Raw genomic sequence first — 55,898 nt, forward strand, 5'->3', positions numbered from 1 at the left:
GTTTCCAGGCCAACCTGCCGATCTAGATATCTGCCGGCACCCTCGCCTTCTCCCGCGCCTCTTCCCGACTGACCAGGCCCGCGCCCACCAACGCCTTCAAACTCATATCCAGGGTCTTCATCCCCAACGCCCCACCGGTCTGAATTGCCGAAACCATCTGCGCCACCTTGTCCTCACGGATCAAGTTACGAATCGCCGGCGTACCCAGCATGATTTCATGGGCGGCCACACGCCCACCGCCCACCTTCTTCACCAACACCTGGGACACTACCGCCTGCAACGACTCCGACAGCATTGAGCGGACCATGGCCTTTTCCCCGGCCGGGAAGACGTCCACCAGCCGGTCTATCGTCTTTGCCGCCGACGAGGTGTGCAGAGTGCCGAACACCAGGTGCCCGGTCTCTGCCGCCGTCAGCGCAAGGCGGATGGTTTCCAGATCGCGCAATTCACCCACCAAGATCACATCCGGGTCTTCTCGCAGGGCTGAACGCAGGGCCACCGAGAAACTGTGGGTGTCACGATGCACCTGGCGCTGGTTGACCAGCGCCAGTTTCGGCCTGTGGATAAACTCGATGGGGTCTTCCAGCGTGAGGATATGCTGGCGTCGATGCCGGTTGAGGTCGTCGATCATCGCCGCCAGGGTCGTGGACTTGCCCGAGCCGGTGGGCCCGGTCACGAGCACCAGGCCGCGAGGAAGGCGGGCGATACGCTGGAACACCTCGCCCAATCCCAGCGCCTCCAGGCTCTGGACCTCAGTCGCAATAGCCCGGAACACTGCACCCACGCCGCGATCCTGGCGGAACACGTTCGCCCGGAACCGGGCGACGCCTGGCAATTCGAAGGCAAAATCCGTTTCAAGAGATGTTTCGAAATCCTTTTGTTGATGTTTATTCAGCAACGGGCTCAATAAGTCGACCACTTGGGTAGCGTTCAGCGCTGGCCCATCCAGCGGCCAAACCTCGCCATCAATGCGCAGCATCGGTGCCAGGCCAGCTGACAGATGCAGGTCTGAGGCGCCTCGGCTTACGCTGGCCGTCAGCAATTGCGTGATATCCATAGGGCTTTCCATTTCCAGTAGAATGCCGCGGACTCCATATCCACGGGCGCATCTTGAATGTCGACGATAGCAGACAACATCGGCCTGGTTAGCCAGCGCATCCGCGCCGCAGCCGACGCCGTGCAACGTGACGCAAGCAGCATCCACCTGCTGGCCGTGAGCAAGACCAAACCCGCGCAGGCAGTGCGCGAAGCCTATGCCGCCGGGCTGCGCGACTTTGGCGAAAACTACCTGCAGGAAGCCCTGGGCAAACAGGCGGATTTAACCGACCTGCCCTTGAGTTGGCACTTCATCGGCCCCATTCAATCGAACAAGACTCGCGCTATCGCCGAGCACTTCGCTTGGGTGCATTCCGTGGACCGCCTGAAAATCGCACAACGCCTGTCCGAACAACGCCCGGCCGACCTGCCGCCGCTCAATATCTGCATTCAGGTCAATGTCAGTGGCGAAGCCAGCAAGTCCGGCTGCACACCCGCCGACCTGCCGGCCCTGGCCACGGCGATCAGCGCCCTGCCGCGCTTGAAGCTGCGGGGCTTGATGGCGATTCCCGAGCCGACTGAAGATCGGGCAGAGCAGGATGCGGCGTTTGCCACGGTGCGCGACCTGCAAGCCAGCTTGAACCTGGCGCTGGACACACTTTCCATGGGCATGAGCCACGACCTGGAGTCGGCCATTGCCCAAGGCGCCACCTGGGTGCGGATCGGTACCGCGCTGTTTGGCGCCCGCGACTACGGCCAGCCGTGAAATGGCTGACATCCCTCGAAAATAAGGACCTGTCATGAGCAACACGCGTATTGCCTTTATCGGCGCCGGTAACATGGCGGCCAGCCTGATCGGTGGCCTGCGGGCCAAGGGCCTGGACGCCGAGCAGATCCGCGCCAGCGACCCGGGCGCCGAGACCCGCGAGCGCGTCAGCGCCGAACACGGCATCCAGACCTTCGCCGATAATGCCGAGGCCATCCACGGCGTCGATGTGATCGTGCTGGCGGTCAAGCCCCAGGCCATGAAGGCTGTGTGCGAGAGCCTGCGCCCGAGCCTGCAACCTCACCAACTGGTGGTGTCGATTGCCGCTGGCATCACCTGCGCCAGCATGACCAACTGGCTCGGCGCCCAGCCCATCGTGCGCTGCATGCCCAACACCCCGGCGCTGCTGCGCCAGGGCGTCAGCGGTTTGTATGCCACCGGCGAAGTCACCGCGCAGCAACGTGACCAGGCCCAGGAACTGCTGTCTGCGGTGGGCCTCGCCGTGTGGCTGGAGCAGGAACAGCAACTGGATGCGGTTACCGCCGTTTCCGGTAGTGGCCCGGCCTACTTCTTCCTGCTGATCGAGGCCATGACCGCCGCCGGTGTCAAGCTGGGCCTGCCCCACGACGTGGCCGAGCAACTGGCGGAGCAAACCGCCCTGGGCGCCGCGAAAATGGCGGTCGGCAGCGAGGTGGATGCCGCCGAACTGCGCCGTCGCGTCACCTCGCCCGGTGGCACCACACAAGCGGCTATCGAGTCGTTCCAGGCCGGGGGCTTTGAAGCCCTGGTGGAAACAGCACTGGGTGCCGCCGCACATCGTTCAGCCGAGATGGCTGAGCAACTGGGCAAATAGTCGTCCCTTACCAAGGTAATCAAACATGCTCGGAATCAATGACGCTGCCATTTTCATCATCCAGACCCTGGGCAGCTTGTACCTGCTGATCGTGCTGATGCGCTTTATCCTGCAACTGGTGCGTGCAAACTTCTACAACCCGCTGTGCCAGTTCGTGGTGAAGGCCACCCAACCACTGCTCAAGCCGCTGCGCCGAGTGATCCCGAGCCTGTTCGGCCTGGACATGTCGTCGCTGGTGCTGGCGTTGCTGCTGCAAATCCTGCTGTTCGTGGTGATCTTGATGCTCAATGGCTACCAGGCCTTCACCGTCCTGCTGTTGCCATGGGGCCTGATCGGGATTTTCTCGCTGTTCCTGAAGATCATTTTCTGGTCGATGATCATCAGCGTGATCCTCTCCTGGGTCGCACCGGGCAGCCGTAGCCCAGGTGCCGAATTGGTGGCTCAGATCACCGAGCCCGTGCTGGCACCCTTCCGTCGCCTGATTCCGAACCTGGGTGGCCTGGATATCTCGCCGATCTTCGCGTTTATCGTGATTCAGTTGCTGCAAAGCTGGGTGATTCCGCGCCTGGCCTACTTTGCTTACATGCCAAAAGAGTTGTTTGGCCTGATCTGAATGCCGTAGCCCCTATGGGAGCTGGCTTGCCTGCGATAGCATGGCTTGTGCTGATCGTTCCCACGCTCTGCGTGGGAATGCAGCCCGTGACGCTCCGCGTCACCAGGGCAGGACGCAGAGCGTCCCAAGAGGCATTCCCACGCGGAGCGTGGGAACGATCACGCTAACCCCCGACCATTGCTTGCCGCTAGGGTCCCCGCTCTTTAGACTTACGCCTCATTTAAACGAGAGCAGGGTCGATGCCAGCTGCCTTCCCCCCCGATTCTGTTGGACTGGTCGTGCCACAAGTGGCGCATTTCAGCGAACCCCTGGCCCTGGCCTGCGGCCGTTCGTTGCCAGCCTACGACCTGATCTACGAAACCTATGGCCAACTGAACGCCACGGCGAGCAACGCCGTGCTGATCTGCCATGCCTTATCCGGCCATCATCACGCCGCCGGCTTCCATAGCGTTGACGACCGCAAGCCCGGCTGGTGGGACAGTTGCATCGGCCCCGGCAAGCCCATCGACACCAATAAGTTCTTTGTGGTCAGCCTGAACAACCTCGGCGGCTGCAACGGCTCCACCGGCCCCAGCAGCCTCAACCCGGAAACCGGCAAACCGTTCGGCGCCGACTTCCCAGTGCTGACCGTGGAAGACTGGGTGCACAGCCAGGCACGCCTGGCCGACCTGCTGGGCATCAGCCAGTGGGCCGCCGTGATTGGCGGCAGCCTGGGCGGCATGCAGGCCCTGCAATGGACCATCACCTACCCGGACCGCGTGCGTCATTGCCTGGCCATCGCCTCGGCGCCCAAGTTGTCGGCGCAGAACATCGCCTTCAACGAAGTGGCGCGCCAGGCGATCCTCACCGACCCCGAGTTCCACGGCGGTTCGTTCCAGGAAGCGGGCGTGATCCCCAAGCGCGGCTTGATGCTGGCGCGGATGGTCGGCCACATCACCTACCTGTCCGACGATTCCATGGGCGAGAAATTCGGCCGTGGCCTCAAGAGCGAGAAGCTCAACTACGACTTCCACAGCGTCGAGTTCCAGGTGGAAAGCTACCTGCGTTATCAGGGCGAGGAATTCTCGGGGCGCTTTGACGCCAACACCTACCTACTGATGACCAAGGCTCTGGACTACTTCGACCCGGCCGCCAACCACGATGACGACCTGGCAAAAACCTTCGAGCACGCCACGGCCAAGTTCTGCGTGATGTCGTTCACCACCGACTGGCGCTTTTCGCCAGCGCGCTCCCGTGAGCTGGTGGATGCCCTGATGGCCGCCAAGAAAGACGTCTGCTACCTGGAGATCGATGCACCGCAAGGCCACGACGCCTTCCTGATTCCGATCCCACGCTACCTGCAGGCGTTCAGTAACTACATGAACCGTATTTCGCTTGTGAGAACGCCATGAGAGCCGACCTGGAAATCATCCAAGACTGGATCCCCGCCGGCAGCCGCGTGCTCGACCTGGGCTGCGGCGACGGCGAACTGCTGAGCTGGCTGCGCGACCACAAGCAAGTCACCGGCTACGGCCTGGAAAACGACCCGGACAACATCGCCCAGTGCGTGGCCAAGGGCATCAACGTGATCGAGCAGGACCTGGACAAGGGCCTGGGCAACTTTGCCAGCAACAGCTTCGATATCGTGGTGATGACCCAAGCCCTGCAAGCGGTGCACTACCCGGACCGCATCCTCGACGAAATGCTGCGCGTGGGCCGCCAATGCATCATCACCTTTCCCAACTTTGGCCACTGGCGCTGCCGCTGGTACCTGGCCACCAAGGGGCGCATGCCGGTCTCCGACTTCCTGCCGTACACCTGGTACAACACGCCGAACATCCACTTCTGCACCTTCGAAGACTTCGAAGCCCTGTGTGGCGAGCGTGAAGCCAAGGTGATCAACCGCCTTGCCGTCGATCAACAGCACCGCCACGGCTGGGCGAGTAAGCTATGGCCCAACCTGTTGGGCGAAATTGGTATTTACCGGGTCAGCAGCCCTGGCCTGACCGACCACAAAGTTGCCGTCTAATCATCTTCAAGAGGGACGTTCATGAGTCGTTTGGCTATTTTTCTATTGACCGCATGCCTGGGCGCCAGCGCCATGGCCGCCGACGCTATCGACGCTAATCGCAAAAAAGACTTCGGCGATATCACCGTTCATTACAACACCTTCACTTCAAGCTTCCTGCCCGCTGAGACCGCCCAAAAAGTCGGTGTGGTGCGCAGCAAGGAGAAGGGGTTGATCAACGTGACCGTGATCAAGGGCGTAAGCCCGGTGGCCGCGCAAGTCACTGGCACGGTCAAGGATTTGGGCGGCAAGAGCGAGATCCTGACGTTCAAGCAGATCGAAGAGAAAAGCGGCATCAGCTACCTCGCGCCCTACTCGGTGACCCAGCGGGAATACAAGACGTTTACCATCAACGTTGAAACCGGCGGCAAGGCCCACGGTTTCCAATTCAACCAAGAACTGTTCCCGGCCGAATGATGAACCTTACCCAACTCGTACTCGCCAGCCACAACGCCGGCAAACTCAAAGAACTGCAAGCCATGCTCGGTGAGTCTGTGCACCTGCGTTCGATTGGCGAGTTCAGCCAGGTCGAACCGGAAGAGACCGGCCTGTCGTTCGTCGAGAATGCCATCCTCAAGGCCCGCAATGCCGCACGTATCTCTGGCCTGCCAGCCCTGGCGGATGATTCGGGCCTGGCCGTGGACTTCCTCGGCGGCGCCCCTGGTATCTACTCCGCCCGTTACGCCGACGGCAAGGGCGACGCAGCCAACAACGCCAAGCTGCTCGACGCCCTCAAGGACGTGCCGGAGGCCGAGCGTGGTGCGCAGTTCGTCTGCGTGCTGGCCCTGGTGCGGCATGCCGATGACCCGTTGCCGATTCTGTGCGAAGGCCTGTGGCACGGGCGCATCCTGCAAGCCGCCAGCGGTGAGCATGGGTTTGGCTATGACCCGCTGTTCTGGGTGCCGGAGCGCAATGTCTCCAGCGCCGAACTGAGCCCGGCCGACAAGAACCAGATCAGCCACCGCGCCCGCGCCATGGCGTTGCTGCGCCAGCGCCTGGGCTTGAAATGACCCAGAACACCTCTGCGCAGCCGCTGATCCACGGTGGCGCGCAAACACCACGGGCGGCCCAGCCCCATCTGCCGCCCCTGGCGCTGTACATCCATATCCCGTGGTGCGTGCGCAAATGCCCGTATTGCGACTTCAACTCCCACACCGCCAGCAAAGTGCTGCCGGAAGAAGAGTATGTGGACGCCCTGCTGGCGGACCTGGACCAAGACCTGCACGCCGTGTATGGCCGTAAACTGAGTTCGATCTTCTTTGGCGGCGGCACGCCCAGCCTGTTCAGCGCTGCTGCACTGGGCCGCCTGCTCAAGGGCGTTCAAACGCGTATCCCGTTTGCCGACGATATCGAGATCACCCTGGAAGCCAACCCCGGGACGTTCGAACAAGAGAAGTTCGTGGCGTACCGCAAACTGGGGATCAATCGCCTGTCCATCGGCATCCAGAGCTTCCAGCAAGAGAAGCTCGAAGCCCTGGGCCGCATCCACAATGGCGATGAAGCCGTGCGCGCAGCCGGCATGGCGCGCCAGGCCGGGTTCGATAACTTCAACCTGGATTTGATGCACGGCTTGCCCAACCAGTCCCTGGAGGACGCCTTGGGCGACCTGCGCCAGGCCATTGCACTCAAGCCCACGCACCTGTCCTGGTACCAACTGACCCTGGAACCCAACACCGTGTTCTGGAACCAGCCACCCGCGCTGCCGGAAGACGACACGCTGTGGGATATCCAGGAAGCCGGCCAGGCACTGCTCGCCGAACACGGTTACGCACAATATGAAGTCTCGGCCTACGCCCAACCGGGACGGCCGGCGCGGCATAACCTCAATTACTGGAGCTTTGGCGACTTTATCGGCATCGGCGCCGGCGCCCACGGCAAGCTCAGCCACCCGGACGGGCGCATCATCCGCACCTGGAAAACCCGTGCACCAAAGGACTACCTCAACCCGGCCAAAAGCTTCCAGGCCGGCGCGAAAGAACTGACCAACGATGAACTGCCGTTCGAGTTTCTGATGAACGCGCTGCGCCTCACCGAAGGGGTTGATGCCAAGCTCTACGCCGAGCGCACCGGCCTCGATCTGGCGAGCCTCGATGAAGGCCGCCGCGACGCAGAACAAAGTGGATTAATGCAGGTCGAACCGTCACGCCTGGCGGCCACCGACCGCGGGCAACTCTTTCTCAATGACCTGTTGCAGAAGTTTTTGAGCTGATAGCTCTTAAGGAAATCGAATGGATCTGGTACTCGACCTGCTCGCCACCGTATCCCGCTGGAGCCGTAGCAACCTGTCGGAAATCTCGTTGGCCCTTGTGGGCTGTTTGCTGGTGCTGTTCGGCGCCGACATCAAGGGCTGGGTCGAAGCACGCCTGGGCAGCATCGCCGGCGCCTTGCGCGTACCCTTGATGGCCCTGCTGTGCCTGATCGGCAGTGGTGCGGCGTTGATCTACGCTACGCCGTGGATTGTGCGGGGATTGAGCCAGTTCAATAACTACAGCCTGGCGCCGGTGTTGATCGTGGTGCTGGTGTTGATTGGCGTGGTAGCGGACCGCCGCTGATTTCATCCAGATGAAGGCAAGGACATCTCATGAGCAAAAAGCTTCTGGACGACACTAGCAAATTTCTCAGCTATGTACTGCGCCATGAGCCTCAGGCAATTGGCCTTTCATTGGATTCAGAAGGCTGGGCAGGCATTGCAGAGCTGATTGAGGCGGCCAGCCGCGACGGGCGCAGCCTTAGCCGAAAACTGCTGGAGCAGGTGGTGCGCACAAACGAGAAGAAGCGCTTTTCGTTCTCCGAGGACGGTCAACACATCCGCGCCGTGCAGGGTCACTCCAACCAAGGCGTCCAGCTGCAACTCGATGAAAGACAACCACCAGCCGTCCTGTACCACGGCACCGCAACGCGCTTCATCGAGTCAATCAACCAAAAGGGTCTGATTCCCGGGTCACGACATCATGTGCATCTCAGTGAACAGCTTGAGACGGCCAGGGAAGTTGGGCAGCGCTATGGGAAAGTGGTTATTCTGAAGATCAACACTTCGAAGATGCTGGCCCAGGGTTTCAAATTTTATCAGGCGCAGAATGGGGTTTGGCTGACGGAGCAGGTTCCTGCCCAGTTCCTCGAAGCTATTTAGAGGCCTGACTGCCAAATGCTTTTTCGTAATACTCTTTAAGTGTCATCGGGTCTTTGCAACCCAGCGCGAGCGCCTGATCCAGGTAGGTCAAATTCACGCTGTCGGGCTCACCTTTGTCGTTCATACGAGTCGCCGCCAAGATGTAGTAGGCATCCGCCCGGTACTGATCATAGGTCAGCATCCGCGCGCTGGCGCGTGCTTGCATGTTGCCCAAGGTTCTTTCTTCCTTGATCTCAGCTAGCCGATCACCTTCGAAACAAAGCGAACGATTGGTGTACAGCGGATAATAGTCATGGTTGGGATCAACGTTCAGAAGCATCTGCTTGAGCGCTTCCAGGTACTTTACGTGCCCAGGATCAAGCAGATTTAGACGCATGTACGCCATATCACATTGATAGTAATACCCCACGCCGGCGGCTAATAAACCTTGATCCATTGCCTTGTGCATCGGTTCACACACCTGTTTGCGTTCTTCCTTGGACATGCCGAACCGGCTTTGGATATTGGCCAGCATATAGGTCGCAACAACATGCCCGCCCTCCGAGGCCATTTTCAGATCATCTTGGAACGCAGTCATGACACCCTGAACCTCTTTGAGTTCTTCGGGCAACGTGGCTTTATCCAGCTTGCCACTGGTCTCCAGCTTGACGCTCTCATCGAACATCAGCTTGAGTTGCTCCGCCTTCTTCTGAGCACGCTCAAAGTAGTCGTCACTGGAAGTCACTGGCAAAGAGGATGTGCTGGCCGCGAAGGCTGTCGCAGACAACAGACTGAGCAACAGTAGACTGGAAAGGAGGGTTTTCAAGCGCTTGTATTCCTTTACAAGTAAAAAGCGAAGCAGCAGTGGAACGCAGCGATTCCACCGCCGTGATTAGCAACGCGAGTTAAGCCAGCTTCTCGAACTTCAAATCCCACACCCCATGCCCCAACCGCTCGCCACGGCGTTCGAACTTGGTGATCGGCCGCTCGGCCGGGCGTGGCACGCATTTGCCGTCTTCGGCCAGGTTGCGGTAGCCGGGGGCGACGTTCATCACTTCCAGCATGTATTCCGCGTACGGTTCCCAGTCGGTGGCCATGTGCAGGATGCCGCCCACTTTCAGCTTGCTGCGCACCAGTTCCGCGAAGGACGCCTGGACGATGCGGCGCTTGTGGTGACGGGCCTTGTGCCATGGGTCGGGGAAGAACAGCATCAGGCGGTCGAGGCTGTTGTCGGCGATGCAGCGGTTGAGCACTTCAATCGCATCGCAGTCGTAGACCCGCAGGTTTTTCAGGCCTTGGGTCAGCACACCGTTGAGCAGTGCGCCGACGCCTGGGCGGTGCACTTCCACACCGATGAAATCCTGCTCCGGCGCGGCTGCGGCCATTTCCAGCAGGGAATGGCCCATGCCGAAACCGATTTCCAGGGAGCGCGGGGCCGAACGGCCGAACACTTGGTCATAGTCCACCGGCGCATCGGCCAGGGGCAGTACGAACAGCGGTGTGCCCTGTTCCAGGCCCTTTTGCTGGCCTTCGGTCATGCGGCCGGCGCGCATCACAAAACTCTTGATGCGGCGGTGCTTGGACTCGTCGCCCTCTTCCACGGTGTTCGGCGTTTCGTTTGATTCAGTCATCAATAGCTCTTACTTGATCAGACCATCCAGCGGCGAAGAGGCGCTGGCATAGAGTTTTTTCGGCATGCGCCCGGCGAGGTAGGCCAGGCGGCCCGCGACGATGGCGTGGTTCATGGCTTGGGCCATCATGATTGGTTGCTGGGCATGGGCAATGGCCGAGTTCATCAGCACCGCGTCGCAGCCCAGTTCCATGGCGATGGTCGCGTCGGAGGCAGTGCCCACACCCGCATCCACCAATACCGGGATCTTGGCTTCTTCGAGGATGATCTGCAGGTTATACGGATTGCAGATGCCCAGGCCGGAACCGATCAGACCAGCCAGCGGCATCACCGCGATGCAGCCGATTTCTGCCAACTGACGGGCGATGATCGGGTCATCGCTGGTGTAGACCATCACGTCGAAGCCTTCCTTGACCAAGGTCTCGGCGGCCTTGAGGGTTTCGATCACATTGGGGAACAGGGTTTTCTGGTCGGCCAGCACTTCCAGCTTCACCAGGTTGTGGCCGTCGAGCAGCTCACGGGCCAGGCGGCAGGTGCGCACGGCTTCGATGGCGTCGTAGCAGCCAGCAGTGTTTGGCAAAAAGGTGTAGCGCTCCGGCGACAGCACTTCGAGCAAGTTCGGCTCGCCCTCGATCTGGCCGAGGTTGGTGCGGCGTACGGCGAAGGTGACGATCTCGGCACCCGAGGCTTCGATGGCCAGGCGGGTTTCTTCCATGTCGCGGTACTTGCCGGTGCCGACCAGCAGACGGGACTGGTAGGTACGACCGGCCAGGACGAAAGGCTTGTCGCTACGAACGATGCTCATGGGAAATCCTCTGGTTGGATGAGGTTCTGCAGAATGCGTTGCGGCCGTGGCGGGCTAGCCGCCGCCGATGGCGTGGACCACTTCGATCTGGTCACCTTCGGTGAGCACAGTCTCGGCGTGCTGGCTACGCGGGACGATATCCAGGTTGAGCTCCACTGCGACGCGACGCCCGGTCAGGTCCAGACGGGTCAGCAGGGCCGCAACGGTTTCGCCGTCGGGCAGTTCAAAGGGTTCGCCGTTCAACTGAATGCGCATGCCACGGGCCGCCATCGTTTTTAGGGGCCCGCATTCTAGCGCGATTGGAACCTGAAGGTCAGCTCCAAGCGTCAAGCGGTCAAAGCTGCAAACGCCACGCCGCCAGGCCCAGGAAGAACCAGCCAAGCAGGAACGCCAGCCCGCCAAACGGCGTGATGATCCCCAGTTTACTGATGCCGGTCATCGTCAGCACATACAGGCTGCCCGAGAACAGCAGGATACCGACGGTAAACGAAATACCCGCCCAGGTAACCAACCGGCCCGGAATATGCGCCGCCAGCAAGGCCACGCCGAACAGTGCCAGGGCATGCACCAACTGGTAGGTCACGCCGGTATGGAAGATCGCCAGGTAGTCGGCGCTCAGGCGGTTTTTCAGGCCGTGGGCGGCGAAAGCGCCCAGCGCAACGCCGGTAAAGCCGAAAAAGGCAGCCAGCATCAGAAAGCTACGCAGCATGGGGAACTCCAGTCAGACTCATCGGGCAGGGTCTGTATAATGGCCCGCTCAACGGGTTCGGCCAAGCCATCTCTATGCTGCGTGTCCTCTTCAAACGCTTTCTCAACGTCGTGAAATGGTTTGCCATCGGCAGTGTGTTGCTGGTGCTGCTGTTTCGTGTGGTGCCGCCACCGTTCACTGCGCTGATGGTGGAGCGCAAGGTCGAGTCCTGGGTTGACGGTGAGCCTATCGACCTGCAACGCAGCTGGGTGCCGTGGGATGAAATCTCCGACGACCTTAAAGTGGCGGTGATGGCCGGTGAAGACCAGCGCTTCCCGCAACATTGGGGTTTTGATTTCGGCGCGATCCAGGCGGCGATTCTGCACAACGAACGCGGCGGCTCGATTCGCGGTGCCAGCACCTTGAGCCAACAGGTGTCGAAAAACCTGTTCCTGTGGGCCGGGCGCAGCTATTTGCGCAAAGGCCTGGAGGCGTGGTTTACCGGTTTGATCGAAGTGTTATGGCCCAAGCAGCGGATTCTTGAGGTGTACCTCAACAGTGTGGAATGGGATGAAGGTGTGTTTGGCGCAGAAGCGGCGGCGCGGCACCATTTTGGCGTGAGTGCCAAGGGGCTTTCGCGGCAGCAGGCCAGTTACCTGGCGGCGGTGCTGCCCAATCCACGGGTGTGGAGTGCCAGTCATCCGACCGCCTATGTGGCACGGCGAGCGGCGTGGATTCGCCAGCAGATCAGCCAGTTGGGTGGGGAGGGTTACCTGGTGGAGCTGAACAACTCTCGAAAGGCACCCTGGTCCGACTGACACAATACGAGACCTGTGGGAGCTGGCTTGCCTGCGATAGCGGTGGGTCAGTAACCCATGCTTCATCTGACACGGCCTCATCGCAGGCAAGCCAGCTCCCACATTAAACCGAGTTGTACTTGAGACTTTTCGAACACATACAAAAATGCCCCGATCTTTCGACCGGGGCATTTTTTGTTCGCTGGGTTTTAAGCGGCGATCGACAACTTCAGCTTGTTCATCGCGCTTTTCTCAAGCTGACGAATCCGCTCTGCCGACACGTTGTACTTCTGCGCCAGGTCGTGCAGCGTGGCTTTTTCTTCTGCCAGCCAACGCTGGTAGAGGATGTCACGGCTGCGGTCGTCCAGCACTTCCAGCGCTTCGTGCAGGTTGTGGTTGGAGTTGTCGCTCCAGTCGGCGTCTTCCAGTTGACGCGCCGGATCGTACCGGTGGTCTTCCAGATAGTTGGCCGGCGATTGGAAGGCGCTGTCGTCATCCGCTTCGGCGGCTGGGTCGAAGGCCATGTCATGGCCGGTCAGGCGGCTTTCCATCTCGCGCACTTCACGGGGCTCCACACCGAGGCTTTCGGCCACGCGGTGGACTTCTTCGTTGTTCAGCCACGCCAGGCGTTTTTTCTGGCTGCGCAGGTTGAAGAACAGCTTGCGCTGGGCCTTGGTGGTGGCCACTTTCACGATGCGCCAGTTGCGCAGGATGAACTCGTGGATTTCCGCCTTGATCCAGTGCACGGCAAACGACACCAGGCGCACGCCCATTTCAGGGTTGAAACGCTTCACAGCCTTCATCAGGCCTACGTTGCCTTCCTGAATCAGGTCGGCCTGGGCCAGACCGTAGCCGCTATAGCTACGGGCGATATGTACGACAAAACGCAGGTGGGCGAGCACCATCTGCCGAGCCGCCCCCAAATCCTGCTCATAGTAGAGACTCTCGGCCAGTTCACGCTCCTGCTCGGGCGTCAGCAATGGAATGCTGTTGACCGTGTGCACATAGGCTTCCAGGTTCGCACCCGGGACCAAGGCATAAGCAGGTTGCAAAGAAGTGGTCATACGAAAAAACCTCCGACTCACATAACTCGTGCAGTTCAGCACTGCGAAAATTGACCTGGGAACCGTAGGACAAGTTCCCTAAACAGCTGATACGGTCAATACAAACGAAACCACATTAATCTGGCATTAACTACTTCGGCGCCAGCTCACGTAAATGCCGTGCCACCGCAATCCACGCACCGATATACCCCAACAACACCGCGCCAAGCAAGAGACTCAGACCATCGGCTACCGGCACACCGGCCAGAGCGAAATCACTGCCGTAGAGCCCCGCCAGGCCGACCACCGCGTCGTTCAACCAATCCAGGCCAAACGCCAGTACGCCCCAGGACAAGATTCCCGCACCCAGGCCATACAGCGCGCCCATGTACAGGAAAGGCCGACGCACATAGCTGTCTGTGCCGCCCACCAGTTTAATCACTTCTATCTCGGTGCGACGGTTTTCAATATGAAGACGAATGGTATTACCTATCACCAAAAGTAATGCAGACACTAATAACACCGTCAGCCCGAACACAAAGCGGTCGCCCAGCTTGAGGATCGCGGCCAGGCGCTCTACCCAGACTAGATCAAGTTGGGCCTGTTGCACCTTCGGCATCCCTGCGAGTTTTTGTCGCAGGGCTTCCAGCGCCGGCTTGTCGACCTCGTTCGGCGTTACCAGCACCACGCCCGGCAGCGGGTTCTGCGGCAGCTCCTTGAGCGCCTCGCCCAGGCCCGATTGCTGCTGGAACTCTTCAAGGGCCTGGTCGCGGCTGATGTACTCGGCCTCGGCTACCCCCGGGATGTTCTTGATATCGTCACGCAGCGCTTCGCCTTCCTTGCTGCTGGTGTCCAGGTTCAGGTACAGCGAAATCTGCGCCGCCCGCTGCCAGGAACCGCCCAGGCGCTCCACATTATTAAGCAACAGCGACAAGCCCATCGGCAGGCTCAAGGCCACGGCCATGACCAGGCAGGTGAAAAAGCTGCCGATCGGCTGCTTGCCCAGGCGACGCAGGCTGTCCAGCAGGCTGGCGCGGTGGCTTTCGATCCAGGCGTGCACCAGGGTGCCGAAGTCCGGGCCGTCGTCTTCGTCGTGTTTTTTCTTTTTCGGTTGCGGGTCGGCCGGCTTCGGAGCCACCCGTTCGGATACTTTAGGGCTGCGTGTAGCACTCATACGCCAGCCTCCCCGTCGCCGATCAGGCGGCCGCGTTGCAGGGTCAGCATGCGATGGCGCATACGGGCAATCAGGGCCAGGTCGTGGCTGGCGATCAAGACGCTGGTGCCCAGGCGGTTGATGTCTTCGAACACCCCCATGATCTCGGCCGCCAGGCGCGGGTCGAGGTTACCGGTGGGTTCGTCCGCCAGCAGCAAGGCCGGGCGGTGCACGATGGCGCGGGCAATACCGACGCGCTGTTGCTGACCGGTGGACAGATCCCCCGGGTAAAGGTCGGTCTTGTCCGACAACGCCACGCGCTCCAGGGCCGAGTCCACGCGCTTGACGATCTCGGCCTTGGACAACCCGAGGATCTGCAACGGCAGGGCCACATTGTTGAACACCGTACGGTCGAACAGCAACTGGTGGTTCTGGAACACCACGCCGATCTGGCGGCGCAGGAATGGAATTTGCGCATTGCTGATAGTGGCCAGGTCCTGGCCCGCCAGCAGCAACTTGCCGGTCGTCGGGCGTTCCATGGCCAGCAGCAGGCGCAACAGCGTACTTTTGCCCGCGCCCGAATGGCCGGTGACAAACAAGAATTCGCCGCGACGCACTCGAAAGCTCAGCTCATGCAAGCCCACATGCCCGTTGGCATAGCGTTTACCGACCTGTTCGAATCGAATCATGAACGCTCCCGCTCGGCAAACAGTGCCTGTACAAAGGGTTCGGCTTCAAAGGTGCGCAGGTCGTCGATGCCTTCACCGACGCCGATATAGCGAATCGGCAACCCGAACTGTTTGGCCAGGGCGAAAATCACACCGCCCTTGGCCGTGCCGTCGAGCTTAGTCAATGCCAAGCCGGTCAGCTGCACCGTCTGGTTGAATTGCTTGGCCTGGCTGATGGCGTTCTGGCCAGTACCGGCGTCGAGCACCAGCAGGACTTCATGGGGTGCATCGGCGTCGAGCTTGCCGATCACGCGGCGCACTTTCTTCAGTTCTTCCATCAAGTTGTCTTTGGTGTGCAGGCGACCGGCGGTGTCGGCGATCAGCACGTCAATGTTACGGGCCTTGGCGGCCTGCACGGCATCGAAGATCACCGAAGCCGAGTCGGCGCCGGTGTGCTGGGCGATCACCGGGATCTTGTTGCGCTCGCCCCACACCTGCAACTGCTCGACGGCGGCGGCACGGAAGGTGTCACCGGCGGCGAGCATGACTTTCTTGCCTTCACCTTGCAGCTTCTTGGCCAGCTTGCCGATGGTGGTGGTCTTGCCAGCGCCATTAACCCCTACAACGAGGATGACGAACGGCTTTTTCGGCGTGATCACCAGCGGCGCTTCAACCGGTTTGAGCATGGCGGCCAGCTCAGCCTGCAGGGATTTGTACAGCGCATCGGCGTCGGTCAACTGCTTGCGCGCGACCTTCTGCGTCAGGCTCTGGATGATCACGGCGGTGGCTTCGACGCCCACGTCGGCGGTGAGCAGGCGGGTCTCGATGTCTTCGAGCAGCTCGTCATCAATGACTTTCTTGCCCAGGAACAGGCTGGCCATGCCTTCGCCAATACTGGCGCTGGTCTTGCTCAGGCCCTGCTTGAGGCGTGCAAAGAATCCGGTTTTGCTGGTTTCGGTGGTGGCGACGACAGGCTCTGGCTCGATAACGGCAGGTGCAGCGACAACCGGTGCAGGCACTTCAACGACGGGCGGTATTTCAGCCACAGCCTCTACCGGCGCCGGCTCAACCACTGCAGGAATCGGCGGCACGACGTGCTCGGCCTGAACATCCTCAACCAATGCCACGGGTTCTTCGGCCACCGGCAGCTCTAACCAGGGCTTGTGCTCAGGCTCAGGTTCCGGCTCGGCCTCAACGACCGGCTGCAACACCGGCTCAGCCATCGGTAACACCACCGGAACTGGCGTCTCGGCAACCGGTTCGGCTTCTATTACGGGTTCAGGGGTCGGTTCAGCGTGAACCTGTGGCTGTTCGACGACGGTTTCCTGCGGCTTTTTGCGCAGCCATCCGAACAGGCCTTTCTTCTCGCCAGCCGCAGCTGGGGTCTTCTTGTCGTCGTTGGAACCAAACATGGAGACGGCTATCTCAAGGTAGCGACGCGCCACAGGGCGCGCCGGTAAATAAAATTCGATGCGTAACAGACTGTTTTTTAGCCAGCTCGTTCATGCGCAACATTTTGTAAGGCCTAAATAGGGCCTTCACAAGACAGCCGCAGTGGCCGTCCTTAAGTCGGACCAGTATCCTAGCACCTCCTCGCCCGCCGACGCTAAGACCAAGCGGGCAGCCCAACAGGTTTAAAAACGAATGAATGCTCTAGCCCGCCGCGCCGCAGGCCTGCTGTTCAGCACAGTTTGTCTGCCTCTCTCAGCTTTGGCTGCCGATCCACAACCCACCCATGAATTCACCCTCGATAACGGCCTTAAAGTGGTCGTGCGCGAAGATCATCGCGCGCCGGTGGTGGTTTCCCAGGTCTGGTACAAGGTTGGCTCAAGCTACGAAACCCCGGGCCAGACCGGTTTGTCCCACGCCCTGGAACACATGATGTTCAAGGGCAGCGCCAAGGTCGGCCCCGGCGAAGCCTCGCTGATCCTGCGCGACCTGGGCGCCGAAGAAAATGCGTTCACCAGCGACGACTACACCGCGTATTACCAGGTATTGGCCCGTGACCGCCTGGGCGTGGCCTTTGAGCTGGAAGCCGACCGCATGGCCAGCCTGCGCCTGCCGGCCGACGAGTTCAGCCGTGAAATCGAGGTAATCAAAGAAGAACGCCGCCTGCGCACCGACGATAACCCCATGTCCAAGGCGTTCGAGCGCTTCAAGGCCATGGCGTTCCCGGCCAGTGGCTACCACACGCCGACCATTGGCTGGATGGCCGACCTGGACCGCATGAAGGTCGAGGAACTGCGCCACTGGTACCAATCCTGGTACGTGCCGAACAACGCCACCCTGGTGGTGGTCGGCGACGTGACCCCGGACGAGGTGAAAAACCTCGCCCAACGTTACTTCGGCCCGATCCCCAAGCGTGACGTGCCGCCGGCAAAAATCCCGATGGAACTGGCCGAGCCCGGCGAGCGCCTGCTGACCCTGCACGTGCAGACCCAACTTCCGAGTGTGATCCTGGGCTTCAACGTGCCCGGCCTGGCCACCGCTGAAGACAAACGTTCGGTGCAGGCCCTGCGCCTGATCTCGGCCCTGCTGGACGGCGGCTACAGTGCACGGATCTCCGAGCAACTGGAACGCGGTGAGGAACTGGTGTCCGCGGCTTCCACCAACTACGACGCCTACACCCGTGGCGACAGCCTGTTTACCCTCTCGGCCACGCCGAACCAGCAGAAGAAGAAAACCGTGGCCCAGGCCGAAGCCGGCCTGTGGCGCCTGCTCGATGAGTTGAAGGCCAAGCCGCCGACCGCCGAAGAACTGGAGCGCATCCGTGCCCAGGTGATTGCCGGCCTGGTGTACCAGCGTGATTCCATCACCAGCCAGGCCACCGCCATCGGCTCCCTGGAAACCGTCGGCCTGTCCTGGAAACTCATGGACACCGAGCTTGCCGACCTGCAAAGCGTGACCCCGGAAGACATCCAGAAGGCCGCACGCACTTATTTCACCCGCGAACGTCTGAGCGTCGCCCATGTTTTGCCTGAGGAGACCGCTCATGAGTGATCGCAAAAACAGCCGCCTGATCCTGCCCGGCCTGATCGCCGTCACCCTGATGGCGGCCAGCGCCGTTTACTTCTTGCGCCCCAGCGAGTCGGTCGCCAGCCAGGCCCTGGACAAGGCTCAAACGGCCAGCACCCTGCAATCCCTGGCGGAACTGGATGGCAAGGCACCGACCAACCGCAAGCTCGACGTACAAACCTGGACCACCACCGAAGGCGCCAAGGTGCTGTTCGTCGAAGCCCATGAACTGCCGATGTTCGACATGCGCCTGCTGTTCGCCGCCGGCAGCAGCCAGGATGGCGACGTGCCAGGCCTGGCACTGATGACCAACGCCATGCTCAACGAAGGCGTGCCGGGCAAGGATGTCAGCCAGATCGCCAGCGGGTTCGAAGGCCTGGGGGCCGACTTTGGCAACGGCGCCTACCGCGACATGGCGCTGGTGACCCTGCGCAGCCTGAGCGACAGCGCCAAGCGCGACGCCGCCCTGTCACTGTTCAACCAGGTGATCGGCCAGCCGACATTCCCGGCAGACTCGCTGGCACGCATCAAGAACCAGATCCTGGCCGGTTTCGAGTACCAGAAGCAGAACCCCGGCAAACTGGCGAGCATCGAGCTGTTCAAGCGCCTGTACGGCGACCACCCTTACGCGCACCCGAGCGAAGGCACCCCCGAGAGCGTGCCGAAGATTACCCTGGCGCAGTTGCAGGCGTTCCACGCCAAGGCCTATGCGGCGGGTAACGCGGTGATTGCGGTGGTGGGCGACCTGACCCGCGCCGAAGCCGAAGCCATGACGGCCAAGGTGTCCGCCTCGCTGCCCAAGGGCCCGGCGATGGCCAAGATCGCCCAGCCGACCGAGCCAAAAGCCGGCCTGAGCCGTATCGAGTTCCCGTCCAAGCAAACCCACCTGCTGTTTGCGCAGTTGGGCATTGACCGTGCCGACCCGGATTACGCAGCCTTGTCCCTGGGTAACCAGATCCTCGGCGGCGGTGGCTTCGGCACCCGCTTGATGAGCGAAGTGCGTGAAAAGCGCGGCCTGACCTACGGCGTGTATTCCGGTTTCTCACCGATGCAGGTGCGCGGCCCGTTCATGATCAACCTGCAGACCCGCGCCGAAATGAGCGGTGGCACCTTGCGCCTGGTGGAGGACGTATTGGCTGACTACCTCAAGACCGGCCCGACGCAAAAGGAACTGGATGACGCCAAGCGCGAGCTGGCCGGCAGCTTCCCGCTGTCCACCGCAAGCAACGCCGATATCGTCGGGCAGTTGGGCGCCATGGGTTTCTACAACCTGCCGCTGAGCTATCTGGAAGATTTCATGAAACAATCCCAGGCCCTGACCGTCGATCAGGTCAAGGCTGCAATGAACAAACACTTGAGCGCCGACAAGATGGTCATCGTGACCGCCGGCCCGACGATTGCGCAAAAGCCACTACCGCCCCCCACTGATAAACCTGCCGAGCAGCCGCTCGGGGTTCCGGAGCATTAATGGCCAGTTCATCTCGCCCGAAAAAACCTGTCCACAACGTGCATAACGGTGTGGGCCAACTGCGCATCATTGGCGGTGAATGGGGCAGCCGCAAGCTGAGCTTCCCCGACGTTGTGGGCCTGCGCCCGACGCCTGATCGCGTGCGTGAAACCCTGTTCAACTGGCTCGCGCCGTACATAGGCGGGGCCAAAGTGCTGGACCCGTTCGCCGGCAGCGGCGCGCTGTTCCTGGAGGCGCTGTCCCGTGGCGCGGCCCAGGGCCAGGCGCTGGACGCCAGCAATGTGGCGGTGTCCAGCCTCAAGGAGCACCTGGGCACGCTGCGTTGCACCACAGGCCAGGTGCAGACGGCCGACGCGCTGCGCTACCTGGAAACCCAGGCGGCGACTGAGTACGATGTAGTGTTCCTCGACCCACCGTTCAACCAGAACCTGCTACCGGCCGTCTGCACTCTGCTGGAAGAACGCCAGTGGCTGGCACCGGATGCCTGGATCTACACTGAGAGCGAGACCGCGCCCTCCACGCTCGGCCTGCCAAGTGGCTGGCGCCTGCACCGGGAGCAGAAGTCCGGGCGGGTGTATTACGCGTTGTGGCATCGTTTGGTCGAAAACGCCGCTTAACCTGTGGCTGGGGAGCTTGCCACGGCGAGCTCACTGGCTACCGAGAGTTTCATGACCCCCTCTTCCGATTTATTCAAACCCGCCCTCGGCCTCGGCAACCCCCACTTGCAGACACTGTGGGGGCCGCTGTGGCGGCCGACCACCCACATCGAGCGTCAGCGTGAGCGACTGTGGCTGGAGGATGGCGACTTCCTCGATCTCGACTGGCATGGCCCCCATGACGTGCAAGCGCCCTTGGTGCTGGTGCTGCATGGGCTGACCGGTTCGTCCAATTCACCCTATGTGGCCGGCCTGCAAAAAGTCCTCGCGGCCCAAGGCTGGGCCAGTGCCGCGTTGAACTGGCGCGGCTGCTCGGGCGAGCCCAACCTGCTGGCTCGCAGTTATCACTCCGGCGCCAGCGAAGACCTGGCGGCAGCGATTGCTCATCTGCGCGCCAAGCGGCCGTTGGCGCCCTTGTATGCGGTGGGTTATTCCCTGGGTGGCAATGTGTTGCTCAAGCATCTGGGGGAAACCGGCAAGGCCTCGGGTCTGCAGGGCGCGGCGGCGGTATCGGTGCCGTTTCGCCTGGATCAATGCGCCGATCGCATCGGCCTGGGGTTCTCGCGGGTGTATCAGAAGCACTTCATGCGCGAGATGCTGGCGTACATCCGCGTCAAGCAACGCCAGTTCCTGCAGGACGGTCGTGAGGATGGGCTCAAAACCCTGGAGGCCCTTGGTTCCCTGGAAAAGATGCGCACATTCTGGGACTTCGACGGGCGGGTAACCGCGCCGCTGCATGGTTTCATCAGTGCTGAAGACTATTATCGCCGCGCATCGAGCCGCTATTACCTGGGCGATATCCGTACGCCTACGTTGATTATCCAGGCGGCCGATGACCCTTTTGTGTTTGCGCACAGCTTGCCTGATGCGCGTGAACTGTCGGACTGTACTGAGTTCGAGTTGCTGGCCAAGGGCGGGCATGTGGGGTTTGTGGAGGGTTCGCTGAAGCGCCCTGGTTACTACCTGGAGCGCCGGATCCCTGTCTGGTTACTGACACAACGCGGTTAAACATGTGGGAGCGGGCTTGCTCGCGAATGCGGTGTATCAGTCACACCTGTATCGACTGACACCCTGCATTCGCGAGCAAGCCCGCTCCCACATTTGATTGGGTTTGCAGATCGAGCCTTAGTCGCCCGTTGCTATCTCCCGGGCTGGATCGGTAATCCACTCACTCCACGACCCCGCATACAACTTGCCCAACGGGTACCCCGCCAGGCTCAACGCAAACAGGTTATGGCACGCCGTCACCCCAGACCCGCAATACGCCACCAGCTCCTGAGCCGGGCGCCCTTGCAACTGCGCGGCAAAGCGTTGCTTGAGCTGATCAGCCGGCAAGAAACGACCATCACTGCCCAGGTTTTCACTGAACGCCGCACATTGCGCACCAGGGATATGCCCGGCAATCGGATCGATGGGCTCCACTTCGCCACGAAAGCGCGGCTGGGCGCGGGCGTCGATCAAGGTCAGGCCAGGTTGGCCCAGGCGTTTTTGCAGGTGTTCGGCATCCAGCAACAGACGATTATCCGGCGTACCGTCGAAGGTACCTGGCGCAACCACAGGCGCGTCCAGGCTCAAGGGGAAACCGGCGGCATGCCAGGCCTTGAGGCCACCATCCAGAATAAACACGCCATCACGCTTGCCCAGCCAGGCCAGCAGCCACCAGGCACGGGCGGCGTAGGCACCGGGGCCGTCGTCATACAGCACCACATCGGTGTCGGCACTGATGCCCCAGGCCCGCAGTTGCCTGGCGAACGTGTCCGCCGCCGGCAAAGGATGACGACCGGTCACGCCCTTGGTCACCGGGCCGCTCAGGTGGCGCTCAAGGTCGGCGTATTGCGCGCCCTCGATATGCCCTTCGGCGTAACTGCACAAGCCGTAGTCCGGGTCTTCCAGGGCAAAGCGGCAATCCAGGATCACCCACCCGCTCGACTGTTGGCGCTCGGCCAATTGCGGGGGGCTGATCAGTTGGGCAAGCGGCATGACTGACTCCTGTGCATACAAAGGGGAAAGGTCTTACTTCACTTCTTCCAGTGCCTGATTCAACGGCACGTAAAACTCTTTGAACAAGGCATCCACCGCCTCTTTAGCCTGTGGCGTAACGAACCCCGCCTCCAGCACCAGCACCTGGTACACCCCGCGCTTGATCGCCTCGGCGCTCAGGTGGGTGGATTTTTCATTGGTGGTACACAAAAAGCGCACCCACGAGGTGAGGATGATCCACGCATTCAGGGTCAGGGCTTCGGTTTGCACCGGGTCCATATTGAGAATGCCGGCATCGACAAAGCCTTGGTAGATCGCGCCGCCCTGGATCAGGCAACGCTGGGAAAACCGCCGGTAGCCAGTCGCCAGTTCCGGGTCGCTCTCCAGCAGGTGTTCGAGGTCGCGGTGCAGGAAGCGATAACGCCACATGCCGGCCAATACGGCTTGCAGATAAAAGCGTTTATCCTCCACCACCATCGTGCGTCCCTGTGGTGGGCGCAGGAAACTGTCTACCAGCGCTTCATATTCGCGGAACAGCACGGCGATGATCGCCTGCTTGTTAGGGAAGTGGTAGTACAAGTTGCCCGGGGAAATTTCCATGTGGGCGGCAATGTGGTTGGTACTGACACTGCGCTCGCCCTGCTGGTTAAAAAGCTCCAGGCTGGTTTGCACAATGCGCTCGCTGGTCTTTACTCGTGGTGCCATAGGGGATCAGCTTCTATACACGGGATGGGGCATCTTACGGCCTAACCCGGCCAGGATAAATCTGGATGTTACTGCAATGTTATTTGACAATTTAGAGCAATGACTCTAAAAATCCAGGCAGACCAATAACAATCGGTGCCGCGCCATGTCTGCCAACGTTGCCTACCTGCAAGATTCCCAGGCGCTGGATCAGCTCCAGAACCTGTTCAACGCCCAACGCCGCGCCTTCGTCGCCAACCCGATGCCACCGGCCGGGCAGCGCCAGCAATGGCTCAAGGCTTTGCGGGATCTGCTGAGCGACGAACGCCAGGCGCTGATCAATGCGATCAGCCAGGACTTCAGCCATCGCAGCGCCGACGAAACCCTGTTTGCCGAATTGATGCCTAGCCTGCATGGCATTCACTACGCGAGCAAACACCTCAAGGGCTGGATGAAACCTTCCCGCCGCGCTGTAGGCATTGCCTTCCAGCCCGCCTCAGCCAAAGTCATTTACCAGCCATTGGGCGTCGTCGGCGTCATCGTGCCGTGGAACTACCCGCTATACCTGGCCATCGGCCCGTTGGTGGGGGCATTGGCGGCCGGTAACCGAGTGATGCTCAAGCTCAGTGAGTCCACGCCGGCCACCGGTGAGCTGCTCAAGGCGTTGCTGGCCAAGATCTTCCCCGAGGACCTGGTGTGCGTCGTGCTGGGCGAAGCTGACGTGGGCATGGCGTTTTCCAAGTTGCGCTTCGATCACCTGCTGTTCACCGGCGCTACCAGCATAGGCAAGCACGTGATGCGTGCGGCGGCCGAAAACCTCACGCCGGTGACCCTGGAGCTAGGCGGCAAATCGCCAGCCATTGTCTCGGCCGATGTGCCACTCAAGGACGCCGCCGAACGCATCGCCTTCGGCAAAACCTTGAACGCCGGGCAAACCTGCGTGGCGCCAGATTATGTGCTAGTACCGGAAGATCGCGTGGAAGGCTTTGTCGAGGCCTATTCCAAAGCCGTGCGCGGGTTTTATCCGACGCTGGTCGACAACCCGGACTACACCGCCATCATCAACGAGCGCCAACTGGCCCGGCTCAATGCCTACGCCAAGGACGCCACCGACAAAGGCGCCACTTTGATCCCACTGTACGAGCAAGGACAGGCGCGGCGAATGGTCCACAGCCTGCTGTTGAATGTCAGCGACGACATGACCGTGATGCAGGACGAAATCTTCGGCCCGCTCCTGCCCATCGTGCCGTATCGCGGCCTTGACCAAGCCTTTGCCTACATCAACCAGCGACCTCGACCACTGGCCTTGTATTACTTCGGCTACAACAAAGGCGAACAAGCGCGGGTGCTCCACGAAACCCACTCCGGTGGCGTGTGCCTGAACGACACCTTGCTGCACGTCGCTCAGGACGATATGCCGTTCGGTGGCATCGGCCCGTCAGGCATGGGCCATTACCACGGTCACGAAGGTTTCCTGACGTTCAGCAAGGCCAAGGGTGTGCTGGTCAAACAGCGCCTGAACGCAGCGAAGTTGATCTACCCGCCTTATGGCAAGTCGATCCAGAAGCTGATCCAGAAGCTGTTTATCCGCTGATAACCGCCACCTTCGGGACTATAAAAACAATGAACCCCAGCCTGACTGATTCACCCGCGCTGTCACGGCGCGGCGTCTTGAAAATCGGCCTGTGTGCCAGCGCCTTCCTCGCCACCGCCGGGTTGGGCGCCAGCCTCAGCGGTTGCTCCAGCAGTACGCCAGCCAGCGGCTTTGCGATGTTGCGCACCAGCGACTTGCCATTCTTGCGGGCGGTAATCCCGGTGCTGCTGGAAGGCGCGGCCAGTGCCGAACAAGTGCTTGCAGGTATTGAGGACACCCTGAAAAAGCTCGATTACAGCCTGCAGCACTTGTCCCCCGAGATGTTCAAGCTCACCCAGCAATTATTCGACGTACTGGGCATGGGCATTACCCGCGGCCCGCTGACCGGTATCTGGGGCAGTTGGGAAAACGCCAGCAGCGAACAGATCCGCAATTTCCTGCACCGCTGGGAAAACAGCTACCTGAACCTGCTGCGCATGGGCCAGGGCTCGTTGCTCAAGCTAGTGATCATGGCCTGGTACTTCCGGCCCGAGTCCTGGGCCCATTGCGGCTACCCCGGCCCGCCCAAGATCTAGCCTGGGCAATCCCCCAAGATTGCATCTTCCGACAAGAATAAGAGAGCACACCTATGCCCGTACCCGATCTGTTCCGCGACGGCCTGGCCCGTGGCTGGAAAACCCACAATGGCGCCGCCCTGGATAACGACCTGACCCTGGAAGCGGATGTCGCCATCATCGGCAGCGGCGCCGGGGGCGGTACCACGGCTGAAATCCTCAGCGCCGCCGGCTACAAAGTGTTGCTGATCGAAGAAGGCCCGCTCAAGACCAGTAGTGATTTCAAACTGCTGGAAGACGAAGCCTACGCCAGCCTTTACCAGGAAGGCATCGGGCGGATGAGTAAGGACGGCGCTATCACCATCCTGCAGGGCCGGGCCGTGGGCGGTACCACTTTGATCAACTGGACCTCCAGCTTTCGCACCCCTGACGCTACCCTCGCGCATTGGGCCAGCGAATATGCGGTCAAAGGCCACAGCAGCGCCGAAATGGCGCCCTGGTTCGAAAAAATGGAGCAGCGCCTGGGCATCGCGCCGTGGGCGCTGCCGCCGAATGCCAACAACGATGTGATCCGCAAAGGCTGCGAAAAGCTCGGCTACAGCTGGCATGTGATCCCGCGCAATGTGCGCGGTTGCTTCAACCTGGGGTATTGCGGCATGGGCTGCCCGGTCAACGCCAAGCAGTCAATGCTGGTGACCACCATCCCGTCCACCCTGGAAAAGGGTGGCGAACTGCTTTACCTGGCCCGCGCCGAACGGCTGAAATACAGCGGCGACACCATCAGCAGCCTCGAATGCGTGGCCATGGACGAACGCTGCGTAGCGCCCACCGGGCGCAAGATCAGCGTGAAAGCCAAGCACTATGTGCTGGCGGGCGGCGGCATCAACAGCCCGGCCCTGCTGATGCGCTCCGACGCGCCCGACCCACACTCGCGGCTGGGCAAGCGCACCTTCCTGCACCTGGTCAATTTCTCCGCCGGGCTGTTCGACGAGGTGATCAACCCCTTCTACGGTGCGCCGCAATCCATCTACTCCGACCACTTCCAATGGCAGGACGGCACTACCGGCAAAATGTCCTACAAACTGGAAGCACCGCCCCTGCATCCAGGCCTGGCAAGCACCCTGTTTGGTGGCTATGGCAACCAGAACGCCCTGGACATGAACCAATTACCCCACACCCACGCCATGCTCGCCCTGCTGCGCGACGGCTTTCACCCCGACAGCCCAGGCGGCACGGTGGAGTTACGCGGTGACGGCACGCCAGTGCTCGACTATCAGGTCTCGCCCTACGCCTGGGACGGCCTGCGCCGGGCCTTCCACAGCATGGCCGAGATTCAGTTCGCGGCGGGGGCCAAATCGGTCAAGCCCCTGCATCACGACGCGCGCTTTGTGAACAACTTGGCCCAAGCCCGCAGCGTGATCGACGGTCTGAACCTGGAACTGCATCGCACCACCCTGGGCAGCGCTCACGTGATGGGCGGTTGCGCCATGGGTGAAGACCCAAAAAATGCCGTTGCCGACAGCCTGGGTCGCCATCATCAGTTGCGCAACCTGTCGATCCACGATGGCTCGCTGTTCCCCACCAGCATTGGCGCCAACCCGCAATTGTCGGTGTACGGACTGACCGCGCAACTGGCGAGCGCATTGGCCGAACGTCTGAAAACGGCATGAAAAGACAGGGTATTCACGGTATCTATCTACATAAGTCGACTTGGCCCACCGGTAATGCTGCGATACCATCCGGTTCCCCAACGGACTCCGCCAGGACGACGCGATGAACCGAGTGTTGTACCCAGGTACCTTCGACCCGATTACCAAAGGCCATGGCGATCTGGTCGAACGCGCCTCTCGCCTGTTCGACCATGTGATCATCGCGGTCGCGGCCAGCCCCAAGAAAAACCCGCTGTTTCCCCTGGAACAACGTGTGGAGCTGGCGCAAGAGGTCACCAAGCACCTGCCGAATGTGGAAGTAGTGGGCTTTTCGACATTGCTGGCGCATTTCGCCAAGGAGCAGAACGCCAATGTGTTCCTGCGTGGCCTGCGTGCGGTGTCGGACTTCGAATACGAATTCCAGCTGGCCAACATGAACCGCCAATTGGCGCCGGACGTGGAAAGCCTGTTCCTGACGCCGTCGGAGCGTTATTCGTTCATTTCCTCGACGTTGGTTCGTGAAATCGCCGCTTTGGGCGGAGATATCACCAAATTCGTGCATCCAGCCGTGGCCGATGCGCTGACGCTGCGCTTCAAGAAGTAAGGCTGCTCGGTCGGTGCCTGCTCGCACTGCGGGCGCCAATGCGGCACAATTGCGCGCATTAGTTTTCAGATGCCTTGGCAGAGTGCCCTGGCAGGAGTTTCCATGTCCCTGATCATCACCGACGATTGCATCAACTGCGACGTCTGCGAACCCGAGTGCCCGAACGCCGCCATTTCCCAGGGCGAAGAGATCTACGTGATCGACCCTAACCTGTGCACCCAGTGCGTCGGTCACTACGACGAACCGCAGTGCCAGCAGGTATGCCCGGTGGATTGCATTCCGCTGGACGAGGCACACCCTGAGACGGAAGAGCAGTTGATGGAGAAGTACCGCAAGATTACCGGTAAGGCCTAAACCTCTTCATTGCCCCTAAGGGCCTCATCGCAGGCAAGCCAGCTCCCACACTTGGATATATGAATACATTCAAATGTGGGAGCTGGCTTGCCTGCGATAGTAATATCAGCCTTCACCCAGCAATCAGCTCTGACACCTGGGGCAAAACACACTCGCCCGCTGCCCCAGCACCACATTGCGCAGCTCAGTGCCGCAGACCTTGCATGCCTCGCCGCCCCGGCCATACACGAACAGTTCCTGCTGGAAATACCCCGGCTGCCCATCGCCGCCGATAAAGTCCCGCAACGTGGTGCCGCCCCGCTCGATGGCAGCAGCCAGCACCCGCTTGATTTCAATCGCCAGCTTCAGATAACGCCCGCGTGAAATACCCCCGGCGGCGCGGCGTGGGTCAATCCCAGCTGCAAACAGCGCCTCGGTCGCATAGATATTGCCCACGCCCACCACCACCGCGTTGTCCATGATGAACGGCTTCACCGCCATGGACTTACCGCGAGACAGCTGGAACAAGCGCTCGCCATCAAACAGGTCGGTCAACGGCTCCGGCCCCAGCCGCATCAGCAGCTCATGGTTGTGCGGGTCGTGGCTCCAGAGCATCGCACCGAAGCGCCGCGGGTCGGTGTAGCGCAGGGCCATGCCCGATTCCAGCTCGATATCCACGTGCTCATGCTTGGCCGCGGGCATGCCGACTTCCACCAGGCGCAAGTTGCCCGACATGCCCAGGTGGCTGATCAAGGTGCCCACTTCGGCATTGATCAACAGGTATTTGGCCCGGCGCTCCACCAGCACGATGCGCTGCCCTGACAGGCGCACATCCAGGTCTTCCGGAATCGGCCAGCGCAGGCGCCGCTCACGCACTACCACGCGGCTGACGCGCTGGCCTTCCAGGTGCGGGGCAATGCCGCGTCGGGTGGTTTCGACTTCTGGTAACTCGGGCATATGTACCTCTTGAATGACGGGTCAGTGCGCGCCCAGTTCGCGGATCGACAACTTCAGGCTCTCGAAGTCGTAGTCCGACAGGCCCACGTAATCCAGCACCAGATGGCCGATGGCGTTCCACTCATGATCCACTGGCTGATTGCCCAGTACGCGATAGGACGAACAGATATGCTCGGCCATCTTCAAAATGGCCAGCAGGTTCTTGAGCTGTGGGTTGCGCGACGTCTCATCGCTGAAAATCGCCAGGGCGTTATGGTGATTGGCGATGGCGTCGGTGACATGCTCCGGCAGGCGCCAGGACTTGGCGGTGTAGTAGCCGACTACCGCATGGTTGGTGTGGAACGCTTTGTTTTCGGTGTCGACCACGCGGCAATCCGGGGCGGCATTGGCGTAGGCCTCTTCCAGCACCGCCATGTAATTGGGAAAGCGCTTGAGCATCAGCGGCACGCCACAATCATGGAACAGGCCCAAGGCATAGGCTTCGTCCACGGCCTGGGAACCGGTGCGCTTGGCCAGGGTGAGGCAGGTCATGGCCACATCCTGGGCGGTGTCCCAGAAGCGGTTGAGGGTGACGATGGTGTCGTCGCACATCTCACCCTTGATCGACTGCGCGTTGATCAAATTGATGATCGAACGGCTGCCCAGTAGGTTCACCGCACGCTGGATCGAAGCGATTTTGTTGCTCAGGCCGTAATACGGCGAATTGACGATCTTGAGCAGCGCGCCGGACAAGCCCGGGTCCTGGGAGATCAGCCGCGCAATCACTTCCAGGTCCGGATCGGGCATGTACTGCTCCATCTGCAAATCCACCATGATTTGCGGTTGAGGCGGCACGCTGATGCCTTGCAGGGCCTGTTGGATCTGCTCGGGGGAAAGCTCTTGGGACATAAGTACACACTCTGGGCTAGGCGCGAATTCTACCCCTTATGCCGATGTGGCCGACACCCAAAAACCCAAGTGAAACCCGATCGAATGTGGGAGCTGGCTTGCCTGCGATAGCATCACCACCGTACGTCTGATACACCGCGCCGCCCGCATCGCAGGCAAGCCAGCTCCCACATGAAAGAGTGCGCAAAGGGTATACTCCCGCTCTTTTTTCCGGAGCGACGTCATGTCCCTGCCAAGCCTGCGTCTCAAAGCCAACGCCGATCGTCGTTTGCGCAACGGCCACCTGTGGGTCTACAGCAACGAAATCGACGTGGCCGCCACCCCACTCCACGGCTTCCAGGCAGGCGACCAGGCTATCCTGGAAGCGGCCGGCGGCAAGACCCTGGGCATCGTGGCCATGAGCCCGAACAACCTGATCTGCGCCCGCCTGCTGTCGCGCGACATCAAGTTGCCGCTGGACAAGTCGCTGCTGGTGCACCGCCTCAACGTCGCGCTGTCCCTGCGTGACCGCCTGTTCGACAAGCCGTTCTACCGCCTGGTCTACGGTGATTCCGACCTGCTGCCGGGCCTGGTGGTCGACCGTTTCGGCGACATCCTGGTGGTACAGATCGCCTCGGCGACCATGGAAGCGCATAAAGAAGATGTGATCGCCGCGCTGACCCAAGTGCTCAAGCCCAGCGGCATCCTGTTCAAGAACGACTCCGCCGCGCGCGACGCCGAAGGCCTCAACCGCTACGTCGAAACCGTGTTCGGCTTGGTGCCGGAGTGGGTGGCGCTGGAAGAGAACGGCGTCAAGTTCGAAGCCCCGGTGATCCAGGGCCAGAAAACCGGCTGGTTCTACGACCACCGCATGAACCGCGCCCGCCTGGCCCCGTATGCCAAGGGCAAGCGTGTACTGGACCTGTACAGCTACATCGGCGGCTGGGGCGTGCAAGCTGCAGCCTTTGGCGCCAGTGAAGTGTTCTGCGTCGACGCTTCGGCCTTCGCCCTCGACGGCGTAGAGCGCAACGCCGCGCTGAACGGCTTTGCCGAGAAGATGACCTGCATCGAAGGCGACGTCTTTGAGGCGTTGAAAGAACTGAAAGCCAGCGAAGAGCGCTTCGACGTGATCGTCGCCGACCCACCGGCCTTCATCAAGCGCAAAAAAGACATGAAAAACGGCGAAGGCGCCTACCGCCGCCTCAACGAGCAAGCCATGCGCCTGCTCAGCAAAGACGGCATCCTCGTCAGCGCCTCGTGCTCCATGCACCTGCCGGAAGACGACCTGCAAAACATCCTGCTCACCAGCGCCCGCCATCTGGACCGCAACATCCAGATGCTCGAACGCGGCGGCCAAGGCCCGGACCACCCGGTGCATCCGGCGATTGTCGAGACGCGCTACATCAAGAGCATTACCTGCCGGTTGCTACCCAATAGCTGATGCTGTTCCCCTGTAGGGACTTGCGGGTTCCTACAGGTTTTTAGGAAATGTCGTACTGCCCCAGGCTTTGACTTTCCGTAGCGCAGACTCGATCCTCGCCCCTCTCATGGAACCGAGGCTCGCGTATGTCGAAGGCAATTACACAGGCTGAAAAACCGCTCTTGGTTTTCTGGCTGATGACCATGACTTTGCTGGGCGTCTTCCCCCTTGACGTCGTACTGCCCTCCTTTCCCGCCCTGGCTGAACACTTCCATACCTCGACCACCCATATCGCTCGATCCGTCAGCCTGTTCGCCATTGGATTTTCCTGCTCAATGCTGCTGATCGGCCCGCTGTCCGACAGAATCGGTCGCAAGAAGCTACTCCTGGCCAGTATGGTAGTAGCCATCCTGGGTGCAGTCGGGTGTCTGGCCGCCAGAAACACGCCCCAATTCCTGTTCTTTCGAGTCATTCAGGCCATAGGCTGCGGTGGTTTCATACTGTCCCAAGCGCTGGTGCAGGACCTTTTTTTCGGCAGGGAACAGGAGCGGTTGCGCATAGCAATGGCCACGGCCGGAGGCATTTTCATCTCGATTTCCCCAGTGCTGGGCGCATGGCTGCAATTGCACTGGGGATGGAAAGCCAGCTTCTACGCGTTTATCGCCCTCTGTGCCGCAACGTGGTTTATGGCTCACCGATTACTGCATGGCGGCTTCCCTCCAACCGCGCCAAGCGAGCGGGGTATTTTCAGGGCCTACGCCAAGGTTTTCGCCAACAGACATTTCGCCAGCTACGCCACGATCTCCGCGATCACCTTCGCCTGTCATTTCTCATTCATCGTTGTGTCACCGCTCATTTTCATGGACCAGTTAAAGCTGTCACCCCATGAGTACTCATTGACCTTGCTTCTCTACGGCGCCGCCTACGTAGTGGGAGGCCTCTGTGCCGGCGTCCTGCACAAACGGCTGGCGGCGGCTACCCAGATGGCAGTCGGGCTGGTTCTGATCGCTATCTCTGGCGTAGTCATGCTGCTGTTGGCCTACCTGTTCGGCTTATCAACCCCGACAGTGTTGGTGCCCATGCTGCTCTGCACGGCGGGCACCACCATCACCCGGCCCATTTCCAACTCCAAGGCCATGAGCCTGTTTCCAGACAATGCGGGAGCCGCAGCTTCCGCCGTTGCGGCAGCGCTGTTCATTGCTGGCGGCTGTATCAGTGCATTTATCAGCACCTTTACCCACCAGTTGAGTACTGCGCTTGGCTTGTGTTTTCTGATCCTGAGCCTTGCCGCCCTTGCGTTGAACTCATGGGCACGGCGGCGCCCGCACGTCCTGTAGCGGCTAACTTCAAGGTTGCGCCCATTCCCTCCAGCCGCCAGCGGTGTAGAATCGGCCCTATTCATCGCCAGTCATCCCCCGGCGGGTTTATGAGCTCGAGGCCCAAGCACGCGGCGATCCCGCGACGCGAGTGGCAACTTCCGGACACACGGCCATTTTCTGAGTGTTCCAGTCGTCAATTAGAAGCTCACTCCCCTTTAGTACTTGATTAGCCGCCCGGAGTGCTCCAATGCCTGATTACCGCTCGAAAACATCCACCCACGGCCGCAACATGGCCGGCGCGCGCGCACTGTGGCGTGCCACGGGGATGAAAGATGACGACTTCAAGAAGCCGATCATCGCGATTGCCAACTCGTTCACCCAGTTCGTGCCGGGCCATGTCCATCTCAAGGACCTGGGCCAACTGGTCGCCCGCGAGATCGAACGCGCCGGTGGCGTGGCTAAAGAATTCAACACCATCGCCGTGGACGACGGCATCGCCATGGGCCATGACGGCATGCTGTATTCCCTGCCGAGCCGCGAGATCATCGCTGACTCCGTGGAGTACATGGTCAACGCCCACTGCGCCGACGCCATTGTGTGTATCTCCAACTGCGACAAGATCACCCCCGGCATGTTGATGGCTGCCTTGCGCCTGAACATCCCGGTGATCTTCGTCTCCGGCGGGCCGATGGAAGCCGGCAAGACCAAACTCGCCTCCCACGGCCTCGACCTCGTCGACGCCATGGTGATCGCCGCCGACTCCAGCGCTTCTGACGAGAAGGTCGCCGAATACGAGCGCAGCGCCTGCCCGACCTGCGGTTCGTGCTCCGGCATGTTCACCGCCAACTCGATGAACTGCCTGGTGGAAGCCCTGGGGCTCGCCTTGCCGGGCAACGGCTCCACATTGGCCACTCACAGCGACCGCGAACAGCTGTTCCTGCAGGCCGGCCGTACCATCGTCGAGCTGTGCAAGCGCTACTACGGCGAGAACGATGAGTCGGTGTTGCCGCGCAATATCGCCAACTTCAAGGCGTTCGAAAACGCCATGACCCTGGACATCGCCATGGGCGGTTCCACCAACACCATCCTGCATTTGCTGGCTGCCGCCCAGGAAGCCGAGATCGACTTCGACCTGCGCGACATCGACCGCCTGTCCCGTCACGTGCCACAGCTGTGCAAAGTCGCGCCGAACATCCAGAAGTACCACATGGAAGACGTGCACCGCGCCGGCGGGATCTTCTCGATCCTCGGCTCCCTGGCCCGTGGCGGCCTGCTGCACACCGACCTGCCAACCGTGCACAGCAAGTCCATCGCCGAAGGCATCGCCAAATGGGACATCACCCAGACTGACGACGAAGCCGTGCACACCTTCTTCAAGGCCGGCCCGGCCGGTATCCCCACCCAGACCGCGTTCAGCCAGTCGACCCGCTGGGACACCCTGGACGACGACCGTGAAAACGGCTGCATCCGAAGTGTCGAGCACGCCTACTCGCAAGAAGGCGGCCTGGCCGTGCTGTACGGCAACATCGCCCTCGACGGCTGTGTGGTGAAAACGGCAGGTGTGGATGAATCCATCCACGTTTTCGAAGGCCGCGCCAAGATCTACGAAAGCCAGGACAGCTCGGTACGCGGCATCCTCGCGGACGAAGTCAAGGAAGGCGACATCGTGATCATCCGCTACGAAGGCCCTAAAGGCGGCCCGGGTATGCAGGAGATGCTTTACCCCACGTCCTATCTGAAATCCAAAGGCCTGGGCAAAGCCTGCGCCCTGCTGACCGACGGCCGTTTCTCCGGCGGCACGTCGGGCCTGTCCATCGGCCACGCTTCCCCGGAAGCCGCTGCCGGCGGCGCGATTGGCCTGGTGCAGGATGGCGACAAGGTGCTGATCGACATTCCGAACCGCTCGATCAACCTGTTGATCAGCGATGAAGAACTGGCAGCACGCCGGGTTGAGCAGGACAAGAAAGGCTGGAAGCCGGTGGAGAAGCGCCCGCGCAAAGTCACCACCGCGTTGAAGGCCTACGCGTTGTTGGCCACCAGCGCCGACAAGGGTGCGGTGCGCAACAAAGCCATGCTCGACGGCCTGTAAGCCCCGCGCATAAAAAAGCCCCGCCAGGTGCGGGGCTTTTTTTGTCTGCAGAAATTCCCCAAGACATTGGAGATCAAATGTGGGAGCTGGCTTGCCTGCGATTGCATCACCTCGGAGTACATGAAGTACCGAGGTGTCTGCATCGCAGGCAAGCCAGCTCCCACAGTGACTGCACTTCGACTTAAGGCTCTTTACTGAATCTCCTCCGGTTTCACGATCACCCAGTTCTTGTCCGCCGTCACCGGCAACCCTTCCTTGGCTTGCGCCGCCGCGTGCTTGGCGATCATGCCGTTGAGTTGGGTCATGTACTTGTCTTTGCGGTTGATCCACAGGTGGATGCCGCCCTTGGCCACGTCCACATCGTGGAACAGCATGTAGCCATCGCTGGTCGGTGTGTCACCGCCGACAATCACTGGTTTTTTCCATTCGTCGATGTAGGTGAGGATCGCCGCGTGCTTACCGGCCATCCAGGTCGCCGGGGTCCACAGGTAGGGGGTCAGTTCCAGGCCGAGGTTGCTCTTCTCGTCATACTTGCCGGCAGTGATCTGTTTGCGTGCGGTGGTCAGCTCGCCGGTCTTGCGGTCCTTGAGCATCGTGGTCACGCCGATGACGTTCTCGGGTTTGACGTTGTAGCCGTACTTCGGATCAGCCGCGACCATGCGCACCAGCTCCTCGGACGCGGCGGTCATCACATACACCTCGATGCCGTTTTCCATCAGTTTGTTGTACAGCTCGGCCTGGCCGGTGAAGACTTTCGGCGGCTGTACCTCGGATTTTTTCACCACGTCGCCTTCGAAATAGCTGACCGGCACGGGCTTGCCGGAGGCCATCAGCTCGTCGACCTGCACTTTGAGCTCCTTGAGGGTAAAGCCGGAAAAAATCTGCGCAACCCACGGGTAGCAGACCATGTCGTCGACTTCGCACAGGCGATAGTAGTAGCTGAACAGACTTTCCTTATGGTCGGCGGTGTCTTTGAAGGGGATAAGCTTGAGCGAAGGGTCCATGGTTTCGCGGGTGATCAGGCCCTTGTTTTCCATGAACGGCAGCAGCGACTCTTCAAGGTCATAGCGGTAGCTGGTGTTGTCCATGTCGAACACCGCGTAGTTACCCTTGTTGGCATTGGCGGCGATCATTTCGTTGAGTTGTTTGGCGGCAGGTGCCGGCCAGTGTTTCAACTCGGTGGCGGCAAACGCCTGGCTGGCGAGCCCGAGGCAAAAGGCGGCGGATACCAATAGTTTCGGCGCGAGCTTCATAGGCGTTTTCTCCTCAAGTGAAAGACATCGACGCTAACAAATCCGTATGACAGTTATCGCCCGAGCGCGACCAGGGACGTCGTGATCACGCCAAGGGCATACGCCTGAGCGTCAAATGCTTATTCCAAAAACGACAGTCCCCATTCCATATCGGTATTAAATCAATATATTTCAAGCTGTTAGGCTTCCCGGTTCGCAATCGCAGGCTCACGCGATTGGCTGCTTTCTCAACGGAGCTTCAATGAATCTGCCCCTGATTCTCAATTTATTGGTGTTCGTGGCCCTGTTGCTGGGCCTGGCACAAACTCGCCGTACTAACTGGAGCCTGGCCAAGAAGGTGCTGTTCGCCCTGGTGCTGGGCGTGCTGTTCGGCGCGGCGTTGCACACGATCTATGGCGACGGCAACCCGGTGCTCAAAGCCTCCATCGGCTGGTTTGACCTGGTCGGCAACGGCTATGTGCAGCTGCTGCAAATGATCGTGATCCCGCTGGTGTTCGCCTCGATCCTCAGTGCCGTGGCGCGCCTGCACAACGCCTCGTCCCTGGGCAAGATCAGCTTCCTGACCATCGGCACGCTGCTGTTCACCACGGCCATCGCGGCGCTGATCGGCATCGGCCTGACCAACCTGTTCGGCCTCACCGCCGAAGGCCTGGTGGCCGGCACCCAGGAAATGGCGCGCCTGCAAGTGATCCAGAGTGATTACGCTGGCAAGGTTGCCGACCTGAATATCCCGCAGTTGCTGCTGTCGTTCGTGCCGGCCAACCCGTTCGCCGACCTGGCCCGGGCCAAGCCGACGTCGATCATCAGCGTGGTGATTTTCGCCGCGTTCCTTGGAGTTGCCGCGCTGCAACTGCTCAAGGACGACGTGGAAAAAGGCCAGAAAGTCCTTAACGCCATCGACACCCTGCAAGCCTGGGTGATGCGCCTGGTGCGCCTGGTGATGAAGCTGACCCCCTACGGCGTGCTGGCGCTGATGACCAAAGTGGTCGCTGGTTCCAACCTGCAAGACATCATCAAGCTGGGCAGTTTCGTGGTGGTGTCGTACCTGGCCCTGGGCCTGATGTTCGTGGTGCATGGCCTGCTGCTGTCCCTGGCCGGGATCAACCCGCTACGCTTCTTCCGCAAGGTGTGGCCGGTACTGACCTTTGCCTTTACCAGCCGCTCCAGCGCTGCAAGCATCCCGCTGAGCATTGAAGCGCAGACCCGTCGCCTGGGCATTCCGCAATCCATCGCCGGTTTCGCCGCCTCGTTTGGCGCGACCATCGGCCAGAACGGCTGCGCCGGTCTTTACCCTGCCATGTTGGCGGTGATGGTCGCGCCGACCGTGGGCATCAACCCGCTGGACCCGCTGTGGATCGCAACCCTGGTGGCGATTGTGACCTTGAGTTCGGCGGGCGTTGCCGGCGTAGGCGGCGGTGCGACCTTTGCCGCGCTGATCGTGCTGCCCGCCATGGGCTTGCCGGTGTCACTGGTGGCGCTGTTGATTTCCGTGGAACCGCTGATCGACATGGGCCGCACGGCGTTGAACGTCAATGGTTCGATGACGGCGGGGGCGATTACCAGCCAGATCATGGGGCAGACGGATAAGGCCTTGCTGGATGCCGATGAGCATGCCGAGTTAGCGCAGGTCTGATAGACCGCTATAGCAGGCAAGCCAGCTCCCACATTTGAATGTATTCACACATCAAACTGTGGGCGCTGGCTTGCCTGCGATGCTTTTAGGCTTTTTCCCACACTTCGAAGTTGTAGGCCGGCTTATCACCTTCAGCCGGATTCTCGACATTCGACACCAGCTTCCACTGGTTCATATCAAACTCTGGAAACCACGCATCCCCTTCAGGGCTCAGCGCCACGCGGGTCAGGTACAAGCGATCGGCCTGTTCCAGCCCCTGCGCATACAACTGCGCGCCGCCGATCAGCATCAGCTCGTCCACGCCTTGCGCCTTGGCCCATTCCTCAGCCCGCTCTACCGCCGCGTCCAGTGACGGAAACACTTGCGCACCTTCCAACACAAGATCGGTCTGATGGCTGACCACCAGGTTCAAGCGCCCCGGCAGCGGTCGGCCCAGGGAGTTCCAGGTCTTGCGCCCCATGATGATCGGCTTGCCAAGGGTGGTGGCTTTGAAATATTTGAAATCCCCCGGCAAATGCCAGGGCATGCTGTTGTCGACGCCGATCACACGGTTTTCACCGAGGGCTGCGATCAGGCTTAAAGGGAGAGTTTTTTTCATGGCGACGAGAATACCAGAGCGGCGAGCCAGCGGTTATGCTCCAACCTCATCAACTCGACAGGACGGCGCGTGACTGCACTGAACCCGCTGCACAGACTTTGGCTGACAGAAACCGTGCGCCTGCGCGAAGAACACGCCGGCCCCCTGGAAGACCTGGAAGCCAACCGCCTGGCCCGCACCGCCGGGGGCGACCTGGCCACGCGCATCCAGCAGCGTGCGCTGCACCTGGCCGAGCGCGATGGTTTGGCCGCCGCACTCAGCCGCTGGCTGCAAGGCGCACGCCTGGCGCTGTTGTTACTGGCGGCGGTCGCCGTCATCAGCGGCGCCGGTTTGGCGTTCGCCGCGCTGGGTAATGGCCTGGCCCCGGTGAATGTGTTCTGGGCCTTGGGCAGCCTGCTCGGCCTGAACCTGATCTTGCTGATCAGTTGGGCCCTGGGCCTGCTGTTTGCCGGTGAACACAGCGCCAGCCTTGGCCGGCTGTGGTTGTGGCTCAGCGAGAAACTGGCGCGTGACGCCAAGGCCGCGCAACTGGCCCCAGCATTGTTGCTGTTGCTGCAACGGCAAAAACTCAATCGCTGGGCGGTGGGTGTGCTGGTCAACAGCTTGTGGTTGCTGGCCTTGCTCAGCGCCCTGGTGATCCTGCTGACCCTGCTTGCCACCCGCCGCTACGGGTTTGTGTGGGAAACCACCATTCTCGGCGCCGATACCTTTGTCGCCGTGACCCAGGCCCTCGGCACACTCCCGGCGCTGCTCGGTTTCAATGTGCCCACCGTGGAGATGATCCGCGCCAGCGGCGACTCCGCGCTGAATATCGAAAGCGCCCGCCAGGCCTGGGCGGCCTGGCTGGTGGGCGTGTTGCTGGTCTACGGCCTGCTGCCGCGGTTGATCCTTGCCTTGCTGTGCCTGTGGCGATGGAAACGCGGGCGCGCAGCGTTGCGCCTGGACCTCAACCTGCCCGGCTACGCCCAACTGCGCGAACGCCTGATGCCCAGCAGCGAGCGCCTGGGGGTCAACGATGTGGCGCCCGAACACCTGCACCCGATCAGCGGCGGCGCAAGTGAGCTGCAGAGTGATGGCGCCTTGCTGGTCGCCATCGAACTCGACGACCAACACCCTTGGCCCCCTAAACTGCCTGCCAACGTCAAGAACGCCGGCATCCTCGACAGCCGCGAATCACGCCACAAACTGCTGGAGCAACTCAGCCGTTTCCCACCCGCGCGCCTGGCCATCGCCTGTGACCCGCGCCGCTCGCCCGACCGTGGCAGCCTGGCGCTGATCGCCGAGCTGGCACGCAGCGCCACCGACACCCGCGTATGGCTGCTGCAGGCACCACCGGGCCAGGCGCTGGACGCCGAGCGCCTGGGCGACTGGCATGCCGCGTTGCGACAGCTTGAAGTGTCTTTTGCCGATTGTGCGCCGCTGAGCTGGCTGGAGACCGGTCATGACTAAACCGCTGAAACTCGCCGTGGTCGGCCATACCAACGTGGGCAAAACCTCACTGCTGCGCACCCTCACCCGCGATGTCGGCTTTGGCGAAGTGTCCCACCGCCCCAGTACCACGCGACATGTGGAAGGTGCGCGCCTATCGGTAGATGGCGAAGCCTTGCTGGAGCTGTACGACACCCCCGGCCTGGAAGACGCCATCGCCCTGCTCGATTACCTGGAGCGCCTCGACCGCCCCGGCGAACGCCTGGATGGCCCTGCGCGGCTGGCGCGTTTCCTGGAAGGCAGCGAGGCGCGCCAGCGTTTCGAACAGGAAGCCAAGGTGTTGCGCCAGTTGCTGGCCTCCGATGCCGGCCTGTACGTGATCGACGCTCGCGAGCCGGTGCTGGCCAAGTACCGTGACGAGCTGCAAGTGCTGGCCAGTTGTGGCAAACCGTTGTTGCCGGTGCTCAACTTTGTCAGCAGCAGCGACCACCGCGAACCGGACTGGCGCGAAGCCCTGGCCCGCCTCGGCCTGCATGCGCTGGTGCGTTTCGACAGCGTGGCACCGCCCGAAGACGGCGAACGCCGGCTGTATGAAAGCCTGGCCCTGCTGCTGGAAAACTCACGGCCGCAGTTGGAACGCCTGATCCTCGATCAAGAAGCCCAGCGCCAGGCTCGCCAGCAAAGCGCCGCCCGCTTGATCGCCGAACTGTTGATCGACTGCGCGGCCTGCCGTCGCAGTGTCCTCACCGAAGATGAACAGCAAGCCATCGGCGATCTGCGCAAAGCGGTGCGCCAACGGGAACAAAAGTGTGTTGATGCCCTGCTCAAGCTGTACGGCTTTCGCCCACAGGACGCGGCGGCCAGCGACCTGCCGCTACTGGATGGGCGCTGGGGCGACGACCTGTTCAACCCCGAAACCCTCAAGCAACTGGGCGTGCGGGTGGGTGGCGGGATCGCCGCCGGCGCAGCCGCCGGTGCGGGCGTGGACCTCCTGGTCGGCGGCCTGACGCTGGGCGCTGCTGCCCTGGCGGGCGCGATTGCCGGCGGTGCGCTGCAAACCGCGCGCAGCTACGGCAGCCGCCTGATGGGCAAGATCAAGGGCCAACGCGAACTCACCGTCGATGACAGCGTGCTGCGCCTGCTCGCCCTGCGCCAGCGCCAGTTGCTCAAGGCCCTGAACCTGCGCGGTCATGCGGCAATGCACAGCATCAAGGTCGACACACCCCAGGACAAAACCTGGCGCGAGGGCAAACTGCCCGACGCCTTGAACAAGGCCCGCGCCTATCCCCAATGGTCGTCCCTCAATCCCCACGCCAAACTAAGCCAGGCCGAGCGTCAAGAACAGGTCGAAGCCCTTGCCATGCGCCTCGACGAGACCTAAGCAGTCATCAGCACCTGCCGGGCCTTGGCCTTAAGCACCTCAAGGTCCAGCACCGGCACCTGCATTTGCTTGGCCTGCTCGTCCCAGTGGCGCATACGCAAGCTCACGGCATACAACGCGTCTTGCTCAAAGGTCCGGGCCTCTTCTGCGCTCATGACGCCGCCTTGGTAAGCCAGAGTGCGACGGCTGGCTTCGCTCAAGCGGGCGAAATAGTCCGGTTGGCTGAAGGTCAGGTAACGCTTGGCTTGGACGTGGTATTCCACCAGCCTGGCCAGGCGTTCGCTGAAGCCTGCTCGGCGCAGGTAATCGGCGCCCAGCCGCTCGTGGCTGACCACGCCATAACCGCCCATGTTCGCGCCGCCCTGGCCGCAGAGATGGCCGATGTCGTGGAAAAACGCCGCCAGCACCACCTCGTCGTCAAAACCTTCGGCCATGGCCAATTGCGCGGCCTGGGACATGTGCTCGATTTGCGACACCGGCTCGCCGATGTAGTCAGCCGTGCCATGTTGCTCGTACAAGCCAAACACCTGGGCAATCGCCTGTTCCGGGCTCATCGCGTCGCGCCCCACAGTGTGCTGATATTACGCTCGGCCATCGCCGGCCCCACGCTCATCCCTACGCCGGTGTGCATCAAGGCAGCGCTGACGCCAGGTGCCGCCTGCACAAACGAAAACGGCCCAGGCCCGCGCGAACCGTAGACGCCCTGCCAGCGCTCCACCACTTGGACCTTGCAACCCAGGGTCTGTTGCGCCAGTTCGATCAGCCAGTCATCCACCTGCTCGGCGTTGAAGGGCGACGGATCGCTGTCGTAATGGTGGGAGTCACCGATGATCAACTCGCCATGGGGCGTAGGGCTGATCAACAGGTGAATGCCGTGCTCGTGCAGGTACGGCGTTTCGCGCAAGATCTGCGCCTGCACGGCGGCCGCTTCCGGCAGGTCGGCAAAGGCGCCGTAGTGCACGCAGCTCAAGCCGGTGAGCAAGGCATGTTGCAGGTTCAGGTTGAGCACTGGCCGGGCGCGCAGCATTTGCAGGCGACAGGTTTGCGGGTTGAGCGCGGCGATGGCGTCGGCCAGCAGGGTTTGATAGTCGTGGCCGGAGCAAACAATGATCTGCTCGCCGCGAAAGCGGCCTGCCGTGCTGTGCAACTGGCCCGGTTCAACCTCGCGCACCAGGGTAGAGAAGTGAAACTCCACGTTAAGCGCCTGGCTCAGGTAATGGATCAGCGCCGGGATGGCCTCGCGGGAATACAGTTGCTGGTCGTCCTTGCCATGCAGTGCGGCGCGGTGATGGCGGAACTGGCCGGCGTACAGGTCGTTCATGACAGCGCCCTGCAGCAGCTCGACGTTGTAGCCGTGCTCCCGCGCGCGCCCGGCGCAGAAGGCTTCGAGCAGATGCTCTTCGGCTTCGGTGCGGGCGAACAGGTACGAGCCATTGCGTTTGAGCGCCAGGCCCGCCGCTTGCGCCCACTGGCCCCATATTTCGCGGCTTTCCCGCGCCAGGTCGAGCATTGGCCCTGGTGGTTGACCGGTGACCAGCGCCTGGCCGAAGTTGCGCACTGAGGCGCCCAATGGCGTGGCGCTGCGCTCGAACACCTTGACCTTGAGGCCGCGCCTGGCGGCGGCATAGGCGTGGGAGAGACCGAGAACGCCGGCGCCGACGACTAACAGATCACTACTCATACTGTCCTCTGGTTCCCGCGCTCCGCGTGGGAATTCATCCGGTGACGCTCCGCGTCACGACCTTTAAAAGCGGACGCGGAGCGTCCAGAGCGGCGTTACCACGCGGAGCGTGGGAACGATCGGTTACTGTTTTTCCGACTTGCCGTCATAACGCTTACGCCATTCGGCCAAGATGCTGTCACGGTTCTTGGAAGCCCAGACAAAGTCGTTCTTGATCAACCGTTGCTCATAGTCGGCCGGCAATTCGGTCTGTGGCTTGGCGATTCCCGGTTGGGCGAGCACGGCGAAGTTGTCCTTGTACAGATCCATCGCCGCGGTGCTGGCGGAGAAGTCAGCGAGTTTTTTCGCCGCCTCGGCATGGGCCGTGCCTTTGATCACGGCGGTGGCTTCGATGTCCCAGCCCAGGCCTTCCTTGGGCAGGATGATGTCCAGCGGCGCGCCCTGGCGCTTGAGCTGAACCGCCGGGTATTCGAAAGAAATACCAATCGGAAACTCACCGGACGCCGCCAACTTGCACGGCTTGGAGCCGGAGTGAACGTACTGGCCGATGTTCTGGTGCAAGTCGTCCATGTACTGCCAGCCTTGCTTCTCGCCGAAGGTCTGGAGCCAGGCGCTGACATCCAGGAAGCCGGTGCCTGAAGACGCCGGGTTAGGCATCACGATCTTGCCCTTGTATTCGGGCTTGGTGAGGTCCTGCCAGCTCACCGGTTTGGTGAGGCCCTGCTTCTCGGCTTCGACGGTGTTGAAGCAGAGGGTGGCGGCCCACACGTCCATGCCGACCCAGGCCGGAGGGTTGGCGGCGTCGCGGTAGTTTTTGCCGATCTTGTCCAAGTCCTTGGGCGCGTAGTTGTCGAGCATGCCTTGCTGATCGAGGATCGCCAGGCTGGAGGCGGCCAGGCCCCACACCACGTCAGCCTGGGGGCGGTCTTTCTCGGCCAGCAGTTTGGCGGTGATGATGCCGGTGGAGTCGCGCACCCACTTGATCTCGACGTCGGGGTTGGCCTGTTCGAAAGCTTTTTTGTAGGTCTTCAATTGTTCGGCTTCAAGGGCCGTGTACACGGTCAACTCGGTCTTGGCCAAAGCATTCAGACTGAATGCCGTGAGGACTGCAGCGACCAGCGCCAGGGGCTTGAACATGGAGCACCTCCTTCAGGGATGTTTTATTGGCCAGGTGCGCGCTGGCGCCAGGCTTGGGAGCGGCGCAGCGCGCCACGTGAGGCCCACGCCAGCAGCAGCGAGACGCTGGCCGAGGTGAACAGGATCAGGGTCGACATGGCCGCCGCACCGCCCACATTGCCGGCGTCGTCCATGTTCAGCACGGCGACGGCGGCAAGGATGGTGTCTGGGCTGTAGAGGAAGATCGCGGCGGACACGGTGGTCATCGCCGAGACAAACAGGTAGCGCAGGATGTCCAGCAGCGCCGGCAGACAGATCGGCACCGTGACGCGCAGATAATGGCGGTACAACGGTGCCTTGAGGGACAACGCGGCAGCTTCGAACTCGGCGTCCAACTGGCGCAAGGCGGTGGTCGCGGTCATCTGCGCGGTGGTCAGGTAGTGCGCAATGGTGCACACCACCAGCAACGCCATGCTGCCGTACAACACATGCAGCGGGTTGCCGTTGAGGTTGAAGAAGAACACGTAGCCCAGCCCCAGGACCAGGCCCGGCACGGCCATCGGCACGAAGCTGAGCATGCGCAGCGCCAGGTTGAGGTTCTTCTGGCCCTTGGTCTTTTCCATCAGGTAGGCGCCGGTGAAAATCAGCACGCTGCCGATCAACGCGGTGCACAGCGCCATGGTCAGGCTGTTGCGATAGGCCAGCCAGCCGCCTCCGGCGGTGTCTTCAAACTGGTAGTGCTTGAGCGACAGCGACAGGTTGTACGGCCAGAATTTCACTAGCGAGGAATACACCGCCATGCCGAACACCAGCAGCAACGCCGCGCAGATCAGCAGCACGATGGCCAGGTAGCACCCGTCGCGCAGCCGCGATGGCGCCGGCTGGAACACCTGGGCGCGGCCGCTCATCGCGTCGCCATGCCGACGACGCAACCAGGCATCCACGCCAAAGCTGAACAGCGCCGGCAGCAGCAACACCATGCCGATCAACGCGCCGCGTCCGAACTGTTGCTGGCCCACCACCGCCTTGTAGGCCTCCAGCGCCAGCACCTGGTAATCACCGCCCACCACCACCGGTACCCCGAAGTCGGTGATAGTCAGGGTGAACACCAGGCAAAACGCGGCGAACACCGCCTGGCGCGTGGCCGGCCAGGTAATGCTGCGAAACGCCCGGGCCGGGCTGGCGCCCATGCTCGAAGCGGCGTCGAACAAACGCGCATCCGCCAGGGACAACGCCGACAGCAAAATCATCAAGGCATGGGGAAAGGTGTAGATCACCTCACCGAGCACAATGCCCCAGAACCCATAGATATTCTCCGAGAACAAGCCGCGCAGCAGGCCCTGGTTGCCGAACAAATAGACCAGGGCAATGCCCGGCAACATCGACGGCGCCATCAACGGCAGCAAGGACAGGCCGCGCCAGATGGACTTGCCGGGGATCAGCGTGCGTTGCAGGGCATAGGCAAACAGATAGGCCAGCGGCACGACGATGGTCGCCACACTGAGGGAAACTTTCAGGCTATTGCCCAGCAACCAGTGGAAGTTGGCGCTGCTCAGCAGTTCGCGCGCGGCCACCAGGCCGCCGCCCTGCCCGGCTTCGCTGCTGAAGCCGCGCCAGAAGATCGCCAACAGCGGCAACAGCACCGCCACCACCAACAGGCCCAGCCAGAGCCATTTGCCGCCGACCACAAAGAGGCGGTCGCCCCACTCGGCGCGGGACACCTGGCGCGGTACCGGCAATGTCATCACAGCCCCCATCTCAGGCAAACACCTGCAGGCTGCGCGGCGGCAACGCCACCCAGATGTCCTGGGCGCCCAGGCGCGGCATCGCTTCCGGCGCCAGTTCAGCCAGCAACGCATGGCCCGGCAATTGTTCCAGCTCAAAGCTCATGCGGCAGCGGTTACCGAGAAAGGTGATCTCACGAACCTTGGCCGGGAAAAGGTTTTCTTCATGCACCAGCGGGTTGACGCAAATGGCTTCCGGGCGGCAGAACAAGCGGCCGGACTGGGCGACACCCGCGTCCTCAGCCAGGCGCATGTTCAACCCACCCACCTGGGCATGGCTGGCGCTGTTACGGCTGAACGGCAACCAGTTGCCCTGGCCGACAAACTCCGCCACGAACGGCGTGGCCGGGCGGTCGTAGATTTCCTGGGGCGTGGCGTACTGCTCGACCTTGCCGTTGTTCATCACGGCGATACGGTCGGCCATCAACATGGCTTCGTCCTGGTTGTGGGTCACCATCAAGGTGGTGATACCCAAGCGCCGCTGCAGTTGACGCAGCTCGGTGCACAGGTGCTCGCGCACCCGGGCATCGAGGGCCGACATCGGCTCATCCAACAGCAATAACGACGGCGCCGGCGCCAGTGCACGGGCCAGGGCGACGCGCTGTTGCTGGCCGCCGGAGAGTTGGCCGGGGTACTTCTTTTCGCTGCCCACCAGGCCCACCAGCTCAAGCATCTGCGCGACCCGCTTGCGCACTTCATCGCGGCCGCTGCCCGTAAGGCCATAGCCGATGTTCGCTTCAACGCTGAGGTTGGGAAACAACGCATAGGACTGGAACAGGATGCCGTAGTCCCGCGCCTGGGGTGGCAGCAGGGACACGTCCCGCTCGCCCAGGTAAAGCTCACCGCTGTCCTGGCGCTCCAGGCCGGCAATGCAGCGCAGCAGTGTGGTCTTGCCGCAGCCGGAAGGGCCCAGCAGACACACCAGCTCGCCGGCGGCGACGTCCAGGGAGACGTTGTCCAGCGCGGTGAAGGCGCCAAAGCGTTTCTGGATTGCGCGCACTTTCATCGGTGCGCCGGGTTGGGTCAGGGCTGTGTGCATGGTGGCACCTCATCGAACGGATGAAGGCCATGCTAGGAGGGCAATGCGTAGCGGGTGTGGCAGAAAGGCAAAAAGAGGTGATAGTGGTATTGGTGGATTTGTGTAGGACTCATGATCGTTCCCACTCTGCGTGGGAATGTCTCTAGTGACGCTCCGCGTCACGGACGCGGAGCGTCCTGGGCGGCGTTCCCACGCGGAGCGTGGGAACGATCAGAGGGGTGACATTTCCTGGGCCAGGCCAAGGAAAGCCGCCGGCAGGCGCGCACCTTTGCGCTCCTTGAGGCAATACAGATACTCCGGAATCTGCGGTGCATCCTCGATGGTCAGCACGCGCAACTGCGGGTCATGGGGCACTTCCTGGCGGGCGATGATGCTAATGCCGATGTTGCGCAGCACCGCCTCGCGAATCGACTCACGGCTGCCAATCTCCAGCAACGGCCCGTACCCCACGCCGGCGTTCTTCAACATTTCTTCCGTCAGCCGGCGGGTGGTGGAGCCCGCTTCACGCATCAGCAAGGTGTGCCCGATAAGCGCGCTCAACGGTACGTGATCGAGCTTGGCCAACGGGTGATTGCGGTGCACCGCCAGCACCAGCGGGTCCGTGCCCAGCACGCGGCGGATCAGACGGGCATCTTCCAGCAATTGCGATGAGGCCGCGACATCGACGCGGTAATCGTCCAACGCCTCAAGCACCTGTTGGGAATTGCCGATTTCCACCGAGACTTCCACCTGGGGCAGTCGCTCACGAAAAGCTTTGACCAGATCGAGGATGTAATACGGCGCCGTTGCTGCAATCCTCAGCGCACCCTGGACCTGGCCGTTGTTACGCAGGAAAAACTCGATATCCGCTTCCTGCTGCAACAGCGCCTTGACCATCGGCAACAGCCGCGCGCCTTCGTCGCTGACGGTGAGGCGGCGGCCGCCACGGTAGAACAACTCGACGCCGTAGTGGCCTTCGAGGTTGCGAATCTGGGTGGTCACCGTGGGCTGGCTCAAGCCGAGTTTCTTCGCCGCCTGGGTAATGCTGCCCAGGCGGGCGACCATGAAAAACGCCTTTAACTCAGCACTCAACACACCACCCTCTCATCCGCTATTTGCGCACCAGGCGCAGGCCATTGAACACCACGAGCAGGCTCACGCCCATGTCGGCGAAGACCGCCATCCACATGGTCGCCATGCCCATGAACGTGACGGCCAGGAAGATCGCCTTGATCACCAGCGCCAGGGCGATGTTCTGCTTGAGGATACTCGACGTTTGCCGCGACAACCGTATGAAAGCCGGAATCTTGCGCAAATCATCGTCCATCAGCGCCACGTCGGCGGTCTCGATAGCGGTGTCGGTGCCCGCCGCGGCCATGGCGAAGCCGATCTCGGCACGGGCCAGGGCCGGGGCGTCGTTGATACCGTCACCGACCATGCCCACCCGACGGCCCTGGCCGTAGAGGGTTTCGATGGCTTGCAGTTTGTCGGTGGGCAACAGGTCGCCCTGGGCCTGGTCGATACCCACCTGGGCCGCAATGGCCTTGGCAGTGTGGGTGTTGTCGCCGGTGAGCATCAGGGTCTTGATGCCCAGGTCGTGCAACTGCTGAATAGCTTCGCGGCTGCTCTCCTTGACCGTGTCGGCCACGGCAAACAGCGCCAGCGGGCCAGACTTGTCCAACAGCAACACCACGGACTTGCCTTGTTTTTCCAAAGCAAAGAGTTTCTCTTCCAAGGCCTCGGAACACAGACCGAGGTCTTCCACCAGGCGGTGGTTACCCAGGTGATAGGTCTGGCCGTTGATATCACCCCGCACACCGCGCCCGGCCAGGGCTTCGAAGTTATCCACAGCGTGAGTCGACAGGTTTTTATCCACAGCTGCGTTGGCAATCGCCAGGGACACCGGGTGATCGGAGCGCGATGCCAAGCTGGCCGCCAGGGCCGGCGCGCTGTCTTCGATGTTCGGGAACAGCGGCAGGTAGTCGGTTTGCACCGGTTTGCCGTGGGTGATGGTGCCGGTCTTGTCGAGGGCCAGGTAGTCGAGCTTGTAGCCGCCCTCCAGGTACACGCCGCCCTTGATCAGGATGCCTTTGCGCGCCGCTGCCGCCAGGCCGCTGACAATGGTCACCGGGGTGGAAATCACCAAGGCACAAGGGCAGGCCACCACCAGCAGCACGAGGGCGCGGTAGATCCAGTCAAACCACACGCCCGCCATGAACAGCGGCGGAATCACCGCCACACCGAGGGCAAACAGGAAGACAGCCGGGGTGTAGACCTTGGAGAAACTGTCAACAAAGCGCTGGGTTGGCGCCCGTGCCCCTTGAGCCTGTTCCACGGCGTGAATGATCCGCGCCAGCGTGGAGTTGTTGGCCGCGGCGGTGACCTTGTACTCCAGGGCGCCGGCCTGGTTGATGGTGCCGGCAAACACTTTATCGCCCACGGTTTTTTCTATCGGCAGGCTTTCCCCGGTGATCGGTGCCTGGTCGATGGTGGACTGGCCGGCCGTGACTTCCCCGTCGAGCCCGATGCGCTCGCCAGGCTTTACCCGCACAATCGCCCCAAGATCAATGCTCTTGACCTCTTGTTCCAGCCAGGAACCGTCAGCCTGGCGCACCGTGGCCTGTTCCGGAGTCATCTGCATCAGGCCGCTGATGGCGTTGCGCGCACGGTCCAGGGACTTGGCCTCGATCAACTCGGCCACGGTGAACAGGAACATCACCATCGCCGCTTCGGGCCACTGGCCAATCAGGATCGCGCCCGTCACCGCGATGCTCATCAAGGCATTGATATTGAGGTTGAAGTTCTTCAGGGCAATCCAGCCCTTCTTGTAGGTGGTGAGGCCGCCGCTGAGAATCGACACCAGCGCCACCAGCGCGATTACCCAGGTGGGCGCCACACCAGTGAAGTGCAGCACTTCGGCCCCCAGGGCACCCACGCCCGACACCGCCAGCGGCCACCAATGTTTCTTGGCGGGCGGCGCGGCGGCAGGGCTGCCTTCTTCGATAGGGTCGGCCTGCATGCCGATGGACTTGATTGCCTCAATGATCGGCGCGGTGTTCGGCAGGTCATGGGTGACGCCGAGGATGCGGTTGATCAGGTTGAATTCCAGTTGCTGCACGCCAGCGAGCTTGCCCAGCTTGTTCTGGATCAGCGTCTGCTCGGTAGGGCAGTCCATGGCTTCGATGCGGAAGGTGCTCAGGCGCGAGCCGGCGGTGGGCGCCTCACTCAGGGTCACGATGGCAGGCCCGGCAGCGCCGGAGCAGCAGGAGCCGGAATGGCCGTGGTTATCCACAGGCGTGAGTTTGGCGGGCCCATGGTCATGTTTGTGCTCATGGCCGTGGTCATGACCGTGATCGTGATCGTGATCGTGATCGTGATCATGCTTGTGGTCGTGCTTGTGCGGGGTATGAATGGAGTGGCTCATCAGGTCGCGTCCGTAAAGGTGCCTGTTGCCAAGTAAAGACCCTGTAGCCACTATAGGGTCAAGCGCCCATTTGGAGATTGCTGCGATGAAGATCGGCGAACTGGCCAAACTCACCGATTGCCCGGTGGAAACCATCCGTTATTACGAGAAGGAAAACCTGCTGCCGCCCCCGGCACGCACCGACGGCAACTACCGCGTGTACACCCAGGCGCACACCGAGCGGCTGACCTTTATTCGCAACTGCCGCAGCCTGGACATGACCCTCGAAGAAATCCGCAGCCTGCTGGGTCTGCGCGACAGCCCCCAGGACCAATGCGAAAGCGTGAATGCCTTGATCGACGAGCATATCCACCATGTGAAAGCGCGGATCGACGGGTTGTTGGCCTTGCAGGAACAACTGCTGGACCTGCGCCAACGTTGCGGCGGTGGGAACCAGTGCGGGATCTTGCAGCAGTTGGAAGTCAGCGGCGGGATTGCGGCCAGCGAGGCCGAGCCTTCGCATGTGGGCAGAAGCCACGGCCATTAACTCAAGCGAACACCAAACCTATGTGGGAGCTGGCTTGCCTGCGATAGCGGCGGGCCCGCGACATTGATGTCGCCTGACACTGCGCTATCGCAGGCAAGCCAGCTCCCACAGTTTTTCACCGAGTAAGGTTTTAGATAGCTACGTCGGCCTTGATGCTTGGGTCGGCGTCGTAGCCCACAATCTCAAAATCTTCGAACTTGTAGTCGTAGATCGACGCAGGCTTGCGCTTGATCACCAGTTCCGGCAGTTTTTTCGGCGTACGCGCCAACTGGGTCTGGATCTGTTCCATGTGGTTGCTGTAGGCGTGGGTGTCGCCCGTGGTGACGATGATCTCGTGGGGGATCAGGTCGCACTGCTGGGCCAGCATGTGGGTCAGCAACGCCAGCGCGGCAGTGTTGTACGGCAGCCCCAGGAATACGTCGGAGCTGCGGATATACAGCTGCATCGACAGATGGCCGTCATGCACGAACGCCTGGTACAGCAAATGGCACGGCGGCAGGGCTTGCTTGCCGTTACGCGCGTTTTCCTGCGGGCTCTGGGTTTCGTCCGGCAGGTATTCGACGTTCCAGCCGTGGAACAGGATGCGGCGGCTGTTGGGGTTGGTCTTGAGCGTGTGCACCATGTAGTCGATCTGGTTGATCGTGCCGCCGTCCTTGGTCGGCCAGGCGGTCCACTGCTCGCCGTACACGGGACCCAGGTCGCCGTCTTCGGTGGCCCACTCATCCCAGATCTTCACGCCATTTTCGTTGAGCCACTTGATGTTGGTGTTGCCGCTCAACATCCAGATCAGTTCGTTGGCGATGCTTTTGAAGTGCAGCTTCTTGGTGGTCAGCAGCGGGAAGCCGTCGGCCAGGTTATGCCGATACTGACGCGCAAACACAGCCTTGGTGCCGGTGCCCGTACGGTCGCCCTTGGTCAGGCCATTGGTCACGACGTCCTGCAGCAGTTCGAGATATTGCTTCATGTTTTTACCCGTATCGTTGAAGCCAAGACCTCCTGGTCTTGGCATTCGAATTTAAAGCGCGGCGTTCTTCAGCGGCTGCGGGCGATTGTACGCCCACCACAGCATGCCCAGGCCCGCCAGGATCATTGGCAAGCTAAGCACCTGACCCATGGTCAGCCAGCCCCATGCCAGGTAGCCCAACTGCGCATCCGGTACCCGTACGAATTCGACGATAAAGCGGAAAATCCCGTAGAACAGCGCGAACATGCCCGACACGGCCATGGTTGGGCGTGGCTTGCGCGAGAAGATATAGAGAATAAGGAACAGCGCCACACCTTCCAATGCGAACTGGTACAGCTGCGACGGGTGGCGCGGCAGTTGCGCCGGGTCGCTGAACGGCGGGAACACCATCGCCCACGGCACGTCGGTCGGCTTGCCCCACAGCTCGGCGTTGATAAAGTTACCAATGCGCCCAGCACCCAGGCCGATCGGCACGAAGGGGGCGACGAAGTCCATCAGCTGGAAGAACGACTTGCCATTGCGCCGGCCAAACCACCAGGCGGCGATCATCACGCCGATAAACCCGCCGTGGAACGCCATGCCGCCCTTCCACACTTCGAAGATCAGGGTCGGGTTGGCGAGATACGCAGACAGGTCGTAGAACAGCACATACCCCAGGCGCCCGCCGACGATCACCCCCATCGACATCCAGAACACCATGTCGGAGAGCTTCTCCTTGGTCCAGGTCGGGTCGAAACGGTTCAGGCGCCGGGAAGCCAACAGCCAGGCGCCGCCGATGCCGATCAGGTACATCAACCCGTACCAATGGATTTTCAGCGGACCGATGGCCAGGGCCACCGGGTCGATCTGCGGGTAAGGCAGCATTGCGACTCCTCGTTAAAACATTTAGTCATGACGCACCGGACCATGCCGATGTGCGATTAAGCCTGCGTTACAGCGGCGAGATCAAATTAAGAAGTTCACATACACGCCAAATAGCCCGGCATGTTAACGGATCAGAGGTGCACGGCCCAACTTCGAGACGATGGAACACCGGCGCGTCTGTGGGTAGAGTGGCAAAAACACAAAAGGGGTCACCCAATGTGCCTGATTGTTTTCGCCTGGCGACCGGGCCATGCCCTGCCGCTGATCGTCGCGGCCAACCGCGATGAGTTCTACGCCCGCCCCAGCCTGCCGCTGGCCCAGTGGGCGGATGTGCCCCAGGTTTATGCCGGTCGCGATCAGGAGGCCGGGGGCACCTGGCTGGGGGTGAACGCGGATGGGCGCTTTGCCGCCTTGACCAACATCCGCGACCCGCACCAGCCACCGGCACGCAAGTCTCGCGGCGAACTGGTTGCGCGGTTTCTCAGCGGTTCGCTGCCGATCGACGATTATTTGGCCGATGTGAACGGCCGCTCGATTGAATATGCCGGGTTCAACCTGCTGGTGGGCACGCGGGATGAGCTGTGGCACTACAACGCCAATGACACCGAGCCGACGTTGCTGAAGGCTGGGGTGTATGGATTATCCAATGCCGGGCTGGATACGCCATGGCCGAAGCTGGTGAAGGCCAAAGCAGCGTTCAGCGCCGTGCTGGAGAACCCCGAGCCTGAGGCACTGCTGGGGATTCTCAGCGACCCGCAGACCGCGCCGTTTGCTGAGCTGCCGGACACCGGCGTAGGCCTGGCGACCGAAAGCCTGCTGTCGAGCGTGTTTATCGCCAGCCCCAGTTATGGGACACGGGCGAGCACAGCGCTGATCGTGAATGCCGATGGGACGCGGCGGATGCTGGAGCGCAGCTTTGGCCCGCACGGGGGGCGGCTGGGTGAGGTGGACCTGATGTTTTAGCGCTGCTTGGACCACCGCTATCGCAGGCAAGCCAGCTCCCACAGGTGAATGCATTCCACAGGTGGGAGCTGGCTTGCCTGCGATGAAGGCGCCTGGGTCTTTGATCGTTCCCACGCTCTGCGTGGGAACGCCTCTTGTGACGCTCTGCGTCACGCTCTAAAAGCCGACGCGGAGCGTCCAGGGCTGCCTTCCCACGCAGAGCGCGGGAACGATCTGCTAGAAGCTCGCTCCTACAGGGTTTTGGCCGAGGCCGGGTTGATCATCCGGGTCAACCCCAGGTTTTTCAGCGCCAATTGCAGCGAGCTGTGGATAACTTGCGGGTTGTCGATGGTCATCAACTCGGCGAGCAAATCCTTGGCCCTGCTCAATTCCACCTGGCGCAGCATCCACTTCACTTTCGGCAAGTTGGTGGCGTTCATCGACAGGCTGTCAAAGCCCATCGCCATCAACAGCACCGCCGCCGCCGGGTCGCCGGCCATTTCGCCGCAGATACTCACCGGCTTGCCTTCGGCATGGGCGTCGCGCACCACGTGTTGCAGCGCTTGCAGCACCGCCGGGTGGAGGTAGTCGTAGAGGTCGGCCACCCGTGGGTTGTTACGGTCCACGGCCAGCAGGTACTGGGTCAGGTCGTTGGAGCCTACCGACAGGAAGTCCACCTGCCGCGCCAGCTCCTTGGCCTGGTACACCGCCGCCGGTATTTCGATCATCACGCCAATCGGCGGCATCGGCACATCGGCGCCTTCATCGCGCACTTCGCCCCAGGCACGGTGGATCAGGTGCAGGGCTTCTTCCAGCTCATGGGTGCCGGAGATCATCGGCAGCAGGATGCGCAGGTTGTTCAAGCCCTCGCTGGCCTTGAGCATGGCGCGGGTCTGGACGAGGAAGATTTCGGGATGGTCGAGGGTAACGCGAATACCGCGCCAGCCAAGGAAGGGGTTGTCTTCCTTGATGGGGAAATAGGACAGTGACTTATCGCCGCCAATATCCAGGCTGCGCATCGTCACCGGTAACGGGTGGAAGGCTTGCAATTGCTCGCGATAAATCGCCAGCTGCTCCTTCTCGCTCGGGAAACGCTGGTTGATCATGAACGGCACTTCGGTGCGGTACAGCCCCACCCCTTCGGCGCCGCGCTGTTGCGCACGGGCTACATCCGCAAGCAGGCCGGTGTTGACCAGCAGCGGTACGCGGTGGCCATCGGGGGTGACACACGGCAGCTCGCGCAGCGAATCCAGGCCCTGGGCCAGTTGCTTCTCTTCTTCCACCACCTCGGCGTATTGCTTGCGCAGCACGTCGCTGGGGTTGGTGAACACCTCGCCGCGATGCCCATCGACGATCATGTCGATGCCATCGACCTTGGAGTACGGCAGGTCCACCAGGCCCATCACCGTCGGGATACCCATGGCCCGGGCCAGGATCGCCACGTGGGAGTTACCCGAACCCAATACCGAAACCAAGCCCACCAGCTTGCCTTCAGGCACTTCGCCAAGCTGGGTGGCGGTCAACTCTTCACTGACCAGGATGGTGTTATCGGGGAAGACCATGTTGGTGCTGCGGTCTTCCTGCAGGTACGCCAACAGACGTCGCCCCAGGTCGCGCACATCCGATGCGCGCTCGCGCAGGTAGGCGTCGTCCATCATTTCGAAACGGTTGACGTGATCGGTGACCACCTGGCGTAACGCGCCCTGGGCCCACTGGCCGGTCTTGATCACAGTCTTGACTTCGTTACCCAGGGACGCGTCGTCGAGCATCATCTGGTACACGTCAAACAGCGCACGCTCTTCGGGGCGCAGCTGGGTGGCCAGCTTGGTCGACAGGTTGCGCATGTCGGCGCGCACGCCTTCCAGGGCGGTCTTGAACAGTTTGATTTCGGCGTCGATGTCACTGACGGTCTTGTCCGGCACCACATCGAGGTCGGCGGGCGGCAGCATGACCACCGCGGTACCCACCGCAGCGCCTGGCGAACCCGGTACGCCGACGAACTTGGCTTCCTGGATACCCTTGCCCTGGCGCCCCAGGCCGCGAATCGAGCCGGTCGCTTCGGCGTGGGCGATAACCCCGGCCAGTTGCGCGCTCATGGTCACCAGGAAGGCTTCTTCGCCTTCGTCGAACTGGCGACGCTCTTTTTGCTGGATAACCAACACGCCGACAACGCGGCGGTGGTGAATGATCGGCGCACCAAGGAACGAGGCGTAGCGCTCTTCGCCGGTTTCGGCAAAGTAGCGATAACGCGGGTGATCGGCCGCGTTCTCGAGGTTCAGGGGTTCTTCACGCGTCCCCACCAGGCCCACCAGACCTTCATTGGGCGCCATGCTGACCTTGCCGATGGAGCGCTTGTTCAAGCCCTCCGTGGCCATCAGCACAAAACGGTTGGTCTCGGGGTCCAGCAGGTAAACCGAGCAGACCTGGCTGCCCATGGCTTCCTTGACGCGCAACACAATAATCCCCAACGCCGCCTTGAGATCCTTGGCGGAGTTAACTTCCTGGACGATCTTGCGCAGCGTATTGAGCATGGCTCGGGGTCGAACTCCGTCGTCAGTCGCGCGCTAAAAGGCGCGGGGCAAGCTCTTTGAGAGCGCGACGATAAACCTCGCGCTTGAATGTCACCACCTGGCCCAACGGATACCAATAGCTGACCCAGCGCCAGCCATCGAACTCCGGTTTACCGGTCAAATCCATCCGCACCCGCTGCTCGTTGGAGATCAGGCGCAAAAGAAACCATTTCTGCTTCTGGCCGATGCACAGCGGTTGGCTGTGGGTACGCACCAGGCGTTGCGGCAAACGATAGCGCAACCAGCCACGGGTACAGGCCAGAATTTGTACATCTTCGCGCTCAAGGCCGACTTCTTCGTTCAACTCACGGTACAAGGCG

55 protein-coding genes (1 of these 55 only partly in view) are annotated in these 55,898 nt (G+C 61.5%); 28 read left to right on the forward strand and 27 right to left on the reverse strand.

Going from position 1 to position 55,898, the window contains the following annotated elements; translation table 11 throughout:
- Positions 1-22: 22 nt before the first annotated feature.
- A complete protein-coding gene (locus tag BMH52_RS12075) occupies positions 23-1,057 on the reverse strand; it encodes a type IV pilus twitching motility protein PilT (protein ID WP_032902279.1) in 1,035 nt (344 codons plus the stop codon).
- A 57-nt stretch (positions 1,058-1,114) separates the two neighbouring features.
- Here BMH52_RS12075 and BMH52_RS12080 point away from each other — a divergent pair, with 57 nt between their 5' ends.
- The 10 genes from BMH52_RS12080 (at position 1,115) to BMH52_RS12125 (ending at position 8,444) form a co-directional block, all read left to right on the forward strand.
- Positions 1,115-1,801, forward strand: a complete 687-nt coding sequence (locus tag BMH52_RS12080; protein WP_014720328.1) for a YggS family pyridoxal phosphate-dependent enzyme — start codon at positions 1,115-1,117, stop codon at positions 1,799-1,801.
- Positions 1,802-1,835: 34 nt separating this feature from the next.
- Complete coding sequence (gene proC / locus BMH52_RS12085; protein WP_014720329.1) at positions 1,836-2,654, forward strand: pyrroline-5-carboxylate reductase; 819 nt, start codon at positions 1,836-1,838, stop codon at positions 2,652-2,654.
- A gap of 25 nt (positions 2,655-2,679) precedes the next feature.
- Positions 2,680-3,267, forward strand: a complete 588-nt coding sequence (locus BMH52_RS12090; protein ID WP_003195087.1) for a YggT family protein — start codon at positions 2,680-2,682, stop codon at positions 3,265-3,267.
- 239 nt (positions 3,268-3,506) lie between these two features.
- Positions 3,507-4,658 carry a homoserine O-acetyltransferase gene (locus tag BMH52_RS12095; protein ID WP_034128945.1) on the forward strand — a complete coding sequence of 384 codons (1,152 nt, stop codon included), beginning with the start codon at positions 3,507-3,509 and terminating at the stop codon, positions 4,656-4,658.
- Positions 4,655-5,275, forward strand: a complete 621-nt coding sequence (gene metW / locus BMH52_RS12100; RefSeq protein ID WP_003195091.1) for a methionine biosynthesis protein MetW — start codon at positions 4,655-4,657, stop codon at positions 5,273-5,275. Before BMH52_RS12095 ends, metW begins: the two co-directional genes overlap by 4 nt.
- A 21-nt stretch (positions 5,276-5,296) precedes the next feature.
- On the forward strand, positions 5,297-5,731 hold the full coding sequence (locus tag BMH52_RS12105; RefSeq protein WP_014720331.1) for a DUF4426 domain-containing protein: 435 nt from the start codon (positions 5,297-5,299) through the stop codon (positions 5,729-5,731).
- A complete protein-coding gene (gene rdgB, locus BMH52_RS12110; protein WP_003195095.1) occupies positions 5,728-6,324 on the forward strand; it encodes an RdgB/HAM1 family non-canonical purine NTP pyrophosphatase in 597 nt (198 codons plus the stop codon). Before BMH52_RS12105 ends, rdgB begins: the two co-directional genes overlap by 4 nt.
- On the forward strand, positions 6,321-7,523 hold the full coding sequence (hemW, locus tag BMH52_RS12115) for a radical SAM family heme chaperone HemW (protein ID WP_073843818.1): 1,203 nt from the start codon (positions 6,321-6,323) through the stop codon (positions 7,521-7,523). Before rdgB ends, hemW begins: the two co-directional genes overlap by 4 nt.
- A gap of 19 nt (positions 7,524-7,542) precedes the next feature.
- Entirely contained in the window at positions 7,543-7,866 is a 324-nt protein-coding gene (locus BMH52_RS12120) for a DUF3392 domain-containing protein (RefSeq protein ID WP_003195099.1), read from the forward strand.
- Positions 7,867-7,895: 29 nt separating this feature from the next.
- Complete coding sequence (locus BMH52_RS12125; RefSeq protein WP_072435373.1) at positions 7,896-8,444, forward strand: RNA 2'-phosphotransferase; 549 nt, start codon at positions 7,896-7,898, stop codon at positions 8,442-8,444.
- On the opposite strand, the gene BMH52_RS12130 is transcribed toward BMH52_RS12125, so the two are convergent.
- The 5 genes from BMH52_RS12130 to BMH52_RS12150 all read right to left on the reverse strand — a co-directional run bounded on the left by BMH52_RS12130 (position 8,437) and on the right by BMH52_RS12150 (position 11,567).
- Entirely contained in the window at positions 8,437-9,249 is an 813-nt protein-coding gene (locus BMH52_RS12130) for a hypothetical protein (protein ID WP_072435372.1), read from the reverse strand. The genes BMH52_RS12125 and BMH52_RS12130 overlap by 8 nt on opposite strands.
- 79 nt (positions 9,250-9,328) lie before the next feature.
- Positions 9,329-10,054 carry a tRNA (guanosine(46)-N7)-methyltransferase TrmB gene (gene trmB, locus BMH52_RS12135; RefSeq protein ID WP_003195101.1) on the reverse strand — a complete coding sequence of 242 codons (726 nt, stop codon included), beginning with the start codon at positions 10,052-10,054 and terminating at the stop codon, positions 9,329-9,331.
- Between the two features lie 9 nt (positions 10,055-10,063).
- A complete protein-coding gene (locus BMH52_RS12140) occupies positions 10,064-10,858 on the reverse strand; it encodes a thiazole synthase (protein WP_014720334.1) in 795 nt (264 codons plus the stop codon).
- A 54-nt stretch (positions 10,859-10,912) separates the two neighbouring features.
- Positions 10,913-11,113, reverse strand: coding sequence for a sulfur carrier protein ThiS (gene thiS, locus BMH52_RS12145; RefSeq protein WP_019817757.1), 201 nt, complete (start codon positions 11,111-11,113; stop codon positions 10,913-10,915).
- Between the two features lie 79 nt (positions 11,114-11,192).
- Positions 11,193-11,567 carry a DUF423 domain-containing protein gene (locus BMH52_RS12150; protein WP_014720336.1) on the reverse strand — a complete coding sequence of 125 codons (375 nt, stop codon included), beginning with the start codon at positions 11,565-11,567 and terminating at the stop codon, positions 11,193-11,195.
- A 74-nt stretch (positions 11,568-11,641) separates the two neighbouring features.
- On the opposite strand from BMH52_RS12150, the gene mtgA reads away from it, so the two are divergent.
- Positions 11,642-12,364: a monofunctional biosynthetic peptidoglycan transglycosylase gene (gene mtgA, locus BMH52_RS12155; protein WP_073843820.1), complete on the forward strand. Its 723-nt coding sequence runs from the start codon at positions 11,642-11,644 to the stop codon at positions 12,362-12,364.
- Between the two features lie 188 nt (positions 12,365-12,552).
- Here the strand turns inward: mtgA and rpoH are convergent, their stop codons facing one another.
- The 4 genes from rpoH to ftsY all read right to left on the reverse strand — a co-directional run bounded on the left by rpoH (position 12,553) and on the right by ftsY (position 16,619).
- Entirely contained in the window at positions 12,553-13,407 is an 855-nt protein-coding gene (gene rpoH, locus BMH52_RS12160) for an RNA polymerase sigma factor RpoH (RefSeq protein ID WP_003176698.1), read from the reverse strand.
- 130 nt (positions 13,408-13,537) lie between these two features.
- Positions 13,538-14,560: a permease-like cell division protein FtsX gene (ftsX, locus tag BMH52_RS12165; protein WP_060766840.1), complete on the reverse strand. Its 1,023-nt coding sequence runs from the start codon at positions 14,558-14,560 to the stop codon at positions 13,538-13,540.
- Entirely contained in the window at positions 14,557-15,228 is a 672-nt protein-coding gene (ftsE, locus tag BMH52_RS12170; protein WP_003234627.1) for a cell division ATP-binding protein FtsE, read from the reverse strand. The genes ftsX and ftsE overlap by 4 nt, the downstream gene beginning before the upstream one ends.
- Positions 15,225-16,619, reverse strand: a complete 1,395-nt coding sequence (ftsY, locus tag BMH52_RS12175) for a signal recognition particle-docking protein FtsY (protein ID WP_020301927.1) — start codon at positions 16,617-16,619, stop codon at positions 15,225-15,227. Before ftsY ends, ftsE begins: the two co-directional genes overlap by 4 nt.
- A 232-nt stretch (positions 16,620-16,851) precedes the next feature.
- On the opposite strand from ftsY, the gene BMH52_RS12180 reads away from it, so the two are divergent.
- The 4 genes from BMH52_RS12180 to BMH52_RS12195 are packed head-to-tail and all read left to right on the forward strand — an operon-like array spanning position 16,852 to position 21,354.
- The gene (locus BMH52_RS12180; RefSeq protein ID WP_014720340.1) at positions 16,852-18,207 is read left to right on the forward strand and encodes a pitrilysin family protein; all 1,356 of its coding nucleotides are present in this window, start codon (positions 16,852-16,854) and stop codon (positions 18,205-18,207) included.
- Positions 18,200-19,690, forward strand: a complete 1,491-nt coding sequence (locus BMH52_RS12185; protein WP_019817760.1) for a pitrilysin family protein — start codon at positions 18,200-18,202, stop codon at positions 19,688-19,690. The genes BMH52_RS12180 and BMH52_RS12185 overlap by 8 nt, the downstream gene beginning before the upstream one ends.
- Complete coding sequence (rsmD, locus tag BMH52_RS12190) at positions 19,690-20,307, forward strand: 16S rRNA (guanine(966)-N(2))-methyltransferase RsmD (protein WP_014720342.1); 618 nt, start codon at positions 19,690-19,692, stop codon at positions 20,305-20,307. The genes BMH52_RS12185 and rsmD overlap by 1 nt, the downstream gene beginning before the upstream one ends.
- 51 nt (positions 20,308-20,358) lie before the next feature.
- A complete protein-coding gene (locus BMH52_RS12195) occupies positions 20,359-21,354 on the forward strand; it encodes a hydrolase (protein WP_073843822.1) in 996 nt (331 codons plus the stop codon).
- 117 nt (positions 21,355-21,471) lie between these two features.
- On the opposite strand, the gene BMH52_RS12200 is transcribed toward BMH52_RS12195, so the two are convergent.
- Positions 21,472-22,326, reverse strand: coding sequence for a sulfurtransferase (locus BMH52_RS12200; protein WP_073843824.1), 855 nt, complete (start codon positions 22,324-22,326; stop codon positions 21,472-21,474).
- A 33-nt stretch (positions 22,327-22,359) separates the two neighbouring features.
- The gene (locus BMH52_RS12205; protein WP_005792294.1) at positions 22,360-23,031 is read right to left on the reverse strand and encodes a TetR/AcrR family transcriptional regulator; all 672 of its coding nucleotides are present in this window, start codon (positions 23,029-23,031) and stop codon (positions 22,360-22,362) included.
- A gap of 145 nt (positions 23,032-23,176) precedes the next feature.
- Here BMH52_RS12205 and BMH52_RS12210 point away from each other — a divergent pair, with 145 nt between their 5' ends.
- From BMH52_RS12210 to BMH52_RS12230, 5 genes are all read left to right on the forward strand, one after another.
- Complete coding sequence (locus BMH52_RS12210; protein WP_014720345.1) at positions 23,177-24,604, forward strand: coniferyl aldehyde dehydrogenase; 1,428 nt, start codon at positions 23,177-23,179, stop codon at positions 24,602-24,604.
- Positions 24,605-24,633: 29 nt separating this feature from the next.
- Complete coding sequence (locus BMH52_RS12215) at positions 24,634-25,179, forward strand: hypothetical protein (RefSeq protein WP_034128957.1); 546 nt, start codon at positions 24,634-24,636, stop codon at positions 25,177-25,179.
- Positions 25,180-25,232: 53 nt separating this feature from the next.
- Positions 25,233-26,828, forward strand: coding sequence for a GMC family oxidoreductase (locus BMH52_RS12220; RefSeq protein WP_073843826.1), 1,596 nt, complete (start codon positions 25,233-25,235; stop codon positions 26,826-26,828).
- Positions 26,829-26,931: 103 nt separating this feature from the next.
- Complete coding sequence (gene coaD / locus BMH52_RS12225) at positions 26,932-27,411, forward strand: pantetheine-phosphate adenylyltransferase (protein ID WP_003195136.1); 480 nt, start codon at positions 26,932-26,934, stop codon at positions 27,409-27,411.
- Positions 27,412-27,513: 102 nt separating this feature from the next.
- On the forward strand, positions 27,514-27,765 hold the full coding sequence (locus BMH52_RS12230) for a YfhL family 4Fe-4S dicluster ferredoxin (RefSeq protein ID WP_003195146.1): 252 nt from the start codon (positions 27,514-27,516) through the stop codon (positions 27,763-27,765).
- Positions 27,766-27,888: 123 nt separating this feature from the next.
- On the opposite strand, the gene mutM is transcribed toward BMH52_RS12230, so the two are convergent.
- Together mutM and BMH52_RS12240 are read right to left on the reverse strand one after the other, a co-directional pair.
- Entirely contained in the window at positions 27,889-28,701 is an 813-nt protein-coding gene (gene mutM, locus BMH52_RS12235; RefSeq protein ID WP_014720348.1) for a bifunctional DNA-formamidopyrimidine glycosylase/DNA-(apurinic or apyrimidinic site) lyase, read from the reverse strand.
- A 21-nt stretch (positions 28,702-28,722) separates the two neighbouring features.
- Positions 28,723-29,535 carry an HDOD domain-containing protein gene (locus BMH52_RS12240; RefSeq protein ID WP_172832678.1) on the reverse strand — a complete coding sequence of 271 codons (813 nt, stop codon included), beginning with the start codon at positions 29,533-29,535 and terminating at the stop codon, positions 28,723-28,725.
- A 277-nt stretch (positions 29,536-29,812) separates the two neighbouring features.
- Between BMH52_RS12240 and BMH52_RS12245 the strand changes: the two genes are divergently transcribed.
- From BMH52_RS12245 to ilvD, 3 genes are all read left to right on the forward strand, one after another.
- A complete protein-coding gene (locus tag BMH52_RS12245; protein ID WP_005792302.1) occupies positions 29,813-31,009 on the forward strand; it encodes a class I SAM-dependent rRNA methyltransferase in 1,197 nt (398 codons plus the stop codon).
- Between the two features lie 125 nt (positions 31,010-31,134).
- Positions 31,135-32,325, forward strand: a complete 1,191-nt coding sequence (locus BMH52_RS12250; protein ID WP_019817765.1) for an MFS transporter — start codon at positions 31,135-31,137, stop codon at positions 32,323-32,325.
- Positions 32,326-32,554: 229 nt separating this feature from the next.
- Complete coding sequence (gene ilvD / locus BMH52_RS12255) at positions 32,555-34,396, forward strand: dihydroxy-acid dehydratase (protein ID WP_003195159.1); 1,842 nt, start codon at positions 32,555-32,557, stop codon at positions 34,394-34,396.
- A gap of 191 nt (positions 34,397-34,587) precedes the next feature.
- Here ilvD and BMH52_RS12260 read toward each other — a convergent pair whose 3' ends face one another.
- Complete coding sequence (locus BMH52_RS12260; RefSeq protein WP_014720351.1) at positions 34,588-35,649, reverse strand: hypothetical protein; 1,062 nt, start codon at positions 35,647-35,649, stop codon at positions 34,588-34,590.
- Positions 35,650-35,890: 241 nt separating this feature from the next.
- On the opposite strand from BMH52_RS12260, the gene BMH52_RS12265 reads away from it, so the two are divergent.
- Positions 35,891-37,282, forward strand: coding sequence for an L-cystine transporter (locus BMH52_RS12265; RefSeq protein WP_014720352.1), 1,392 nt, complete (start codon positions 35,891-35,893; stop codon positions 37,280-37,282).
- Between the two features lie 85 nt (positions 37,283-37,367).
- Here BMH52_RS12265 and BMH52_RS12270 read toward each other — a convergent pair whose 3' ends face one another.
- A complete protein-coding gene (locus BMH52_RS12270) occupies positions 37,368-37,880 on the reverse strand; it encodes a dihydrofolate reductase (protein WP_073843828.1) in 513 nt (170 codons plus the stop codon).
- A 69-nt stretch (positions 37,881-37,949) separates the two neighbouring features.
- On the opposite strand from BMH52_RS12270, the gene BMH52_RS12275 reads away from it, so the two are divergent.
- Both BMH52_RS12275 and BMH52_RS12280 read left to right on the forward strand, forming a co-directional pair.
- On the forward strand, positions 37,950-39,329 hold the full coding sequence (locus BMH52_RS12275) for a DUF2868 domain-containing protein (protein ID WP_073843830.1): 1,380 nt from the start codon (positions 37,950-37,952) through the stop codon (positions 39,327-39,329).
- Entirely contained in the window at positions 39,322-40,689 is a 1,368-nt protein-coding gene (locus BMH52_RS12280) for a DUF3482 domain-containing protein (RefSeq protein ID WP_019817769.1), read from the forward strand. Before BMH52_RS12275 ends, BMH52_RS12280 begins: the two co-directional genes overlap by 8 nt.
- Here BMH52_RS12280 and BMH52_RS12285 read toward each other — a convergent pair.
- The 7 genes from BMH52_RS12285 to BMH52_RS12315 all read right to left on the reverse strand — a co-directional run bounded on the left by BMH52_RS12285 (position 40,686) and on the right by BMH52_RS12315 (position 49,712).
- Positions 40,686-41,243, reverse strand: coding sequence for a phosphonate degradation HD-domain oxygenase (locus tag BMH52_RS12285; protein WP_073843832.1), 558 nt, complete (start codon positions 41,241-41,243; stop codon positions 40,686-40,688). The genes BMH52_RS12280 and BMH52_RS12285 overlap by 4 nt on opposite strands.
- On the reverse strand, positions 41,240-42,370 hold the full coding sequence (locus BMH52_RS12290) for a TIGR03364 family FAD-dependent oxidoreductase (protein WP_073843834.1): 1,131 nt from the start codon (positions 42,368-42,370) through the stop codon (positions 41,240-41,242). Before BMH52_RS12290 ends, BMH52_RS12285 begins: the two co-directional genes overlap by 4 nt.
- Before the next feature lie 123 nt (positions 42,371-42,493).
- The gene (locus BMH52_RS12295) at positions 42,494-43,507 is read right to left on the reverse strand and encodes a putative 2-aminoethylphosphonate ABC transporter substrate-binding protein (RefSeq protein ID WP_073843836.1); all 1,014 of its coding nucleotides are present in this window, start codon (positions 43,505-43,507) and stop codon (positions 42,494-42,496) included.
- Positions 43,508-43,530: 23 nt separating this feature from the next.
- On the reverse strand, positions 43,531-45,243 hold the full coding sequence (locus BMH52_RS12300) for a putative 2-aminoethylphosphonate ABC transporter permease subunit (protein WP_073843838.1): 1,713 nt from the start codon (positions 45,241-45,243) through the stop codon (positions 43,531-43,533).
- A 1-nt stretch (position 45,244) separates the two neighbouring features.
- Complete coding sequence (locus tag BMH52_RS12305) at positions 45,245-46,309, reverse strand: putative 2-aminoethylphosphonate ABC transporter ATP-binding protein (RefSeq protein ID WP_054898684.1); 1,065 nt, start codon at positions 46,307-46,309, stop codon at positions 45,245-45,247.
- 210 nt (positions 46,310-46,519) lie between these two features.
- On the reverse strand, positions 46,520-47,383 hold the full coding sequence (locus tag BMH52_RS12310; RefSeq protein WP_058410822.1) for a LysR family transcriptional regulator: 864 nt from the start codon (positions 47,381-47,383) through the stop codon (positions 46,520-46,522).
- Positions 47,384-47,399: 16 nt separating this feature from the next.
- Positions 47,400-49,712 carry a heavy metal translocating P-type ATPase gene (locus tag BMH52_RS12315; protein ID WP_073843840.1) on the reverse strand — a complete coding sequence of 771 codons (2,313 nt, stop codon included), beginning with the start codon at positions 49,710-49,712 and terminating at the stop codon, positions 47,400-47,402.
- Positions 49,713-49,797: 85 nt separating this feature from the next.
- Between BMH52_RS12315 and cadR the strand changes: the two genes are divergently transcribed.
- Positions 49,798-50,238, forward strand: a complete 441-nt coding sequence (gene cadR, locus BMH52_RS12320; protein ID WP_003195185.1) for a Cd(II)/Pb(II)-responsive transcriptional regulator — start codon at positions 49,798-49,800, stop codon at positions 50,236-50,238.
- A 130-nt stretch (positions 50,239-50,368) separates the two neighbouring features.
- On the opposite strand, the gene BMH52_RS12325 is transcribed toward cadR, so the two are convergent.
- A complete protein-coding gene (locus BMH52_RS12325; RefSeq protein ID WP_014720362.1) occupies positions 50,369-51,202 on the reverse strand; it encodes a thymidylate synthase in 834 nt (277 codons plus the stop codon).
- 51 nt (positions 51,203-51,253) lie between these two features.
- Complete coding sequence (lgt, locus tag BMH52_RS12330; RefSeq protein ID WP_003195189.1) at positions 51,254-52,066, reverse strand: prolipoprotein diacylglyceryl transferase; 813 nt, start codon at positions 52,064-52,066, stop codon at positions 51,254-51,256.
- A 216-nt stretch (positions 52,067-52,282) separates the two neighbouring features.
- Between lgt and BMH52_RS12335 the strand changes: the two genes are divergently transcribed.
- Complete coding sequence (locus tag BMH52_RS12335) at positions 52,283-53,029, forward strand: NRDE family protein (RefSeq protein WP_073843842.1); 747 nt, start codon at positions 52,283-52,285, stop codon at positions 53,027-53,029.
- A gap of 230 nt (positions 53,030-53,259) precedes the next feature.
- Here BMH52_RS12335 and ptsP read toward each other — a convergent pair whose 3' ends face one another.
- Positions 53,260-55,539, reverse strand: a complete 2,280-nt coding sequence (gene ptsP / locus BMH52_RS12340) for a phosphoenolpyruvate--protein phosphotransferase (RefSeq protein WP_014720364.1) — start codon at positions 55,537-55,539, stop codon at positions 53,260-53,262.
- Positions 55,540-55,561: 22 nt separating this feature from the next.
- Positions 55,562-55,898, reverse strand: partial view of an RNA pyrophosphohydrolase gene (locus BMH52_RS12345; protein WP_003176750.1) — the 3' portion only. Its footprint extends 143 nt past the window's final position; only the last 337 of its 480 coding nucleotides appear in the window; its start codon lies beyond the right edge, outside the window; the stop codon is at positions 55,562-55,564.

This window comes from Pseudomonas sp. BTN1, assembly GCF_001907715.1.
GTDB lineage: Bacteria > Pseudomonadota > Gammaproteobacteria > Pseudomonadales > Pseudomonadaceae > Aquipseudomonas > Aquipseudomonas paracarnis.

Bases quoted from the DNA above. Each gene is read 5' to 3' on its own strand.
- BMH52_RS12075 (WP_032902279.1), bottom strand. From the start codon at position 1,057: ATGGATATCACGCAATTGCTGACGGCCAGCGTAAGCCGAGGCGCCTCA.
- BMH52_RS12080 (WP_014720328.1), top strand. From the start codon at position 1,115: ATGTCGACGATAGCAGACAACATCGGCCTGGTTAGCCAGCGCATCCGC.
- proC (WP_014720329.1), top strand. From the start codon at position 1,836: ATGAGCAACACGCGTATTGCCTTTATCGGCGCCGGTAACATGGCGGCC.
- BMH52_RS12090 (WP_003195087.1), top strand. From the start codon at position 2,680: ATGCTCGGAATCAATGACGCTGCCATTTTCATCATCCAGACCCTGGGC.
- BMH52_RS12095 (WP_034128945.1), top strand. From the start codon at position 3,507: ATGCCAGCTGCCTTCCCCCCCGATTCTGTTGGACTGGTCGTGCCACAA.
- metW (WP_003195091.1), top strand. From the start codon at position 4,655: ATGAGAGCCGACCTGGAAATCATCCAAGACTGGATCCCCGCCGGCAGC.
- BMH52_RS12105 (WP_014720331.1), top strand. From the start codon at position 5,297: ATGAGTCGTTTGGCTATTTTTCTATTGACCGCATGCCTGGGCGCCAGC.
- rdgB (WP_003195095.1), top strand. From the start codon at position 5,728: ATGATGAACCTTACCCAACTCGTACTCGCCAGCCACAACGCCGGCAAA.
- hemW (WP_073843818.1), top strand. From the start codon at position 6,321: ATGACCCAGAACACCTCTGCGCAGCCGCTGATCCACGGTGGCGCGCAA.
- BMH52_RS12120 (WP_003195099.1), top strand. From the start codon at position 7,543: ATGGATCTGGTACTCGACCTGCTCGCCACCGTATCCCGCTGGAGCCGT.
- BMH52_RS12125 (WP_072435373.1), top strand. From the start codon at position 7,896: ATGAGCAAAAAGCTTCTGGACGACACTAGCAAATTTCTCAGCTATGTA.
- trmB (WP_003195101.1), bottom strand. From the start codon at position 10,054: ATGACTGAATCAAACGAAACGCCGAACACCGTGGAAGAGGGCGACGAG.
- BMH52_RS12140 (WP_014720334.1), bottom strand. From the start codon at position 10,858: ATGAGCATCGTTCGTAGCGACAAGCCTTTCGTCCTGGCCGGTCGTACC.
- thiS (WP_019817757.1), bottom strand. From the start codon at position 11,113: ATGCGCATTCAGTTGAACGGCGAACCCTTTGAACTGCCCGACGGCGAA.
- BMH52_RS12150 (WP_014720336.1), bottom strand. From the start codon at position 11,567: ATGCTGCGTAGCTTTCTGATGCTGGCTGCCTTTTTCGGCTTTACCGGC.
- mtgA (WP_073843820.1), top strand. From the start codon at position 11,642: ATGCTGCGTGTCCTCTTCAAACGCTTTCTCAACGTCGTGAAATGGTTT.
- rpoH (WP_003176698.1), bottom strand. From the start codon at position 13,407: ATGACCACTTCTTTGCAACCTGCTTATGCCTTGGTCCCGGGTGCGAAC.
- ftsX (WP_060766840.1), bottom strand. From the start codon at position 14,560: ATGAGTGCTACACGCAGCCCTAAAGTATCCGAACGGGTGGCTCCGAAG.
- ftsE (WP_003234627.1), bottom strand. From the start codon at position 15,228: ATGATTCGATTCGAACAGGTCGGTAAACGCTATGCCAACGGGCATGTG.
- ftsY (WP_020301927.1), bottom strand. From the start codon at position 16,619: ATGTTTGGTTCCAACGACGACAAGAAGACCCCAGCTGCGGCTGGCGAG.
- BMH52_RS12180 (WP_014720340.1), top strand. From the start codon at position 16,852: ATGAATGCTCTAGCCCGCCGCGCCGCAGGCCTGCTGTTCAGCACAGTT.
- BMH52_RS12185 (WP_019817760.1), top strand. From the start codon at position 18,200: ATGAGTGATCGCAAAAACAGCCGCCTGATCCTGCCCGGCCTGATCGCC.
- rsmD (WP_014720342.1), top strand. From the start codon at position 19,690: ATGGCCAGTTCATCTCGCCCGAAAAAACCTGTCCACAACGTGCATAAC.
- BMH52_RS12195 (WP_073843822.1), top strand. From the start codon at position 20,359: ATGACCCCCTCTTCCGATTTATTCAAACCCGCCCTCGGCCTCGGCAAC.
- BMH52_RS12200 (WP_073843824.1), bottom strand. From the start codon at position 22,326: ATGCCGCTTGCCCAACTGATCAGCCCCCCGCAATTGGCCGAGCGCCAA.
- BMH52_RS12205 (WP_005792294.1), bottom strand. From the start codon at position 23,031: ATGGCACCACGAGTAAAGACCAGCGAGCGCATTGTGCAAACCAGCCTG.
- BMH52_RS12210 (WP_014720345.1), top strand. From the start codon at position 23,177: ATGTCTGCCAACGTTGCCTACCTGCAAGATTCCCAGGCGCTGGATCAG.
- BMH52_RS12215 (WP_034128957.1), top strand. From the start codon at position 24,634: ATGAACCCCAGCCTGACTGATTCACCCGCGCTGTCACGGCGCGGCGTC.
- BMH52_RS12220 (WP_073843826.1), top strand. From the start codon at position 25,233: ATGCCCGTACCCGATCTGTTCCGCGACGGCCTGGCCCGTGGCTGGAAA.
- coaD (WP_003195136.1), top strand. From the start codon at position 26,932: ATGAACCGAGTGTTGTACCCAGGTACCTTCGACCCGATTACCAAAGGC.
- BMH52_RS12230 (WP_003195146.1), top strand. From the start codon at position 27,514: ATGTCCCTGATCATCACCGACGATTGCATCAACTGCGACGTCTGCGAA.
- mutM (WP_014720348.1), bottom strand. From the start codon at position 28,701: ATGCCCGAGTTACCAGAAGTCGAAACCACCCGACGCGGCATTGCCCCG.
- BMH52_RS12245 (WP_005792302.1), top strand. From the start codon at position 29,813: ATGTCCCTGCCAAGCCTGCGTCTCAAAGCCAACGCCGATCGTCGTTTG.
- BMH52_RS12250 (WP_019817765.1), top strand. From the start codon at position 31,135: ATGTCGAAGGCAATTACACAGGCTGAAAAACCGCTCTTGGTTTTCTGG.
- ilvD (WP_003195159.1), top strand. From the start codon at position 32,555: ATGCCTGATTACCGCTCGAAAACATCCACCCACGGCCGCAACATGGCC.
- BMH52_RS12260 (WP_014720351.1), bottom strand. From the start codon at position 35,649: ATGAAGCTCGCGCCGAAACTATTGGTATCCGCCGCCTTTTGCCTCGGG.
- BMH52_RS12265 (WP_014720352.1), top strand. From the start codon at position 35,891: ATGAATCTGCCCCTGATTCTCAATTTATTGGTGTTCGTGGCCCTGTTG.
- BMH52_RS12270 (WP_073843828.1), bottom strand. From the start codon at position 37,880: ATGAAAAAAACTCTCCCTTTAAGCCTGATCGCAGCCCTCGGTGAAAAC.
- BMH52_RS12280 (WP_019817769.1), top strand. From the start codon at position 39,322: ATGACTAAACCGCTGAAACTCGCCGTGGTCGGCCATACCAACGTGGGC.
- BMH52_RS12285 (WP_073843832.1), bottom strand. From the start codon at position 41,243: ATGAGCCCGGAACAGGCGATTGCCCAGGTGTTTGGCTTGTACGAGCAA.
- BMH52_RS12290 (WP_073843834.1), bottom strand. From the start codon at position 42,370: ATGAGTAGTGATCTGTTAGTCGTCGGCGCCGGCGTTCTCGGTCTCTCC.
- BMH52_RS12295 (WP_073843836.1), bottom strand. From the start codon at position 43,507: ATGTTCAAGCCCCTGGCGCTGGTCGCTGCAGTCCTCACGGCATTCAGT.
- BMH52_RS12300 (WP_073843838.1), bottom strand. From the start codon at position 45,243: ATGGGGGCTGTGATGACATTGCCGGTACCGCGCCAGGTGTCCCGCGCC.
- BMH52_RS12305 (WP_054898684.1), bottom strand. From the start codon at position 46,309: ATGCACACAGCCCTGACCCAACCCGGCGCACCGATGAAAGTGCGCGCA.
- BMH52_RS12315 (WP_073843840.1), bottom strand. From the start codon at position 49,712: ATGAGCCACTCCATTCATACCCCGCACAAGCACGACCACAAGCATGAT.
- cadR (WP_003195185.1), top strand. From the start codon at position 49,798: ATGAAGATCGGCGAACTGGCCAAACTCACCGATTGCCCGGTGGAAACC.
- BMH52_RS12325 (WP_014720362.1), bottom strand. From the start codon at position 51,202: ATGAAGCAATATCTCGAACTGCTGCAGGACGTCGTGACCAATGGCCTG.
- lgt (WP_003195189.1), bottom strand. From the start codon at position 52,066: ATGCTGCCTTACCCGCAGATCGACCCGGTGGCCCTGGCCATCGGTCCG.
- BMH52_RS12335 (WP_073843842.1), top strand. From the start codon at position 52,283: ATGTGCCTGATTGTTTTCGCCTGGCGACCGGGCCATGCCCTGCCGCTG.
- ptsP (WP_014720364.1), bottom strand. From the start codon at position 55,539: ATGCTCAATACGCTGCGCAAGATCGTCCAGGAAGTTAACTCCGCCAAG.